Below are 57,671 nucleotides of genomic sequence, written 5' to 3' on the forward strand. Positions count from 1 at the left end.
TTTGCCCCCCACAAAGCGGAGCGCCCGCTGTAAGGCGGCTTGCTCATTCAACGCAGGTGCTGTCTTCACATTCTGCACGCGCTCAAAGCTGCCGCTCATGCTTTCCACCGTGCCCTGGCGGGCGTGTACGGTGTACGCGGCATGCTCAACTCTGATACCCTTGTAGTACTGCTCGAACTTTTCGTGCACGAAACCCATTGGGTCCGTTTCGATTTTGGCGCTCTGAAACTGGTCGTCGGCCGTCAATTCTAGCTGTTCGGCCAGCGCCTTACGGGCTTCGCTCATCTGGTACGATTTACCTTCCAGCCGAAACTGGATAAGCGTAGGCATGCCTTTTTCGCCTACTTCCTTGTGCTTCACGCGAGTCAAATCCTGACCTTGTGCGTAAGCGGAAGAAATGCCCCCCAGCAATAGCAGAGCGGCAATAGAGTATTTATTAACCATTTAAAAGGAGTTTGGTGATGGAAAAGGAACGGAGTACAGCCGACTGCAATCGGCTTATGCCTCAAATTACGATTTTGCCCACTCCTTTACCACCCAACAACCCCCGAAATGTGACGTGGCTATATAGAGAATGAAAAGTGATTTTTGCAACTAAAAAGTCTCTTCTGCCACCATCTGACCACTGTTGCTGCTTGCATGCAGCCTAAAGAATCGCTCATTTGTGACTTCTGGTCCATTCAGTTTCTCTCCTACAATCCTGCTATAATCAAAATGTCTACTCCCAATCCTTCAACTTTCAATAACCGCTGGCGCTTAACGGGCCAGGTTGCTCTTGTTACGGGTGCCTCCAAAGGCATCGGCGCGGCGGCGGCCGAAGAGCTGCTGAGCTTTGGCGCTACGGTGGTAGCCGTAGCCCGCAACCCCGACGATTTGAACACGCAAGTAGCTGAATGGCAGTCACGTGGCCTCGACGCGCACGCTATAGCAGCCGACGTAAGCACAGCGGCCGCGCGGGCGGCGCTTCTGGCCGAAGTGGGGCAGCGGTGGCCCCAGCTGCATATTCTGGTCAATAATGTGGGCACCAACATCCGCAAGCGCACGGCCGAGTACACGCCCGAAGAATACCAGCACATTATGGCTACCAACCTCGAATCTGTGTTTGGGATGTGTCAAGGGGCTTTTTCTCTACTGCAAGCCGCCGGCAAGGCCAGCATTGTAAATGTTTCATCAGTGGCGGGATTGATGCATGTGCGCACCGGCTCTATCTATGGCATGACGAAGGCGGCCATTCTCCAGCTTACCCGCAACCTGGCGGTAGAATGGGCCGCCGATGGGATTCGCGTGAATGCCATTGCCCCGTGGTACATCCGCACGCCGCTAGTGGCCGGGGTACTCAGCGACGACGAATTTCTGCAGCAGGTATTGTCCCGCACTCCCATGAAGCGCATCGGCGATCCGGAAGAAGTGGGGGCCGCCGTGGCGTTTCTGTGCTTGCCCGCCGCCAGCTATGTCACCGGACAATGCCTGAGCGTAGATGGTGGCTTTGCAGTGAATGGATTTAGCTTTTGAAACCGGTTTTATAACAGGAACGGCCGGGTTGATAGCTGCATAACTACCAACCCGGCCGTTCCTGTTACTTCTTTTAGAAGCCTCTCAGCTATATAAGCGAGCGCAAGGCTTCTTCGTAGCGCTGGGGGGCTTTTTTGTCGGCGTCCAGGTATAAGAAGGGTTCGATCAACTCCAATTCCATGAGCAGAAAGTCGCCCTCTACCTCTACCCCATCCACGCGGGCATAGAGGCAGCCCTGGGCAAATCGAGCCACAATATCGTCGGCGGTGCGGAGCAGATGGGCCGGCGCTGGGCGTAGCTCTACGCCTCCGCCCAAGTAGTGCTGCACCCGGAAGTCGCCCAGCTTAGGCGTTTTGAGCACGCAATGACTGAATTTGCCCCCCAGATAAATGAAGGACCATTCGCCTTCGGTTTGAATCTGGGTAAGGAAAGGTTGAGCCAGAAAATCCTCTTCGGCCAACAGCGTATCCAGCTCCGAAGTGCGGGTAGCAGCTTCGACGGGCCGCAGTGAAAACGTATTTTTGGCGCCGCCACTTACTGCGGGCTTCACAATTAGCTGCTCCGTTTGCAGCTCTGCAAATAACGTCTCGGGCACGAAGCGCGAGCCGCGCGGCAACCAGTGCGTGGGCACAATACGCACGCCGGCCGCCTGCATGTCCAGCAGATACTTTTTATCCGAATTCCAGCGCACCGTAGCCACCGGATTGAGCACGCGCACCGCCAGGCGCTCCAAGGTGTCAAGCCACGCGTAAAACTCGGTTATGCGATCAAAATAGTCCCAGGGCGACTTCAGCACGACTACCTCATAGCTGCGCCAGTCCACGGCCGGGTCACTCCAGATTTCGGCCGTCACGCGGTGGCCGCAGCTTTTCAATTGATTGGTGAGCAAAGCATCCTCCTGCTCCACGCCTGCACCTGTGTATTTGCCTACGGGCTCGTAGGTTACTAAAGCGATATTCACTGTGCTATTTCTTTTGTTTGGATTTCATGCCAATTGAACCTCATCCCAATCGTCTGTCATGCAGAGCGGCAGCGAAGCATCTCGCTCGCGGTCGTCTGATTACTAACCTCTCGTCAGCACGCGAGATGCTTCGCTTGCGCTCTGCATGACAGACGATTGGGATGGTGTTTATTTCTGAAAAGTCATCTACTTCTTCATCGTCAGGTAATCAGCGGCCAGCATGGTTAGCGTCTTGACTCCCAGGGTAAAGCCGCTTTCATCTAGGCGAAAGCCGGGCGTGTGGTGGGGCGCGGTGGTGGCCGGATCGGTGCCTTTGCTCATGGCACCAACAAACACGAATACGCCGGGCACTTTCTCCTGAAAATATGCGAAGTCTTCGGCGCCGGTTACGGCCTTTTGCAGGACCACCTTATCTGCCGCGCCGGCCGCCGTGCGCAGCGTGGGCAGCATGCGCTCGGTGAGGCGCGGATCGTTGTAAGTCACGGGGGCATAGTTCACAATGTCAACTTCGGCCGTGGCGCCGGCGCTTTCGGCTATGTTGGTGGCCGTGCGACGAATATCCGCCCAGATTTTCTGCTGCATCTCCTTGCTCAGCGTCCGGATGGTGCCCGTCAGCTCCACTTGCTCCGGGATGATGTTGTTGCGCACGCCGCCGTGCACCATGCCCACCGTAATAACAGCCGCATCCTCCGTCAGCTCCGTCTGGCGGCTGATAATGGTTTGCAGCCCCATAATAATCTGGGCGCTGGCTACTACCGGGTCTACGCTCAGCCATGGATACGCGCCGTGGGCCGATTTGCCTTTCACCTTAATCGTGAAGACGTCGGAGCTGGCCATGGTGCCGGTCGGCCGGTACTTGAGCGTACCCACTTCGGTCTGGGCATTGACGTGGACGCCAAAGATGGCGTCTACTTTGGGGTTGTCGAGTACGCCTTCCTTTACCATGAGCTTGGCGCCGCCTTCTTCGCCGGGCAGAGAACCTTCCTCGGCAGGCTGAAAAATAAACTTCACGGTGCCGGGCAGATCTTTTTTTACCTGGCTCAACACCTCAGCTGCTCCCATGAGCATAGCCACGTGCGAGTCGTGGCCGCAAGCATGCATCACGCCCACCTGCTGGCCATTGTAGGTGGTGGTGGCCTTCGAGCGAAAGGTTAATTCGTTGTTTTCGGTCACGGGCAGCGCGTCCATGTCGGCGCGCAGCGCTACCACGGGGCCAGGCTTACCGCCTTTCAGAATTCCCACTACGCCGGTGCGGGCCACGCCGGTTTGCACTTCCAAACCCAGCTTTTTGAGGTGAGCCGCTACTATCTCGGCCGTGCGCTTCTCCTGGTTGCCCAGCTCCGGGTGTTCGTGGAAGTCGCGGCGCCAAGCAATGACTTTCGCTTCCTCCTGCTGGGCTAGTTTAGCAATACGGGCATTTAGGCCGGAATTTTGAGCGGAGGCAGGCACGGTTCCAAGGCCAGTAAGCATCGCTGCTGCCAGCAAGGCTGAGTAAATGGATTTCATAAGGAGTGGTGTTGGCGAATGAATGAGTACACAAGGTACAATGCAGGCAGAATACGAAGAAAATACGCTGGCCGTAGCTCACTTATCTCTAGGGGGCTGATGCCTTACAACTTCCTCTCCCGGCTTCTGCTACCAACCTGCAAAGTAGGGCGGCGTGGCTTGCTGCTGTTAGCTGTGCAGCTTTTGCTGTGGCCGGCGCTGGCCCAAATGCCCCCCAGCCGCCTCGTGCCCTTCCGCCGCGGCAGCCTCTGGGGCTACTCTGACCAGCAGCGCCGCCTCGTGCTGCCCCTGCGCTACGACGATGCCGGCCCTTTCGTGGAAGATATTGCCTGGGTGCGCCGGGGGGCAAATTTCGGCTACATCACCCCCGATGGCACCGCCCTCACGCCCCTGCACTTCACCCGTGCCGACAACTTCCGGCGCGGCCGCGCCACCGTGGAGCTACAGGGCCAAACCTTCCAGCTAGACCGCGCCGGCAACCGCCTCACCGCCCCACCCGACTCCACCGAATATGCAGCCGAAACCGACTTTCTGGAGCAGGGCGACCTGGTGCGCCGCAACGGCAAAGTCGGCTTCCGCTTCAGCGTGGGCCACGCCGTAGTGCCCGCCGAGTACGACGAAATCCGGGACAGCTACCACGGCCTGCTGTTCGTGCGCCGGGGGGCAAAATGGGGCGTCATCAACCAAAAAGGCAAGCTGGTGCTGCCCCTGGAATACGACGCCATCCGGGCCACGCCCGCCAACGGCTACGCTTTCCCCATCATCGAGCAGGCAGGCCGCTTCGGCTACCTCGCCGCCGACGGCAAGCTGCTGGTGAAGCCTCAGTACCGCGAGGCCCAGCCCTTCGTGGGCAGCGCGGCGCGGGTGTTCACCGTCGGCGGACAGACGGGCTATATCGATACGCGGGGCCGGGAGTTTTTTGAGGAGTGAAATGGTGAGTTGCTCGGTTGGGGGGCTTTTTCAAGTTTTTCTGATAGCTTACTAGGCAAGTCTTCACATCGTAAGGCCCTTCTAATGCTCAACCTGCCCATTCTCAACGTCCGGATTCAGCCTTGCACGGTGGACGAGCAACACCTGACGCCCCAGGCGCTGGGTCACCATTGTGACCTCTGCAACCGGCTCGTGCAGGATTTTACCAACAGCACACTAGCTGAGTTGGAGCAGGCAAGGGCAGCTTCCCCTGATGGCCGGGTGTGCGGCCGTTTCGCGCCGCAGCAACTGGTACCCGTGGTGCGGCATCAGCCGAAGATACAGTTGCGGCCGAAGCTGCGGCGGTTTCTTGTGGCGCTGGTATTGGTGTGTGGGTTGGGACTCACAAGGCTGGAGGCACTGGCACAGGTGCAGAAAGCTGCGCATCAGTGTAGCCGCCACCCAGATTCAACTTTGAAATTCAAAATATCGGAACAACTAAACCCGATAACCCTTACCTCAGATCTAGAGCAAGTATTGGCGCCGGTTGGCGAGCTACCGAAGCCTGAGATAAAACTAGTAATGGGCTTTGTAGCAGAAGTAATGCCTGTTTACAAAAACGGTGGAGAAGAAGGACTGACAAAATTTATTCGGGAAAATATGAAGTATCCGATCAGCTCAAGGCCCGTCGGCAAAGTGTTCATCAACTTTGTCGTAACGAAAACTGGGAAGGTTGAGGATCTGCGTATACTGAAAGGCTTGGAGCCAACAGCGGATGCGGAGGCCTTGCGAGTAATGCGACTAATGGGACCGTGGATACCGGGGTATCAGCTCGATCAACCAATAGACACGCGTTATACAATTCCCATCACATTCAGCATTGAGTAGTTCCCTTTTCATCTACTCTTAGAGTGAAGTACAAAAGCAACTGCTAAGTATTTCAGCCTATCCTTTCCCAAAAAATTCGCACCTTATAAGCCGATAGTTCTAACCCCACCTCTCCCGGCTTATGATCTTTACGCCCAGTCCTATGCTGCTCAAGCTGCTCTACACGCGTGGCAGCCTGCGCAACACGCCCAACGGCGTGGCTTTCAGCATCAAAAACCGCCTCGACACGGTGCGCTTCACCCGCCTCGACTACGTGCAAATTGATGGGGAGCGCATCACCCCCGAGCACATTGCCCTCGACCTGGGCGACGGCGACATTCGCCCTGCTCCCGATGTGCTGAGCCGCACGCCCGGCGGCCTAGAGTTTCTGGTGGGCCATAGCATCACGTTTTACCTGACCACGACAGCCTTGTCAGAGGGTTTGCACGGCGTACAGGTGCAGTTCGCGGCCGATCCTTTCGGCGACCTGCACGTGGAGGTAGAGGACAGCATCGTCAATCAGTCGACCAACCGAACGCGCATTCCGCGCCAAGATGCCGACGACTACGCCGAGGCCGCCATTCAGGAGCGGCAGCACTTCGCCCAGACGTACACTGGTCAGGAATTCGAGCATCTTAAAAAATACTCCTTCGACCCGCACATGCTACAGGGCAACTGCGAGCATTTTGTGGGCGTGGCCCAGATTCCGTTGGGTTTGGCCGGGCCGCTTACTGTGCACGGCGAGCATGCCCAGGGCGATTTCCTCATTCCGATGGCTACCACCGAAGGCACGCTGGTAGCCAGCTACAACCGCGGTATGCAGGTGCTTAACCTGTGCGGGGGCGTGAAGTGCACTGTCATCGGCGACGCCATGCAGCGGGCCCCCGTGTTCGTGTTCGATGATGCCCGCGGCGCCCGCGACTTTTCTAAGTGGGTAGAGGCCGAAATCGACTCTATTCGTCAGGAGGCCGAAAGCACTTCGCGCGTAGCCAAGCTCCAGTACATCGATACGTATCTGGCCACCAAGTTTGCCTACCTGCGCTTCAACTACAGCACCGGCGACGCGGCCGGGCAAAACATGGTTGGGCGCGCCACTTTCGCCGCCTGCTCCTGGATTCTGGAAAACTACAAGGGGCCCGGTATCCGCCACTTCTACCTCGAATCCAACTTCGCCACCGACAAAAAAGCCTCCCAGATCAACGTGATGCGCACCCGCGGCAAGCGCGTGGTAGCCGAGGCCGTGGTGAAGCGCGACATTCTACAGCAACGCATGCGCGTGACGCCTGAGCAACTGGCTTACCACGGGCAGGTGAGCAACGTGGGGGCCTTTATTTCGGGGGCCAATAACAACGGCGCGCACTCGGCCAACGGCATTACGGCAATGTTCATTGCTACTGGTCAGGATGTGGCCAACGTGTCGGAATCAAGCGCGGGGGTGCTGTACTCGGAGGTCACGAAGGAGGGCGACCTGTATTTGAATATCACTATTCCGTCTCTCATCGTAGCCACGCACGGCGGCGGCACCGGGCTGGCCACACAGAATGAGTGCCTGCGGATGCTGGGCTGCGTGGGCCGGGGCACGGTGAACAAGTTTGCCGAAATCGTGGCGGGCGTGGTGCTGGCCGGCGAGCTAAGTCTGGGCGCGGCCATTTCGAGCAGCGACTGGGTAAGCAGCCACGAGCAGTACGGACGCAATCGGTAAAACTGTGCTTCAGGCTTTATACACCTCTGGCTTTGAGACTGTTGGTCCTATTTAATACTCTATATCTATCCCATTTAAGATGAAACGAATAAGCTTGATTGCGTTATTGAATTTGTCGTTGATTAGCGTGAGCATAGCTCAAAACCAAACCGTAACAATGAGCGAAATGGGGCGCCTGACGGGGGGCTCGTATACGCCCTTCGAATACCGCCGCATCGTTGATCAAACCAAGCTTACGCCCGATCAGGCCTACTACACGCCCGACTGGAAGGCCGGTACGATATTGCTAGCCAACAATCAGGCGCTGGCGGTGCCGGCCATGCGCTTCAACATGGCAATGCGACTGGTAGAGGTGCAGGACCCAAGCGCAGAAGGGGGAATTCGGGTAGTGCCCCCAGCCAGCGTGCGCGGTTTTATACTGGGAGCAGCCGGACAGAACGGGCAGATTTTCGAGGTCCAGTCGTATCGGTCGGCAACGTATAGCGGCAAAAACTATTTCGAGTCGCTCAATCAGGGCCCCGTACGCTTATTTCTGCTTCACGAAGTAGTGGAGCGGCCAGCTGCTCGCAATGAAGCTCTTGGCGTTGAAACACGCGCCGCCCAATACCTACGCAGTACCCAGCCGTACGTGTTGCGCGCCGGACAGGAGCGAGTTGAGCCCCTAAGTCTGACTAAGAAGGCAGTGCTGCGTTTGTTCAACGAAAAAGCCCCCCAGATGGAAGCCTATGCCAGCCAGAACAATCTAAGCTATGAGCAGCTGCCCCACATAGCGAAGATGATGGAGCACTATAAGACGCTAAATAATTAATTATCGGCTGATTGTGCGACGGCCACTACCAGTCGCTAGACGTTCATAAACCACATAAAAAAAGCCCCCCAGAATATTCCGGGGGGCTTTTTTTATGTGGTTTATGCGTCTTGCCTACAGCGGATCGGCAGTTACTTTGAAGCGGGAGTCGGCACGCATGGTGATATCCTGCGCAACGGCGCGCTTCACGCGGGCCTCCGTAGTAAGCGTGTAGCCGGATGCCTTGAGATATTTATCCAGCTTGGCGCCGCTTGGCTTGAGGTCAATAACCTTCTGCCCCGTAGGTACCGGGCTCAGTGAAGCCAACGCAACCCGGTCGCTCTGATCGGTGCTGATATAGATGGTTACGCTTTCCAAAAAGTCGAAATTCTCGTTGTTCGGGTCGGTAATTGTGAGCGTGAGCTTATTCAGGCTCACATCTTTTACCAGATCAGCGCGTGTATCCTCGTTCTTGAAGCGTTCCTCTGAGCGGGTTGTCACGGCTACCGGCGCAACAGGAATCAGCCCTACTACAGCGTTGCCCGCAACTTTAATATTCTGGGTATCATCAATGTAGAAAGTGAGCAGTTGATCAATTTTCTCGCACCCAGCAGTTAGAAACAGAAGAGCGAGCGGAATGAGAAACAGTATTTTTTTCATATGATTAGCTTTTGCCATAATTCCGCAACAACTCGGCCAATCGGTTTCACTTTCTAGTAAATCGTTTAGTCCATCATATCGGCGGCACGAGGGGCTTCGTGCTTGAAATCTGGGTTCCAGCTCATCGGGTATTTATCATCCACGTATTGCAGGGCCGTTTCGGTCAGGTACATGGGGCGGAAGGTATCGACCATTACGGCTAGCTCATGGGTTTCCTTTTTGCCAATGCTGGCCTCTACCGTGCCGGGGTGCGGACCGTGGGGCAAGCCGCTTGGATGAACCGTAAACGACGCCAGATCAATGCCTTTGCGCGACATGAAATTGCCGGCCACATAATAAAGCACCTCGTCGGAGTCGACGTTGGAGTGATTGTATGGCGCCGGAATACTCTGGGGGTGATAATCGAACAGGCGCGGCACGAAGGAGCAGATGACGAAATTGTGCGCCTCAAAGGTCTGGTGCACGGGCGGCGGCTGGTGAATGCGGCCCGTAATGGGCTCAAAATCATGAATGGAGAAAGCGTAGGGAAAGAAGTAGCCGTCCCAGCCGACCACATCGAAGGGCGAATGGGCGTAGGTAAGCTGGTGCAAAAAACCTTCTTTCTTGACTTGCACGCGGTATTCGCCGGGCTCATCTTCAATGATTAACTCCGTGGGCGGCCGCATATCCCGCTCGCAGTAAGGAGAATGCTCCAACAGCTGCCCGAAGTGGTTACGGTAGCGCCGGCACGTTTCGATGGGGCTAAACGACTCAATAATGAGCAACCGCACGGGCCCTTCTTCGAAATGAAACTGATGAATAATAGTGCGCGGCACCACCACGTAGTCGCCGGGCTCAAAGCTGACTTTGCCCAATTGGCTCCACAGCTCGCCGCGGCCTTCGTGCACGAAAATCACCTCGTCGGCCAAGGCATTTTTGTAGTAATACTGCATGCGCCGCTCCGTAGGATTGCAGATGCTGAGCATCACATCGGCATTGCCCATCAGCGTTTGCCTGGCCTGGAGGTAGTCGCCGCCGGTGGTGGTTTGGGCAAGTGTGCGCAGATGACTGGGCTGTAACGCTCTGTCCTTTAGTAGCTTTTCGCTGTAAGGCACCGGCTCGCCCACTTCTTTTATCTGGGTAGGCGGGTTAATATGATAGAGCAAGGAAGAGACGCCGTGGAAGCCGAGCGTGCCCACGAGCTGCTCTGCGTAGAGCGACCCATCGGGTTGGCGAAACTGGGTGTGGCGCTTGCGCGGAATCTGGCCGAGGCGGTGGTAATAAGCCATAGAAGTAAAGAAAGCAAGGGTGGGATTGCCTAGTAATACGAGCTGGAAGGTCGGCAAATTCCCCTAAAAACGCTACCCACGAGGCTTGCCTCGCGCCGGCACCGTACCTTTGCCGGCGGACACCGTTCTTCATATCTACTTCATTTATAAGCTGCTGCTCGCCAACTTTTTATTGAAGCCGGAGTTTGCAGCAAAACTATTCCCTATTGTGATTCGTGCTTTTCTTTCGCCTGAACGACTCGGGCAACTTGCTTTTCTGTTTTTGATTACCGCGTTCACACCCAGCACAGGCTCGTTGCCGGAGCCAGCGCCCAAAAAAGCCCCCCAGCCGATCCGCGTTCGTACGTTTGCCTTCGAATACAAGACAACCGTTCGGGATTTGCCCCCCAGCGCGAAGGCCGTTGATCTGTGGTTACCTGTGCCGCACTCCGATAAGTCGCAAACCATTAGCGACTTAAAGATAGATTCGCCGCATGCCTACGAGGTAGTGAAGGCGCAGTATAATAACCAGATGCTGCACCTAAAGGTGAAGAATCCGTCGGCAGAGCCTTTCACCGTGTCGGTGCGTTTTCAGGCGGCAAGGCGCGAGCACCTGAACCCAGCCGTAGCGCCCAAATCCAGCACCGTAGCGGCCAAAACCACCGAAGCACCAGACCCCAATATGGCCCGCTGGCTGGAGCCCGACCGCCTCGTGCCGCTGGACAATAAGATCAGGCAGTGGGCCAACGAGGTGGTGGTGCAAGCCCATGCGCGCACCGATCTTGAAAAGGCGCAAGCTATTTATAATCACGTGGTTTCTACCGTCAAGTACGACAAAACCGGTCAGGGCTGGGGCCGCGGCGACATTTACTATGCCTGCGATGCTCGCCGGGGCAACTGCACCGATTTTCACGCGGTATTTATTGGCTACTGCCGCGCCCTTGGTATTCCGGCGCGCTTCAGCATCGGCTTTCCGCTACCGCCTGAAAGAGGCACAGGCGAGGTAAAAGGGTATCACTGCTGGGCAGAGTTTTACACTGCTGAAACCGGCTGGGTACCTATCGATGCATCAGAAGCGGCCAAAAATCCCGCACAGCGCACTTACTTTTTCGGAGCCCACGATGAAAACCGCGTTGAGCTAACCCGCGGCCGCGACCTTACCCTGGCCCCACGCCAGCAAGGCGCGCCCCTCAACTATTTCGTTTATCCCTATGCCGAAGTAGATGGTCAGCCCTTTACTAGTTTAGAGCAGCACTTCTACTACCAAGACCTGAAATTGCCCCCCAGCAAGCGTAAATAGCCTTTTGATCTTAAAAAGTCCTGCGTACTAAAACAAGAAAAAGCCGGTCGTTCCCAATACTGGGCACAGCCGGCTTTTTGCTTGATAAGCAATTACTAATAGTAGAGTTTTAGCAAATAGATATTGGTAACAAGTTACTGTTTAGCTACTACTAACTCAGTAGCGGCTTCGCGAACATACTCATTGGAATCAGTGCGCAGGGCGGCCACCAACTCAGCTGGTAAGCTGTGACCTGCTGCTTGCAGCGCCAACACACTAGCCAGACGCATATACGCATCCTCATCGGTGAGGCGAGGCAGCGCGTACTCCACAGCTTTCGCTGGATGCAGGTCGGAGAGCGTATTCAATGCATACCGACTAACCAATTTATGATCGTCGTGGCAGATGAGAAACTCCATCAGTTCCGTACGGTGCGGAATGACATAGTGCGCTACGTGCTCAGCGGCTAAGTAGCGCGTATGGTAGAGCGGTGAAAGCAACCCGCGCTCCAGCAGAATGGTGCGCCGAGCGGGCTTCAGTGTTTCAAGGCATTCATAGAGAACATCTTCGTGCAGATAGTCGGCGGTAATGGCTTCCAGCAGTAAGTCGATGCCGCTCACATCGCCCCAACCGCCATTCTGCTTTTCAATCTCCGATATAGTGGCCCGGTGCAGGTCGCTACGGTAGCGCCGACGCTCCATAGTATCGTGGTCGTCGTCCCAGAAGTTTAGCTTCAGTTCTTCCACCAACACTGTTCCACCTTGCCGCCGCGCCATATAGCTCCAGAATTGCTCTAAAGCCTGCTGCAAATCTTTGTGTGTGTCGCTCATTCGTTGTCCGAAAAAAGTTACTTGCGTCTACCGTAACGGCGGGGCTTTCCACCAAAAAAACAGCCTAAGCAGGTGTTAGAGTCCTAACAACAATCACCTATTAATCAATCAATTGAGCTACTAACACCTATCTGCTTTCCCGACGCACTTTTGTGCACTATATAGCGGGATGGTGTGATAGGCAAGAACTATGCTCAGTTCCCAGTAAGCTGAGCCGTACTCGTATCAATGGCGCGCAAGGCCTGCTGAAATTCTATGTCTTGCGCGGCTAACACTGTGTAGTAGGCGTTTTTGCCGTAAGCAATCCGCGCAATGTGTGCCTTGAGTTGCGTACGCAATAGCGGGGCCGCCCGGCGCAAACCAGCTGCATCGGCTACCAAACCTGTGCGGGCAGCTAGTGCACTTAAAGCTTGCAGCTGAGTATCCGTGATGCGGAATGAAGCATTAAACTGCTCAAAGCGCAGACCTTCCAGCTCGGCCTGATGATCCTGGTAAAACTTCAAAGCGTACTCGCGCACCAGATTGCGACTTTGCAAACGGCGTAAATACTTGGAGAAAGCCGTGGTATCGCGGGGCACAAATAAGTCGGGCATGATACCGCCACCGCCATACACCGTGCGACCGTGCATGGTGCGATACCGAAGCGAGTCGGCGAAATGAATGCTATCGGCGTGGAAATACTCGCCCTGGCGCTGACGCTTGGCCAGTTCCTGCTCATACTCAGCGTGCCCCCCCTGATACGATTTCTGAATGGAGCGCCCTGAGGGCGTGTAATAGCGGGCAATAGTCAGGCGCAGCTCTGAGCCATCATTCAGAGCGATGGGCTGCTGCACTAAGCCTTTACCAAAAGTGCGACGACCTACTAACAGGGCGCGGTCGTGGTCTTGCAATGCTCCGGCCACTACTTCCGCGGCCGAGGCACTGCCTTCATCGACTAGCACTACCAGGGGGCCTTCTTCAAATTCGCCCAGCACCCTGGAATACGTCTGGGTATCGTATTGGTCGCCTTTGCCGTCGGTATACACGATTTTGCGGGTGCCGGCAATAAACTCATCGGCCATTTTGGTGGCGCGGTCGAGGTAGCCGCCGGGGTTGCCACGCAAGTCCAATACCAGGCGCGACATACCTTGGCGGCGCAAGTCGCCCAAGGCTTGCTTGAACTCCTCATAAGTATTGTTGGCAAACCGGCTCACCTTGATATAGCCAGTCTGATTGTCAACCATATAAGCCACTTCCACCGAATTGTTTGGCACCCGCTCGCGGGTTACCGTTACGTTCAGCGGCTTGGGTAAGCCACGGCGATGAACCTGGATTTGCACCCGGCTGGCCCGCGGACCGCGCAGCTTGCTGTACACCAGTTCGGTCGTCATGCGCACCCCTGATACAGCTTCGCCATTTACGGCCAGCAGTTGGTCGCCGGGACGTAGGCCAGCATGCTCCGCCGGGCCGCCCCCCAGCGAAGCTATTACTGTAACTGTGTCTTGAAAAATATTAAACTCTACTCCTACGCCGTCAAAATCACTTTGCAGAAAGGCTGACGCCTGCGTTTGGTCTTTGGCGGGAATGAATACCGAGTGTGGATCGAGGCGCTCCAGCATACGGCCAATGGCATAGTCAGAAAGGGCTTCAGCATCAACCGAATCGACATAATCGCGGTCGACGTAGCTCAAGATCTCTTTGAACTTCAGGTAGCCCCGTGAGGTGCTGTCAGGATTTTGCCCCGATGGCCTGAAGGGATTGGCCCCAACCAGCATCCCGCCCGCCAGCACCAACGCTAATAGCCATGGCTGCCGCACCTGGAAGCGGGAAGCACGAGGCGCCGACGTCGGAGAAAGCTCCGGAGCAGGCGTCGAAGCAGTGTTCGACTTGGCGTTCATAAAAAGCTGGAAGAGTAGATGTTTTAACTATAAACTGCAGTTAGCGACAAGGCAACATTCCAAATCTATTAAAACTATTACGGGAAAACCATGCCTATTATTAACTGTGAATTGATTTCAAATAACAATACAATTTTATATTTTGTAAGACATATTTATAAGATAAAGGGGTTATAAAGACTTATATGAGCTCAATAATGCTGTCTTGCCTGAACAGTTTGTTATATAATTTTTTTAATAAAAAGAATCACTGGCGCTTCCAGCCTGCGTTAGCCCAGCCTGAACGAGCACGCAGGGCAATACGGATGAGGGCTGTATCTTTGAGGCGGAAAGCAGCATTACTGCACGCCCTTTATCTTACCTTGAAGCGATGAGCCGAATTCTTGCCATTGATTACGGCAACAAACGTGTTGGACTAGCCGTGACGGATCCGATGCAGCTCATTGCGACGCCCCTCGAAACCATCCACAGTCAGGACCTGTTGGCTTACATTCAGGCGTATCACCAGCGCGAGCCGTTGGCGGCCATTGTAGTAGGAATGCCACGCACCTTGCTCAATGAGCCAACTGATGTGACAAGCGCGGTAGTTGGTTTGGTGCGGCGTTTGCGTCGCGAGCTGCCGACGGTGCCGGTGCATGAACTCGACGAGCGCTACACCTCGCGTATGGCGCACGCCGCTATGCTGGCCGGGGGGCTTTCCAAGAAAGACCGTCGCGATAAAGCCACAGTTGACCGCGTGAGTGCTACGCTTATTTTGCAATCTTTCCTTAATTCCCGATGATTTACCCCATCGTTGCCTTCGGCGACCCAGTGCTGAAAACGCCCGCCAAAGACATATCAGCAGATGTTGACGCGCTGGAGCTAAAGCAGCTCATTGCCGACATGTATGACACCATGTATCACGCTCGTGGCGTGGGCTTGGCCGCTCCGCAGATTGGACGGAGTGTGCGCTTATTCGTTATCGACTCGGCCCCTATGCTGGACGACGAGGATGGGGAGGATGAAGAAACTACTGAAGCTCCGTCAGCCGACGAAAATGCCCCCCAGGACCAAGCCGTGAAGCGCGCCTTCATCAACCCTGTGATGGTGAGCGAAACTGGCGAGGAATGGGGCTTCGAGGAAGGCTGCCTGAGTATTCCGGGTGTACGCGAAATGGTGTATCGGCCGGCCAATATTGTGCTGCGCTACGAGGACGAAAACCGCGTGGTACGCGAAGAAGCCTTCTCCGGTATGACCGCCCGCGTTATTCAGCACGAGTACGATCATCTGGAGGGCATTCTGTTCACCGATCATTTGTCGGGCTTCAAAAAGCAATTGCTCAAGGGCAAGCTTACCCGCATCAGCAAGGGCGATGTGAAGGCCGACTATCGGTTGCGCTTCGCGGGGCAAGGGCGGCGCTAAGTCGAAAGAATTTGCCCCCCAGCCACTGGTTATGAAGAAGCTCCCGCTGCTTTTGTTGCTCCTGCTGCTGCCTTTGCAGCCGCGGGCGTGGGGGTTTTTCGGGCATCGAATGATTAATCGGCTGGCGGTATTTACGCTGCCGACCGAGCTGCTGGGATTTTATAAAAAGCACATCGATTACCTCACCGACCACGCCACCCGTCCTGACCAGCGCCGGGCCGTGGTGCCGGGCGAGGCGGCCCGTCACTTTCTGGACGTAGATGCGTACGGCGACAGCGCGATGGTACGCTTACCCCGCAGCTGGGCCGACGCGGTAGCGAAGTATGGCGAAGACACCTTGCAGCGACACGGCATTGTGCCGTGGCACGTGGCGCGCATGCAGCTTCAGCTAACCGAGGCCTTTCGTACCCGCGACACGGACCGTATTCTGCACCTTTCCGCCGACCTGGGACACTATGTAGCCGACGCGTGCGTGCCGCTGCATAGCACCCGCAACTATAACGGCCAGCTCACAAATCAGCGCGGCATTCATGGGTTGTGGGAAAGCCGCCTGCCGGAGCTGCTGAGTGCCAATTATGACTTCTTTACCGGCCCGGCGCCCTACCTGGATAACCCCGCCTTCAGCATTTGGGAAGCTGTGGGCCGCTCTAATGCCGCCGTCGACTCGGTGCTGCGCTTTGAGCAGGAGCTGACGGCTCGCTTTCCCAACGACAAGAAATACGGCTTCGAGGAGCGCGGTGCCCAGGGTGCCGTGCGGGTGTATTCGCGCGAGTTTAGCAGGGCTTACCATGAGCGTCTGCACGGACAGGTAGAACGCCAAATGCGGCGCGCCGTGCAGCTGGTAGGCGCTTTCTGGTACACCTGCTGGGTGAATGCCGGGCAGCCTGATCTGAAAAATTTGCCCCCCAGCATTTCCGCCGCCGAGCAGCGCCGCTTGGATAAGGAAAATTTGGAGCTAAAAAATGCCCCCCAACGCAGTATTCCGGGCCACGAGGAATGAGGAAGAATGGAAGCGGCAATAAACTAAACACGCGAGATGCTCCGCTCTGCATGACGTGCTTTAGTTTTTGTTATCAGTGAAATGATCCTATGAAAGCCCTCTATACCATTCTGCTGCTCACTGTTTCCAACCTCTTCATGACGTTTGCCTGGTACGGGCATTTGCAGTTCAAGAAGATAACCTGGCTGCATGGGCTCGGGTTAGTCGGCGTGATTCTGGTAAGCTGGGGCCTGGCGTTTTTTGAGTACGTGTTTCAGGTGCCCGCCAACCGCATTGGGTTTGAGGAAAACGGGGGGCCTTTCAACCTGTTTCAGCTCAAGGTTATTCAGGAGGTTATTTCGCTGAGCGTATTTACGCTGTGCGCGGTGTACATTTTCAAAACCGATAAGCTGGCCTGGAACCACGTGGTGGGCTTCGGGCTGCTGGTGGCGGCGGTGTATGTCATCTTTCGCAAATGGTAAGCTGAACGCTAGTGCCGCCGGAAAGCGCTAATTTGCTGACCAGTCGCGCTCAATGTTGGCGGCTCGCTCCCCCTGGGGGGCTTTTTTGTGCTACTTCTTCTCTATGATACGTAACTGGTTTCTTTTTTTCGGCCTTCTGATCATAGGGCTCGGCGGGCCCACTCTGCCCGCTCAGGCGCAGAAAGTTGGCTTGGTGCTAAGCGGGGGCGGCGCCAAGGGTTTGGCGCACGTAGGCGTACTGAAGGTTCTGGAAAAGAACAAGATACCGATTGACTACATCATCGGGACAAGCATGGGCTCGGTGGTGGGCGCTATGTACTCGGCCGGTTATTCGCCGGCTGAAATTGAGGAAATCGTGATGGACCCCGACTTTCAGTACTGGGTGTCGGGCGAGCAGTTGCAGGACAAAGCTTTCAACTACCTCAACGCCGACGCCTCGCCGGCGGCCTTGCGCGTGGGCGTGGCTATCGACTCATCGTTGAACACGCGCATCTCGCCCAATCTGATCAACGATGTAAACCTGAACTTTGCGCTGGCCAAGTTTCTGGCTCCGGCCGCCGCCGCCGCCAACTACGATTTCGATAACCTATTCATTCCCTTCCGCTGCCTCGCCGCCGAGGTGTTTACCCGCAAGCAAGTAGTGCAGGAAAGCGGCTCGCTTGCCGACGCGGTGCGCAATTCGATGGCGGTGCCGCTGGTATTTCGGCCCATCCGTAACCCCGATGGCCGCTATCTGTTCGATGGGGGCATTTACAACAACTTCCCCACCGATGTGATGCGGTCTGCGTTTCAGCCTGATATTATCATTGGGGTGAACGTAGGCGACGTGGCCTACAAAAAGTATCCGTTTGAGAAGGACGACGAGCTTTTGCTGGGCTCCATCGTGTTTTTGGGCGCCGATGTAGCCGATACGCTGGCCGTAGGTCCGAACGGGGTATTTATTCAGCCTGATCTGGAAGGCTACGGGGCCACTGACTTCGACAAAGTGCGCGAGCTGATAGAGTTGGGCGAAAAGGCGGCCCAGGATAAGCTCACGCAGATGCTGCGCCGCATTCCGCGCCGCGTCGATACGCTGGCGCTGGCCAGCCGCCGCCGCGAGTTCCAGAATTCGGCTCCCGGTCCGGCCTTTAAGCGCGTGACGGTGCAGGGGTTGGCGAAAAATCAGAATACCTACGTAAGCCGCTTTTTCCGGCGCGAGGGCCGCAGCTATTCCATCGACGAGATTGAGGAAGGCTACTACCGCTTGGCGGCCGACGACTTTTTCCGCAATATCTACCCCCGTATTCGCTACGACAAAGAGCAACAGGGCTATATATTCAACATCGATGCCCGCCAGAATAATAACCTCTCGGCCGAGGCAGGCTTCGTATTGGCTACGCGGGCCGTGGATAATATTTATGTGGGTCTGGAATACCGCTGGCTGACCAAATACTTGTATTCAGCGGCTGCTAACGCCAATCTGGGGCGTTTTTACAATGCCGTGCAGGGCCGCTTCCGGGTGAGTATTCCGGAGAAGCTACCCTTTTTTGTGGAGCCCAGCGTGACCTACAATAACTGGAGCTATCAGCAAACCGGCGGCCTGCTGGGCCGCGATATTCAGAATACCCTGATCGAGCAGAGCGACCTGGCGCTGGGCCTACAGATTGGGATTAGTCCGCGCTACCGCAGCCGGGTTTCGTTGGAGGCGGGCTACTTCGGCAACCAGGATAACTACGCCAATACGCGGGAAGTATCATCCAGCGACGTGCTGGACCGCACCAGCTTCCGCGGCCTGACGGCGGCGCTCCGCTACAGCCGCAACTCCCTGAACCGCAAGCAGTATCCTACGGCCGGGCGCCGGGCGTTGGCCAGCATCCGTGGGGTGCGCGGCACCGAAATCTACAGCCCCGGCTCTACCTCCGTATTTGAGAATGAGTACCGCGACGACCACCAATGGCTACAGCTCTCAGCTACCGCGGAGCAGTACTTTATGCTGCCCAGCAAAAAGCAGATCTGGGGTTATTTTGGAGAAGTTGTCGTCAGTGGGCAGGCCCGCTTCGCCAACTTCCGTTCGTCTCAGACAACCTCGCCGGTATTCTCGCCACTGGTTGATTCGCGCACGCTGTTTCTGGATAACTACCGCTCGCCGCGTTATGCTGCCGCTGGTCTGCGCTTCTCCCAAAGCCTGCTGGCCAGCAAGTTGGAGTGGCGTTCCGAAGCCTTCACCCACCTTGTGTATAAGCCCTTGCGCGACAGCGAAGGGCAGCGGGCCATCCAAAAATCCGGCTTCGACCGGCCTCGTTTGACGGCTAGTACTGGCTTTGTGTATCAGACGCCCGTTGGGCCGCTGGCCTTGCACGGCATTTACTACGACGACTCAGCCAAGCGCTTTGGGGTGTTTGGCCACATTGGCTATCTGCTGTTTCATGGCCGTTCGCTGGACTAACCCAAACAACTCACGGCTCTTTTATTTCCCGCTCAATGAAACCACGGCGCTCTACTCCGGCTGTCAGAAAACCGCTCGTTTTCGCCCCTGAAAATGTGTTTGAGCGCTGGACGGCGGCGGAAATTGCCTCCCAGCAGGAAATGGAGCAATGCCGGTTCGTGGCCTGCGACTTCTCGGGTGCCAACCTGACCGATAAGCGCTTCATTGACTGCGTGTTTGAGCGTTGTAACCTATCATTGGCTACGCTGGCGGGTGCGGGTTTGCAGAACGTGACATTTCGGGAGTGCAAGCTTTCGGGCGTGCAGTTTTCGGCCTGTCGGGATATGTGGTTTGAGGTGGAGTTTGCTCACTGTCAGCTTCCTTATGCTTCCTTCCACGGCAAGCGCATGCGCGGCGCCCGCTTCGCCAACTGCGTTCTGACGGAGGTAGATTTTTCCTACGCCGACCTCGCAGATGCTGTGTTTGCGGAGTGTAATCTGGCGGGAGCAATATTCGAGCAAACGCAGCTCACCGCCACTGATTTCACCACCGCTTCCGGCTTCCTCATCGACCCCGATACGAACGTCGTGAAGCGGGCCCGCTTTAGTCTGGAGGGTTTGCCCGGCCTGCTCAGCAAGCACGAAATCATCGTTGCTTAACGGAGAAGCGCTTGCTTGGCATACTCTTATTTCTCCACTAAAATCGTGGCGGTGCTGGGGGGCATTTTTAGCGCGATTGGCTCGCGGCTGGGGGGCATTTTCTCGATGCCAGCCGGCACAAGCTGGTCGCCGCGCAATACTACCGTGTAGCTACCAGCCGGCACCGTGACGGAAGCCGGGGCCTGGTTGCCGTTGAAAACCACCACGATATTCCGCCATGTATCGCCCCCGGCGTGGTCTCGCAGGCGGTAAGCAATGGTGCCGGGGGGCAAATTTGGCAGAAACTCTAGGTGCTGCTGTATCAGCTCGCGCGTGGGCAGCCGAAACGCCGGATGGGCGCGGCGCAAAGCCAGCAGCTCACGGTAGAACTCGTACACCGGCGCATAGCGCGCTTTGCGGCCCCAGTCAATTTGATTAACGCTGTCGGGCTGATTGAAGGAGTTGTGGGAGCCGCCTTTGGTGCGCAAAAACTCGTCGCCGATGGGCAAGAATGGGATTCCCTGCGAGGTGAACACAATGGTGTTGCTGAGGATATCCCGCTGAATCAGTTCCGCTTCCGTCGCGCCGGGGTTCGATGATTTTAGCTTGTCCCAGAGCAGCTGGTCGTCGTGGCAGGCCACGTAGTTGATGGTTTGGGCGGGCGTGCCGGCCCAGGGCACTTTGCTGTAATTAACCTTCGAATAGTCAATCTGTGGATGCTCGATGGCCGCCACAATGCCGAATTTCACGCTCTCCTCCAGCCCCGGATGCCCACTGGCAAAACCCGGCTCCGTGCGCCGCGACACGTGCCCCCGCACGCCGTCGCGCAGCTCGTCGCTGAAGGCAGCAATGCGTTCTAGGCGCTGCACGTTGGCTTTTACCGCGCGGGCCGTTTCGGGCAGAGGGCTGGGGCCCGCCGTCCAGCCTTCCCCGTACAGCAAAATACTGTGGTCCTGCTGATCGAGGGCCACGCGAATTGCCCGCATGGTTTCTATATCCAACACCCCCATGAGATCAAACCGAAACCCGTCGGCGTGATACTCGCGGGCCCAGTACGCCACCGATTCTACAATGAGCTTGCGCACCATGGGCCGCTCCGAGGCTATTTCGTTACCACAGGCAGTAGCATTGGAGTAGCTGCCATCGTCATTGTGCCGGTAATAGTAGCCGGGCACGAGCTGCTCGAAACTGGTGCGGGCCGCATCGGTAGTGTGGTTGTACACTACGTCGAGCACCAGGCGCAGGCCGCGCCGGTGCAACGCCTGTGTCACTTGTTTCAGCTCCCGGATGCGGGCGGCAGGGTCGGCGGGGTCAGTGGCGAAAGAGCCTTCGGGCACGGAGAAATGCAGCGGCTCGTAGCCCCAATTGTAGCGGTTTTCGCTTAGTGTACTTTCATCGATGGAAGCAAAGTCGTTGGTCGGCAGCAGATGGACATGGCTGATACCCAGCTCCACCAGATGATCAAGGCCTGTGCTTACGCCAGCGGGTCCTTGGGTTCCGGGCTCTGTTAGCCCCAGGTATTTGCCCTTATGCTCAATCCCCGATTTAGGGTGCATAGACAAGTCGCGCAGGTGCAACTCCCCGATTATCACGTCAGTAGGCTTGGCCAGCGTAGGACGTTGGTCATCAAGCCAACCCATGGGGTTCACCGTGGCCGGATCGAGCAAAACGCCACGCTGTCCGTTGAGCCCCACGGCATGCACATAGGGGTCAGGTACTTCGGCCATTTTTTGCCCCCCAATGGTTGCCTGCACTACATAAAAGCGGCCAGCCGGCTGCGCGGGCAATGTGAAGGTCCAGGTGCCGCTTTCGGCCTTTCGCATGGCAAAATCGACCACTGGCTCCCCTCCTATCCCGTTTGTATAAAGCTTGAGGTGCAGCGCTTCGGCCGTGGGGGCCCACACCCGCAACGTGGCGCGCCCCGCTTGAAACGTAAGCCCCAGATCCGGCCCGTAGTACACTGGATAACTGGAGAAGTCGGGGAGCGTGGAGGGGGCAATAGTGGCTGGCCTTACGGCGCAGGCATTCAACAGTACTAGCACCGGCAACAGTCTAAGAAGTTTCATAGAGCTAAATCAAAGGATCTAAGTTCGGTTTTCGCTCGCATTTAGTGCGGTTGAAGCAACTGTTTCTCAACAAAAAAGCCCCCCAACACAAGGCTGGGGGGCTTTTTTGTTGCTTGAAACCTAGCAGCTTACTGATACTGAATGTACATCGGCTTTGGCGTGAGGGCCAGCACTTCTGTCGGCGTCATGATGTGATGAGGCGCGGGGCGGTTGTCGTACTCGTAGAACAACTTAAAGCCGGTGTACTGCACGGGCTCTTTCTGGATGTACGCCTTATAGGAGTCCTTCTTCAGAGTTGGGTCGCCCCAGCCGTCCATGTGCATGACAATCTGCACGCGGGGGTCGGTCTTGATGTTTTTATAGTTTGTAATCATGCCCTGGGTGAAGCGGTGCACAGTGAGCACCTTGGGGGGCAAATTATTCTCGCTCACGATGCGGGCCAGAAACTTCACGGCGTAGTTCACATCCTTGGCATCGAAGGTGCCGATTTTGCGGCCGGGCTTCACGCCTTTGGTTTCCATTGCAAACTCAGGGTCGATGCCCATGTGCACGATTGGGTCCTTTAAGTAGGGCTCCAGCTTGTGCAGTTCGTTTTCTAGGTTGCTCAGGCCCACTTGCACGTCCAAGAACACGATGCAGTTGTGCTCCTTGCCCCATTGAATAACCTCCTCAATAGTGGCTTTGGAGTTCATCAGACGGTATTTACCGTCCTTACCAGGTGCAGCTTGGGCCGTGATAGTTACGTTGTGAATAGCAGGCTGCACCGGGATGCTGGGGTCAGCAGCTTGCCACTCGGCTATTACTTTATCAAACTTGCGGAACATCTGATCCTTGGGCTCGCGGCCCAGAATACCCATGCCTTTCGCCCGGATGTTGCCATAGAAAGCTACAATGCGCTTGCCGGGCAAAATGGCCCCTGGTAGCTGACCATTGGCTTTTACAATGGAGTCGGCCTTTAGCGAGTCGCGGCGCATGGCGGCCACTTTCAGCGCCATCGTGTCAATGGGAGCTGGCTTGGCTGCTTCAACCGAAGCTTTGGCGGCAGGAGTTTCTCCGTCGGAGCGGGTGCCACAGCTGGGCAATACTGACAGAGAAAAGAGGCTTAAGGTGGCGGCCACTACGGCGTGACGCGGCGAAAACGGTAACAACACTGAATAAATCTTGATTAGAAGGCCAAAACTATCTGCAAGTTAGCCCATTTCGGGCAGTTACTATTGACCTAAACGCAGAAAGGCCCCGACAAAATTCGGAGCTTTTCCAACGGTTCCTCCTTGTAATGAGCTCTACGGAGCCCCCAGATTATACTTTAGCACTTAGGCGAACCGACCAAGCTGCCAAATAAATTACTGATCGGGGCGGAGTACGGCTCGAACTGAATAGGCACCATAAAACGCACCATTACCGGCTTGCCATCCTGCTTGCCAGCCTTAAACCGTGGAAGCTGGCGGACAGCATTCAGCGCGGCTTCGTCGCAGCCTGATCCTATTCCCTTATAGACGGACGCATCTGTTACGTTGCCCTCTTTATCAATTACAAAAGCAATAATAACCCTGCCCTCTACCTTGTTTCGCACAGCCTCAGCAGGGTACTCGAGCTTACTTTGAATAAAGGCTACAATATCATTGTTGTTGCCCGTTCGAAACAGCGGCATTTCCTCTACACTGGTATAAACACGGTTAGCTGTAGGCGGTGGCGGAGGAGGGGGCGCAGGCTCAGCATCGGGAGCTGGGGGTGGCGGCGGAGGCGGGGGTGGCATTTCGGCGTTCTGTGAAGAAGCGCGCTTAGATGGAGCAACTGGCTCCGTGTGTCGCTCACAGGCGACGGTGAACGCTAGTAAAGCCACCAGCGGCAGGGCAAGCCACTGTTTCCAGCGGCGGATGGGGGAAGTTCGGTGAATCATGGCAATGCGACGTAAGGTTTGGGAATGAGAAAAGGAGTGCGCAAGCGGAATGGAGAAACCGAGGCGGGTGGCCACTTGCCGGGCCAGTAGGTGGGTGTAAGAGTGCGCAGGAGATGCAGTAACCAATGAGGCGACAGTAGCAGGGCTTAGCGCCGCCTTGTCGGCCAGATACTCGTGGGTGAGCGTAAGGGCGCGGGCGCACAGGTGCACGAATGGATTGAACCAGAGCACTGCGCGTAGCGCTTCCAGCAGCAGCCGGTCGTAGGTGTGGCCTTGCTGCACATGCGCCAGCTCGTGCTGTAGCACTTGTTGGGCTTCCGCGTCGCTTAGCGGCAACGATTCATCCCAAAACACGACCCGCCCAAATGAGCTGGTTGGCAGCCGACCACCGGTACGCACCAGCGTGTAGCCTGCCTGTTTTTCGCGCGGCAGATGACGAGTAGTCAGCCAAAGCTTGGCCAGCCCAGAAACCAGTCGCGCTAACACGATCAGCCCCCCAACTACGTAGCCCATCAATACCCACTGCAACCAATCGGGCGCAGCCTGGCTACTGGATGCGCCTACCTGAGCAGTGGGCAGCAGCACGGTTGCTATGCCCGGCACCAGCGTCGTCGGACCAGTTCCCCAGCTGCCCGGCCACTCTAGCGGAAGCAGCGGCAAACTCGCAGCTAGTAGCGGCCCGAGCACCAGAAACGCCCGGTTGTAACCAAAGCTGCGCTCACGGCGCAAAGCTATGTGGTAGCAGAGCCACCACGCGCCCAGCAGTACCGCACTGAGCATCATCCATTTAAGCAGGCTGATCGGGTCCATCTGAGTCGGGGGCAAGAGGTTGGGTGGCGTGGCGCAGCAACTCATCGAGCTGAGCGGCGTTAAGGTTTTCTTCCTTGGCAAAAAAGGACACCAGCTGCGGAAACGAATTACCAAAATAGCCCCCCAGCAGCTTGCGCAGCGAGAAGCGACGGTACTCATCCTGCGCAACCAAAGCCTCATAGCGATGCGTGCGGCCGAAAGCTTCGTGCCCCACAAACCCCTTTTGCTCCAGGATGCGGATGATGGTTGAAACCGTGTTGTAAGCGGGTGAGGGCGTGGGCATTTCGGCCACCACTTCTTTCACGAAAGAGGGGCCGCGCTGCCACAGCACCTGCATCACTTGTTCTTCGGCACGGGTTAGCTCAGGGAAGGTGTGCATGGGGGGCTTTTTTGTATTGATAAATATATAACTAATAATTTAGTTGAACAACTAATATTTTAGGTGAAAGCGATTATTGCCTTTGCTTTTCGCTTGAAAGCTGACTGTGCAAGCCTCCTTCTTTTCTCGGTAGCGGCACGAAATCTTTTAAGCAGAATGGTGTTATGAAGTCAGATTGCCCCAACAACTTCCTAATGTCCTTGAAAATCAATAGCCGCCGCTTGTCCTATTTCACCTTTCTTTTCTGGCTGAGCCTGCTGGTGGCACCCGGCCCGGGCTGCACCAAAGAGCCGGCCCTAGAAGCCGCTGCGCCAACCATTCCGGCGGCACCTATTGCTCCGGCAGCAAGCAGCCGCCTACTGAGCAGCACCCTGATTGGTGAGTACACGCCGAGTACGCTGGCGGGCCGCGTGCCCGATCTGCCCATCGTCAGTGCCTTGACGCAGTATTCCATTCGGGTGTATAAGCTGACGTATACCACGCCCAATACCGATGGGCGGCCCGTGACGGCCTCAGGTGCGGTGCTTGTGCCCGTGGCTTCGCAGCCGCTGCCGCTGCTGAGCTATCAGCATGGCACTATTTCGCCCAAAGATGAAGCGCGGGCTCCCTCCTACTACCGCTCCGGCGGGGAAGTCTGGACGGCCATATCGGTGCTGGCTTCTTCGGGCTACCTGGTGGTGGCTCCCGACTATATCGGCTACGGCGCTTCCAAGAGTTTGCCGCACCCCTACGAGCACGCGGCTTCGCTGGCTTCGGCCTCACTGAATATGATGCGGGCCGCGCGGGAGTTTTGTAAGCAGGAAAAAATTCAGCTGAACGATAAGAACTTCCTGCTGGGCTACTCAGAGGGGGGCTTTGCCACGCTGGCCTTGCACAAGCTGATTGAGGAGCAGCACGCCACGGAGTTTACGGTCACGGCCAGCGCGCCCGGAGCCGGAGCCTATAATAAGTCAGCCTTTGCCAACTACATTCTGAAGTCGGATAAGCCGCTGAATTTCCTCGGCTCCTATGTTTGGGTGCTGGACACTTATAATCGAGTGTACAATATCAACCGGCCCTACACCGGCTATTTCCAGGAGCCCTGGGCCTCGCAGCTGCAAGCCAATCCGTTTGCGAAAGTACCTGAACAGGCCAAAGAGCTATTTACAGAGCCTTTCCGGGCGGGTGTGCTAAACAAAACCGACCAGCCCATCACGGCCGCCTTCCGCGACAACGATATCTACGACTGGCGCCCCCGTGCTCCGCTGGCGCTTTTCCACGGCACCGCCGACGACTACGTGCCCTTTTTCAACTCCGAAAATGCCTACAAGGCCATGCGCGCCCGTGGCGCTACGCAGGTAGAACTACATCCCATCAAAGACGGCAACCACTTTTCCGCCGTGCCCCAATACACGCTGGAGGCGCTGGCCTTTTTTGGCGAGTTTCAGGAGATCAACTAACCTGCATCCGCTTTGCGAGTAGCAAAGCAACATCGCTAGTGGCTGTTCATCACGGAAGCTTGCCACTTCCAATTTGATTGCACCAAAAAGCCCCCCAGCCTTTCGTAAGAACGACGCTGGGGGGCTTTTTTGAGGATATGTCCGTGTCTGTCTGTGTCGGGAACCAGCGCTTCAAGCCGAAGGAGCTTGATGGCTTTTGGCGAAGGCTTGGCGCAGCCAGACGCCCGCCAAGGCAGCCAGTCCGCCAACCAATCCGCCCAGCACAGCCGTCACCAGCACCAGCAGCCAGCCGCTGCCACCCAGCGGAATCAGCTCGGCTACGCGGTGGCTGAGGTGGCCTTCATTCTGAATATTTAGCCAGCCGGCCAGCACCAGCCACCCCAGCCCAACCCCAGCAAAACCGGCTAAAAAAGCCCCCCAACTCCTGCGGCCTATCATAAAAGCCAACACGAGAGCTATAGGCGTGATAATCCACCACGGGAGCACCAGCTGAGCGGCGGCAGCTACAAGAAGAATGAGCAGGAATAGCTTTAGAGAACTGTTCATAAAAGAATGCGTGAGGCAACCGTGGCTGGTTAGGAAGCTGGCGGCAAGCTAGAAACTATCTGCGCTAATCTAACCGTCATGCAGCGCGAAGCACCTCGCTTGCAGTCGTAGCCACGGTAATTGTCATGCGGAGCTTGTCGAAGCATCTCTACTGATTAGTAGAATCAACAAAGCGGTAGAGATGCTTCGACAAGCTCCGCATGACATTCTTCTTGGTTGAGTTTAGTAATCCTGATAAACACGCGAGATGCTTCGCGCTGCTCTGCATGACATTCTTTGATAAGGCAAAGGCCACGATGGGCGCCCTAGTTACTTAAAAGCTGCCTGCTTTCGGTGCCGGCTACCCGTTTGCGCAAGCCCCTCATTTTCCAAAATTCGGTTTTGACCTCTCACCGAACCCTTTCTGGTGTTGCATTCGTTTTGCTTCTACCTTTAGAACCGGATGCCCACCCCTTCTTTCGATCCTTCTCAACTCACCCGCGACCATGTGCTGCGCGCGCTCCGGCACATCGACCGGCAAGGGCTGAATTTGCCCCCCAGCACCGTCTATGACTTGGTGTATCGGGGCCGGCGCTACCCGCCCCGGCCGGTGGCCCAGCTCGCTTACCGCTTAGCCACTGGCCAGACCGATGCCAAGTGGCCCCTGCCCGCCGGTGGCCCCACCAACGGCCTGCTCGAGCATCTCGATTTCACCGTTGCCACCAAGCGCCCAAGTCTGGCTAATTCGCCCCTTGACGGCGACGTAGCGGCCCAGCAGGCCATGCAGGATTTGTACACCGGCCGGCCCAGCGACTCAGCCCCCATGGAAAAGGCGAAAGGACAGAGAATGGACGTACAGGAGCCGGTTTCCGGCTACAATTTGCCCCCCACAGAATCCTACGACCGCGCTACGGCCTTGCAGGAGTTGTTTATCTCCGAGCAAAAGCTCGATGACACGCTATCGGCCTTGCGGCGGCGCCGCAATATTATTTTATATGGTCCGCCCGGCACGGGCAAAACCTTTCTGGCCCGACGCCTGGCCTGGCTGGAGCTAGGCTCCACGGATGTTACCCGCGTGGAGCTGGTCCAGTTTCATCCCAGCTACAGCTACGAGGATTTTGTGCAGGGATTCCGGCCCGATGCGCAGGGCAATTTTCGGCTGACGCTGGGCGTGCTGCTGGAGTTTTGCCACCGCGCTGCCCAGGAGCCCGACAAGCCTTATTTTCTGCTGATTGATGAAATCAATCGGGGCAATGTGAGTCGGATTTTTGGGGAGCTTTTTCTGTTGCTGGAAGCCGACAAGCGCGGTCCCGCCCACGCGGTGCGCCTGCCTTATTCGCCCCCCCATGTGCCCCGGTTTTTCGTACCCGAAAACCTGTACGTCATTGGCACCATGAACACCGCCGACCGCTCCTTGGCCCCGCTGGATTATGCCCTGCGGCGCCGGTTTGCGTTCGTGAAAATGCAGCCGGAATTTGGCGCGCCTTTACAAAGCTTTCTGGCCCAAAAAAGGGTGCCGGCCGCTGTCATTACACGGCTTGTGACGCGGCTCACGGAACTTAACCAAGCCATCAGCGACGACCCCGATCTGGGCGAAGATTTCCAGCTGGGCCACAGCTATTTCTGTCAGCCGCCACCTGACTCTGCCGCCGCTGATAGTTGGCTGACGCTTATTCTGGAGCAGGAAATTGCGCCGCTGCTGGATGAATACTGGCTGGACCAGCCCGCAAAAGCAGCGGCCCATAAAAAGCGACTGTTGCGGTAGCCTCATTCGTCATATGATTCCGATTCCGATTCAGAACCTCTACTATCTGCTCTGCTACGCTTGGAACCGTTTGCCCGAGCAGGAGGAATGGCTGACTTCGGAAGCGACGGCGTTTCATCGGCCGGTGGAGCTGCTGGGGCGAGTGCTGCTCATGGGCACCCGCCGACTGTTGAGCCAGGGGCTGCGGCAGACCTATGTGGCGCGGGAGGAAGAGCTGGACGAGCTGCGCGGGCGCGTGTTGCTGGATGCTTCCCTGTCGCGCGACTTACTGCGGCGGGGCCGGGCCGTGTGCGCTTATGATGAGCTGAGGCCCGATACGCCTTTTATCCGGCTGCTGCTGGGAGCAGTAGATCAGGTAATCAGAGCACGGCAAGTGTCCGCTGATTTGCGCCAGGAGCTGCGCGCCCTGCGGCGCCGTTTCCCCACCGATTTGCCCCCCACCTCGCTGAGCAGCCACGCGCTGCGGGCTGTGCGTCGCTCTCGGCCAACTGGCCACGAAGCCTTATTGTTGAATGTGTGTGAGCTTCTGCACCGCAGCGCCCTCCCTGAGCCCGCCGCCGATGGCCGCACACGCTTCGTCGATTTTCGGCGCGATGAACGGCTGATGGCCCAGGTTTTTGAGGCGTTTGTGCGCAACTTCTACCGCCTAGAGCAGCGCCGGTTTCGGGTGCTGTCAGAAACGATAAGCTGGCAAGCCGCCGCCGATGAGCCCGAAGACCTGAGCCTCCTGCCCGCTATGATTACCGATACCACGCTGGAGTCTGCGGAGCGCAAAATCATCCTCGACACCAAATACTACCGCGCCGCCCTGCGTCCGCGCTACGACCGGCAGCGGCTTATCTCGCCCCATCTGTATCAGCTGTACGCTTACCTGCAGAACCAAGATTTGCCCCCCACGCAGCAGCTGGAAGGTATTCTGCTCTACCCCGCCGCCACCCGCGAGGTTGACTTGCGCTACACCCTCGGCGCTCACCCCGTCCGCGTCGTGACCCTGGATTTAAATCAGCCCTGGTCTGGTATTGCCACTGATTTGCTGAAGCTGATTGAATAAAGAATCGGCTGCAATACCAGCCCGTCATGCAGAGCGGTAGCGAAGCATCTCGCGTGCTGACGTGAGGTTTGTAATCTTACTAAACACGCCAGATGCTTCGCTACCGCTCTGCATGACAGCTTTTTTAAGTGCACTTTAGACAACGCCCCAATGCAGCCCTGGGGGGCATTCTTTGTCATTGAAATTGAGTTTCTCCCGATTTCTCTCTAAACTTAACTCTCCTCTCATCTTCCCAAAACCTTACCCTCTTGAAAAGACGTGATTTTGTAGGACTCTCGGCCCTGGCGGCGGGGGCTGTGTTCCTGCCCAACTTCCCCGGTTTCGGTGGCACTCTGGTTAGCCCGGAGCGGTTGCTTGAATCAGTAATGGATGCCGCAGTGAACAAGCGCTTAGCCGATGCGGCGCTCAATGCGGCTAAGTCAGCTGGTGCTTCGTATGCCGATGTGCGCATTGGCCGGTATCTAAACCAAAGCATTTTCACCCGCGAAAAGCAGGTGCAGAACATTGCCAGCGGTGAGAGTTTTGGCGCCGGCGTGCGCGTGCTCGCCAACGGCACCTGGGGCTTTGCCGCTACTAACACGGTGACGGAAGCCGGCCTGGCCAAAGCTGCTCAGCTAGCGGTACAGATTGCCAAAGCCAACTCCAAAGTGCAGAAAGAGCAGGTGAAGCTGGCGCCCGTAAAAGGCGTTGGCGATGTGACCTGGAAAACGCCGATTCAGCAGAATGCCTTTCAGGTACCCATTGCCCAGAAAGTAGACTTGCTGCTCGCTGCCAACGCCAAGGCCCTGGACAACGGCGCCAACTTCGTGAACTCGGCGCTTTTTCAGATAAACGAGCAGAAGTACTTTGCCTCGACTGATGGCTCTTACATTGACCAGGATGTGCACCGTATCTGGCCCACATTCGACGTAACGGCCATCGACCGCGCCTCGGGCAAATTCCGGACGCGGCAGGCCCTGAGCGCCCCCATGGGCATGGGCTACGAATACATGACTCCTAAGGCTGCTGGCAAGATTGCTGGTCCTGCCGGCACCGGTCTTATCGGCTACAAAGACAGCTACGATATTCTGGAGGATGCTGCCTTGGCTGCCAAGCAGGCCAAGGAGAAAATTACTGCTAAGTCGGTAGTACCGGGCAAGTATGATCTGGTGCTCGACCCGAACCACCTGGGCCTGACCATCCACGAAAGCGTAGGTCACCCCACGGAGCTCGACCGCGTGCTGGGCTACGAAGCCAACTATGCTGGCACTTCCTTCGCTACCCTGGAGTGGCGCGCCAAGAAGCAGCCCTACGGCTCCAAGCTGGTGAATATCGTGGCCGATAAGCTACAGCCCGGTTCCTTGGGTGCCGTTGGCTACGATGATGAAGGTGTGAAGACCAAGAAGTGGGATATCATCAAGGACGGGATACTGGTTGACTATCAGAAAACCCGCGACCAGGCCGCGATGGTGGGCCAGAATGAATCGGACGGTTGCAGCTATGGCGACTCTTGGAGCTCAGTGCAGTTCCAACGCATGCCGAACATCAGCCTGCAGCCCGGCAAAACGAAGCTCTCGGTAGATGAGATGATTAAGAACGTGGACAAAGGCATTTATATCGCCGGTCGTGGTTCCTTCTCTATCGACCAGCAGCGCTACAACTCGCAGTTTGGCGGCACGGTGTTCTATGCCATCAACAAGGGCAAGATTGACGGCATGCTGGAAGACGTAGCTTACCAGACTAATACGTTGGAATTCTGGAACAGCTGCGCCGCCATCTGCGATGAGTCGGACTACCGCCTGTTCGGGTCATTCTTCGATGGCAAAGGTCAGCCTTCGCAGGTGTCAGCCGTGAGCCACGGCAGCGCTACCACGCGCTTTAACGGTGTCAACGTCATCAACACGGCCCGCAAAATCGGGTAATGATTGTCTCTATTCCTGGGGGGCAAATTCACACATAAATAAATCAGTACAACCACATATAATGGCCATACTTTCCAAAGAAGAAGCTCAGGCTATCCTGACCAAGGTGTTGAGCTACAGCAAAGCCGATGAGTGTGAAGTCACGCTCAACGGCACAACGGGCGGCAACGTGCGCTCGGCGCGTAATGCTATTTCGACCGCCGGTGCTGTTGATAACGTGTCGCTGGCCGTGGAGTCGCGGTTTGGCAAACGCTCGGGCGTAGCTACCTGCAACGAGTTCGACGAAGCCACGCTGCGCCGCTGCGTGCAGCGGGCCGAAGAAATTGCCCGCCTTGCTCCTGAAAGCCCTGAGTACGTTCCATTTCTGGGTGCCCAGAAATATATGGCTCCGTCGCCCGCCGCATTTGTCGCCGCTACCGCCAACATTACCCCCGACTACCGCGCCCAGCAAACCGCCGCCAGCATGAAGCTGTGCGAGCAGAAGAAGCTAAGCTCCGCTGGCTTCCTGAATGACGAGGCTGGCTTCATTGCCAAGCGCAACAGCAAAGGCCTCGAAGCTTACCAGCAGCTCACCAACCTAGAGTATTCCGTAACGGTACGCACGCCCGACGGTACCGGCTCGGGCTACGCCACCGCCGACTACAACGACGCCAGCAAGTTCGACGCCGCCCGCCTCACCCAGATTGCCGCCGATAAGGCCTCGGCCTCGGTAGGTGCCAAAGCCATTGAGCCCGGCAAGTACACCGTTATTCTGGAGCCTGCTGCGCTGGTAGCCAACACCGATGCATCCCTTCTTGCCGCTTTGATGAACGCCCTCGACGCACGTAACGCTGATGAAGGCCGCTCTTTCCTGAGCAAAAAAGGTGGTGGAAATAAGAAAGGCGAAAAGCTGTTTGATGAGCGCGTCACTATCTACTCCGACCCGCTGAACGCTGAGATTCCAACCCTCACCTTCTCCGGTGACGGCCGCCCTCAGCAGAAAATGACTTGGATCGAGAAAGGCGTAGTAAAAAACCTCTACACTTCCCGCTTCTGGGCCCAGAAATCGGGTGTGCCTGATATTCCTCGCCCCAGCGGCTGGATTATGGAAGGCGGCACGCAGTCGGTGCAGGACATGATTAAGGGTACCGAAAAAGGCATCTTGGTAACGCGCTTGTGGTATATCCGCCCCGTTGATCCGCAGACGCTCTTGTACACGGGCCTGACGCGCGACGGTACCTTCTACATCGAGAACGGCAAGATCAAGCATCCGGTGAAGAACTTCCGCTTCAATGAGTCGCCCATTATTATGCTCAACAACCTGGAGGCTATCGGTAAGCCCCAGCGCGTGGGGGGCAATTTGGTGCCGCCGTTGAAGATTCGCGACTTCACCTTCACCAGCTTGTCGGACGCTGTTTAGCGATTGGTCACTACGAAACCCGTCGGGCTTGTCCGGCGGGTTTTGTACTTAAATTCTACTCCTCACTCAAACTTCTACTTTCTTGAAACGACGCGATTTTGTCGGGCTGTCGGGCTTAGCGGCCGGCGCCCTGTTTTTGCCCAGCTTTCCAAGTCTGGGGGGCAATTTGGTTACGCCCGAGCAATTGCTGATTCCTGCCGCCGACGTAGCCCTGAAAAAGCGTCTGGCCGACGCCGCGCTCAATGCCGCTAAGTCGGCCGGTGCTTCCTACGCCGACGTACGCATTGGCCGCTCCTTGAACCAAGGCATTTTCACCCGCGAAAAGCAGGTGCAGAACATTGCCAGCACCGAAAGCTACGGCGCCGGCGTGCGCGTATTGGCCAATGGCACCTGGGGGTTTGCAGCCACCAATACTGTAAGTGAAGCCGGCCTGGCCAAAGCCGCCCAGCTAGCGGTGCAGATTGCCAAAGCCAACTCCAAAGTGCAGAAGGAGCAGGTGAAGCTGGCGCCGGTAAAAGGCCACGGCGAGGTAAGCTGGAAAACTCCAATTCAGCAGAACGCTTTCGAAGTACCGATTGCTCAGAAAGTGGATTTGCTGTTGGGAGCCAATGCGAAGGCTATGGACAACGGCGCCAGCTTCGTGAACTCATCTCTGTTCCAGGTTAATGAGCAGAAGTACTTTGCCTCTACCGACGGCTCTTATATCGACCAGGACATTCACCGCATCTGGCCAACCTTCAGCGTAACGGCTATTGACCGGGCCTCAGGCAAATTCCGCAGCCGCCAAGCGCTGAGTGCGCCGATGGGCATGGGCTACGAGTACCTCACGCCGAAAGCGGCTGATAAAGTAGCTGGCCCCGCCGGCTCCGATTTGGTAGGCTACAAAAACAGCTACGACATTTTGGAAGACGCTACGGCCGCTACCAAGCAGGTAAAGCAAAAGCTGACTGCCAAATCGGTAACGCCCGGCAAATACGACCTCGTGCTGGATCCCCATCACCTGGGCCTGACCATCCACGAAAGCGTAGGTCACCCGACGGAGCTGGACCGTGTACTCGGTTACGAAGCCAATTACGCCGGCACTTCCTTCGCTACTTTGGAGTGGCGCGCCAAAAAGCAGCCTTACGGCTCCAAGTTGGTGAACATTGTAGCTGACAAGCAGCAGGCAAATTCGCTCGGTGCCGTTGGGTTCGACGACGAGGGCGTGAAAACCAAGAAGTGGGACCTGATTAAAGACGGCATGCTCATCGACTACCAGAAGATTCGTGACCAGGCCGCGATGGTGGGTCAGAATGAGTCAGATGGGTGCTGCTACGCGCAGTCGTGGGCCGATGTGCAGTTTCAGCGCATGCCGAACGTGAGCCTGCAGCCGGGCAAGACGAAGCTCTCCGTGGACGACATGGTAAAAGGTGTGGACAAAGGCATTTACATTGCCGGCCACGGTTCTTTCTCCATCGACCAGCAGCGCTACAACTCCCAGTTCGGTGGTCAGGTGTTCTACGAGATCAACAAAGGCAAAATCACGGGGATGCTGGAAGACGTGGCTTACCAGACCAACACCCTGGAGTTCTGGAACAGCTGCGCCGCCATCTGCGACGAGTCGGACTACCGGTTCTCGGGCTTCTTCAACGATGGCAAAGGTCAGCCTTCGCAGAGCAGCGCCGTAAGCCACGGCAGTTCCACTACGCGCTTCAACGGCGTGAACGTCATCAACACGGCCCGTAAGATTGGATAATGGGAAATTCAGGCCTAGCCATTTTGCAAAAGAAAATGGCTAGGCTTGAGGCCAATTGTTGCATAACTATCATAAAATCAGCTAGCAATGCCCATTCTCTCAAAAGACGAAGCTCAGACTATTCTCAAGAAAGTTCTGAGCTATAGTAAGGCCGATGAGTGTACCGTAACCCTGCAAGGACGCACCAGAGGCAACATCCGCTACGCCCGTAACAACGTGAGCACCGCCGGCGCCACCGACAACGTGTCGCTGGTAGTGGAATCAGGCTTTGGCAAACGCTCGGGCGTGGCTACCTGCAATGAGTTCGACGAAGCTACGCTGCGCCGGTGCGTACAGCGGGCCGAAGAAATTGCCCGCCTTGCCCCCGAAGATCCTGACTATGTGCCGCTACTAGGTCCGCAGCAGTACCTCACGCCAGTATCATTTGCTCAGACGACTGCCAACATCACACCTGATTTCCGCGCTAAAGCTGCCGCTGATAGTATTGCTTTATGCCAAGACCGCAAGCTTACGGCGGCGGGCTACTTAGAAGATGGTGCCAGCTTCTTGGCCATGCGCAACAGCAAGGGCCTCGAAGCGTATCAGCAAGACACCAGCCTCGATTTCTCCGTCACCGTCCGCACACCTGACGGTACAGGTTCGGGCTACGCCGTAGCTGACTTCACGGATGCCAACAAGCTCGACGCCAAGGCTCTAACCAAAATTGCGGCCGATAAAGCGGCTGGTTCAGTGAATGCAAAAGCCATTGAGCCGGGCAAGTACACCGTAATTCTGGAGCCGGCTGCGCTGGTTTCCGATGAAGGGTTGCTCAACAATCTGATGTACTCGCTCGACGCTCGCTCAGCGGATGAGGGGCGCAGCTTTTTGAGCAAAAAAGGCGGTGGCAATAAGCTCGGTCAAAAGCTCTTTGATGAGCGTATAACCATCTACTCTGACCCCCTCAATGCAGAGGCGCCCGGCAACGTGTTTGACGGTAATGGCTTGCCAACGAAGCGTATGACCTGGATTGAGAAGGGTGTGATGAAGAATATGTACTATTCACGCTTCTGGGCCCAGAAAAATAACGTCGCGCCCACCGCTTTCCCCAGTGGCTTCATCATGGAAGGCGGCACCCAAACGGTGCAGGACATGATCAAAAGCACCGAGAAAGGAATATTGGTAACGCGCCTGTGGTACATCCGCGACGTTGACCCACAAACCTTGCTCTATACTGGCCTGACGCGCGACGGTACCTTCTACATCGAGAACGGCAAGATCAAGCACCCGGTGAAGAACTTCCGCTTCAACGAAAGCCCGATTATTATGCTGAATAATATCGAGGCAATAGGCAAGCCGCAACGTCTGGGGGGCAATTTAGTGCCACCTCTGAAGATTCGCGACTTCACCTTCACCAGTTTGTCGGACGCTGTATAAGTATTGTTCGACAATAAAAAAGCCCCCCAGATGATTTCTGGGGGGCTTTTTGATGAAGTTAAACCAAAGGCGAAGGCTTAGTTATTCCTCCCCAGCTGAAAGCTTACATAGGCTTGAAACACGCGGTTTTTCAGCTCCGGGTCGTTTACGCCGCTGATGTTGCGGTAGTCGCTGATGTTGTTGAGACTGGTGGTAAAGCGGCCACCCACGGATAAGCCCAGCGGCAGCTTGATGCCTGCGCCTAGTGCCACGCCCAGGTCGCTTTTCTTGAAATCACCGCTTGAATCGCGGTCGAAGTCAAGGTATTCGCTCGGGCCAGAGCTTGTCATATCCACTTGCAAGCGGCCATTGTCTTGGGCCGAAACCAGATAGCTGAACTGTGGACCAGCCTCCACGAACACCGGACCGAGGCTCACTTTCGCGAGTACGGGCAGGGTGAGGTAGTGCAGTTTAGTGTCGAACTCCTCCAATGACTGGTCGCGGATGAGGCTGCGGGCCTGGGCACCCTGCATGGAATACAGCAGCTCGGGCTGCAACGAAACCGGGCCGAGAATCTTTGCTTCGTAAAAAATACCGGCATGATACGAGGTTTGATACTCAGCATCGTCGCCGACGTTGCCGCTGAGCACGGCGCGGTTGATTCCACCTTTCACCCCAAACTGTGCGTGGGCGCTAAGTGCCAGAGAAAATAAGCTAAACAGCAATAAGACAGTGCGTTTCATAGTAGTTGCAGATAAGAGTGTGAGTGTAATACGCTTCAACCTTAAATTGTATTGTAGGCAATAGCGTATTATTTATACATGATTGTTTTGCATTAATTGGGCCAGAATAAAATCAGCAGCCAGCCACGACTTATTAAGATTTGCCGGATGAGTCGGCGGCAGGTTGTATTTTCCAACCAGAATTTGCCCCCCAGGCAACTTTGTTGGCTTCCCGCCGTCTCTTTTCCGTCGCTTACCTGCTTCTATGCCCGCTCCGTTTACCTTCGTGCGCCTCCAATACCGTTCCGGCGACTGGGATTCTGTGGATGAGCGAATGCCCACCAACTTGCTACACTCTCTGATTCAGTACACTACGGTGCCCGTCAATCAGAAAGAGAAGGTGGTGGCCCTAGACAGCCCCGATCTTTTCAGCTATCCGTTCTGCTACCTGTCGGGGCACCGCCTGGTGCAGTTTTCGGCGGCTGAAAAGCAGAACTTCACTCAGTATGTGCGCAATGGCGGCTTCGTATTCGTGGACGATTGCAACCATGACATCGACGGCCTCTTTGCCCGTTCGTTTGAAGAACAGATGCGCCAGTGCTTTGGTGCAGGCGCCCTCAAGAAAATCGCCAAGACGCACCCGATTTATAAGTCCTTCTTTACTTTCAAGGATGGCCCGCCCCCCACGGCTTTCGAGCTAAATGGCTGGGGCGACGACCTGATACACGACTACCTGAAAGCGGTGGAAATCAACGGCCGCATCGGGGTTTTGTATTCCAACAAAGACTACGGCTGCGAGTGGGACTACGACTACCGCAACAAGCGCTGGCTGGCCGAAGACAACACCAAATTTGGCGTCAACATTCTGATGTATGCGCTAACCGCTTAATCCTAAAGAACACTGCGCCTTTCCTCTGCGAAACTCTGCGGGAACCGACGCCTGAATATTGCCCGAAAAAGCCCCCTGCATGACCGAACAAGAAGTACACCGTCTGTTAGCTAAACTTCCTCCGCTTAAAGAAGAAATTGCCAAAGTCATTGTAGGGCAAAGCGAAGTGCTCGATGAAGTGCTCGTCGCGCTGCTAGCGGGCGGCCACGCCCTGCTGGAAGGCGTGCCGGGACTAGCCAAAACCTTGCTGGTGCGCACCTTAGCTGCGGCTACCGATATGTCGTTTCGGCGTATTCAGTTCACCCCCGACTTGATGCCCACCGATATTCTGGGCACCGAAGTACTGGAGGAAGACCACGGCACGGGCCACCGCTCGTTTAAGTTTAACGAGGGGCCGATTTTCGCCAGCTTAGTATTGGCCGACGAAATCAACCGGACACCACCCAAAACCCAGGCGGCCTTGCTGGAAGCCATGCAGGAAGGCCACGTGACGTATGCTGGTCAGGAACACGCTTTGCCCAAGCCCTTCTTTCTGCTGGCTACCCAAAACCCCATTGAGCAGGCCGGCACTTACCCATTGCCCGAAGCCCAGCTCGACCGGTTTTTGTTGTACGTGCGCATTGGCTACCCCACCGAGCAGGAAGAGTTAGCAGTACTCAGCGGCACCACGGGCACGGCCCGCGCCGAGGTAAAGCCAGTGCTGGGCAGCGCCGATATCCGGCAGTTGCAGCAGCTTGTGCGCCAAGTGAGCCTGAGCCCGGAGCTGCTCGATTTTGTGAACCGCTTGGTACGCGCCACGCGGCCGGCCACTACGCAGGTAAAGTTTATTCAGGATTACGGCCGCTGGGGCGCGGGCCCGCGGGCCGGACAAGCTCTCATTTTGTGCGCCAAAGCGCGGGCGTTGCTGCAAGGCCGCTTCGCCGTAACCCTGGACGATTTGCGGACGCTGGCACCGCCAGTGTTGCGGCATCGGGTGTTGCTAAATTTTAATGCGGAAGCCGAGAATATCACGGCCGATGACGCCGTAGCTGAGTTGCTGAAAGCCGTAGCCGTTTAGCCTAGAATTGTATGCTGGCTCCAGAAACCCTACACGCTCTGCGCAACTTGCCTTTAGCCGCCAAACTGGCGGCGGAGGGCTTTCTGGCGGGTCAGCACCGGAGCCGGCGACGCGGCGTGGGCCTGGAGTTTAGCCAATACCGCCCCTACCAGCCCGGCGACGACCTGCGCCGCCTCGATTGGCGCCTGGCCGCCCGCTCCGACCGCTACTACATCCGCGAGTCGGAGGTGGAAACGAGTCTAATGATCCATCTGCTGCTCGACGCGAGTGCCAGCATGAATCACCGCGACGACAACGGCCTGACCAAACTGGATTATGCCCGGCTGGTGCTGGCAAGTATGGCATATCTAGCCACTAATCAGGGCGATGCAGTAGCGCTCAGCATCCTGCGACCGGAAGGACTTCAACATTTGCCCCCCAAGGCCGAGACTCGGCAGCTGCCGCGACTTTTTCATATGTTGGAGAAAACGGAGGCAATAGGTCGCTTTCCGAGTACTGCTACGCTGGCTCCGCTCACCTCCCGGCGCCAACGTGCTCTGACGGTTTTTGTGAGTGACTTGTATGAGGAAGATGCTGAGATGGATCAACTACTCACCCGCTTGCAGGCCGTAGCCGGGGAGGTATTGGTTCTGCACTTGGTGGCCCAAAATGAGCTACAGTTTTCCTACCGCGGCTCTATCACCTTCGAAGACCTCGAAACCGGCCAGATTCTTCAGCTCGACGCCGACCAGCAGCGGGCCGCATATCAGCAAAACCACCAGGAATGGCTGCGCAACACGGCTCAATCGGCCCGGCGCCACGGTTTCGATTACCATCAGCTCAGCACCACCGACCCGCTTGATCAGGCCATGCGCGAGTTTCTGCGCCGCCGCGAAGCCCAGATATGAGCCGTGGGGGGCTTTTTCGACCTATTTTGTACTTTTAGATGAGTGATGTTTTCTTCATTATATATCAATCAAAACGACCGTCATGCAGAGCGCCGCGAAGCATCTCGCGTGCTGATGTTGCAATGATAATCCAACCAAACACGCGAGATGCTCTGCATGACGGTCGTTTAGAAAAGTCTTTCATTACTAATTCATAAGTCAACCTTGTTCACCCTTCTCACTCCATCTGCGTTGCTGGCTTTGCTGGGGCTGCTGGTGCCCTTGGCCATCCACCTCTGGAACCGGCGGCCGGGCCGCACGGTGCAGGTGGGCAGCGTGCGGTGGCTGGCGGCCTCGGCCAATCGGCGCCTGCGCAGCCTGAAGCTGGAGCAGCTGTTGCTGCTGCTGTTGCGGGCGGCTATAGTGACAGTCTTGGCGGTAGCTCTGGCCGGACCGGCGTGGCAACGACCCGCCCCACCCGCGCGGGGGCAGGTGCTGGTGAGCCCGGAGCTGCTGACGTCGGCTACGCTGCCAAGTGTGCGGCCACTAGTCGATTCGCTGCGACGGCGAGGGTATGAGGTAAGTCGTTTGGAGAAGAGGTTTCCGCTAATCTCAGCGGAAGAATGGACCGCTATAGTTGCTAATCCAACGGCTTCGGACAGTGCTGGCTATACAACAGAGCCAGACTTTCTGTGGGCCCGCGCCGCGCAGGCCGCTCAGCGTTTCGCAGACAGACCGGTGCACTTGCTTACACCGGCCAAGCTGGCTGATTTGCAAGGCACCCGCTCCAATTTGCCCCCCAACCTCACCTGGCAGCTTATTCCTTCTCCTGATTCGGGGGCTTGGGTGCAGGCGGCGGGCCTTAGCGGAGCAGACAAGCTGCGCCTGCTGGTTGGGCGCAGTGATGAGGAAAAAACTACGTTTCAGCCTATTACAGTAGCTCGGCCCGATGTCGCGGGCGCTGTGTCTGTGCCGGGTCTGCCACCGCTGCGCTATGAAACAAGTGCGACCAAGCAGGCTGTAGTGCGGCGAGCAGACGATTCGATGGCTGTACCGGTGCAAGCAGCCATGCGCCTAAGAGTATATTACACGGCCGACCAGGCCGAGGACGCGCGCTATCTGGCGGCGGCGTTGCGGGCGGCGGGCAGTGGCCTTTTAGTGCCGCCGGTCATTACCGTTTCAGCCTCGGAGCCCTCCCCTTCTGACTCACTGACGTGGGTTTTCTGGCTGAGCAAAGCTCCTATATCGACGGCGTGGAAGCGGCGCCTAGACAAAGGGTTGAGCTGGTGGCAACAAGCTTCTGGGCCAGGAACTGCCGTAACATCTTCATTCGGGCCTGCGGGGGCGGAGGTGCTGATTCCGGTTTTGCGTCGCGATACGGCTGCTATTTTGCCCCCCAGCACTGCTGTTTGGACTGACGGCTCGGGCCAAGCAGTAATGTCGCGGCGAACTGAAGGGCGCGGGCAGGTATACACGCTGCACACGCGTTTGAACCCCGCTTGGAGTGGCTTGCCGGATAGTCCGGAGCTGCCGGCTTTGCTGCTTGAATTGTTGCAGCCATCTGCACCAACACTTGATTTGGCCCGTAATGATCAGCGGGTAATTGCGCCAAGCCAGGTTCAGGCGGCTATTCAGCGCAGTTCAGATTCTTCTGAAAATGCCCCCCGGAAAGCAGTGCGGCCGGCCCCTGACACCTTCACCGATCTGCGGGCCTGGGCGGTGCTGGCAGCGGCGTTGCTATTTGGCCTGGAGCGCCTGCTGGCCCGGCGGCGACCTATTTCTTCCCCCGTTTCTCCCGCATGACACCCACAACCCAAGCTGCTGTAGCGCCTTCTCTGGCCGCCTCGCCCGCACTCCGGGCCGAGTGGCGCCGTTATGCTCTGCGCCGAACGGGCGCCTTGTTGCTGCCTGTTGGGGTGGGGGGCATTTTGCTGGCGGTAATTGCCCGCTACTGGCCCGTGCCGATGTGGGCAGTGGGAGGAGCGGCGCTGCTGCTGGCCGCTTACGCCATCATTCAGCTACGCCACTTCTGGAACGCTGACCTGGTGCCCACAGCCCGGCAGCTCGACCGGCGTTTTCCGCAACTGGAAGACAGCACTGGCTTATTGCTGCGCGAGCCATCGGAACTGAATTTGCTGGAAAGCCTTCAGCACCAACGCGTAAGCAGCCGCTTGCAGGGGCTGCAAGCCACGGAGAAAACTTTGCTCCCGTTTGATTTTCAGCCGGCGCTGGGCTGGGCTGGGTTGCTGCTTATTTTGGCGGGAGCAGCTTGGTGGCTGCGGCCAACCTCGCAGGCCCCGGCACCAACTGTAGCCCCTGCCGTAGCGCTGAACTTTCCTGAAGAAAAGATTAATCCCGCCGCGCAAGCCGCGCCGCGCGTTACGGATACGCGCATCAACGTGACGCCGCCGCCTTATACGCGCCGCGCCGCTACGAGTGCCGCCATGGCTTCTTTCCGCTGCCCTAGCGGGTCAAAGGTGCGCTGGACGGTGCGCGTAAACCGCGCCGCCGACGCGCCGCCGCAGCTGGAGCTGGGCACGCGGCGGGTGGCTTTTCGGGCTGTTCCCGGCCAAGCCAACACCTTCACAGCAGAGCAAACCCTGACGGCTTCCGTGCTTTATCGAATACGTTTTGCCGGCAAAGCCTCCGATGATTATGCCATTGATGTGCAGCCCGATCAGGCTCCTGTGGTTCAGATTCAGAACCCGAAGCCGTATACGCTCATTGAGTTTGGCGACAAGCCGCAAATAGCAATTCGGGTGGCTTTGCGCGACGACTACGGCCTGAGCCGAGCCCGTTTGGTAACGACAGTAGCCCAGGGACAGGGCGAAGCAGTGAAATTTACGGAAGTAGTTACGGACCTCAGCGGCCCGCTGCGTGGACAGCCCGCCCAAGCCACGGCCACCCATTTGCTTAGTCTGCCCAAACTTGGCCTGACCTATGGTGACGAGGTATATTTCTATGTGCAGGCCTGGGACAACGCCCGCGGCAGCACCCGCTCCGACACGTACTTAGTGCAGTGGGAAGATACAGCCGTGGTAGACGGCACTTCCGACCTGTCGTTGGGCGTGAACGTGGTTCCGGCGTACTTTCGGAGTCAGCGCCAGATCATTATTGATACTGAAAAGCTGATTGCCGAGCAGCCCCGCCTGCCCGCTACTACGGTTGCGGAGCGCGGCAACAATCTGGGCTTCGATCAGAAGATTCTGCGCATGCGCTATGGCAAGTTTTTGGGCGAAGAGTTTGAGCAGGGCATTGGCGAAACGGCCACCCGGCCGGCCGCAGCGAAAAAAGAGGAAGACAATCCTGCTACCGCCGAGCAGGAACCAAGCACCGAACAGGAAGAGCACTCGGCCGATGATGGCCACGACCACAGCGGCGACAAGTTTCCTTCCGCTACCGACGTTCCCGGCGAGGCTGCCACGGCTGCGCTTATGGAGCCTTACATGCACCTGCACGACGACAGCGAAACGGCCGACTTTCTGGAGCCAGAAGTGAAAGCCAAGCTGCGCGGCGTGCTGGCTCAAATGTGGGAAGCCGAGCTGCGGCTGCGCACCAGCCGGCTGAAGGAAGCTTTGCCATACGAGTATCGGGCCCTGCGCCTGCTCAAGCAAGTGCAGCAGCAAACGCGCGCTTACGTCAAGAAATCGGGTTTTACGCCGCCGATATTGCCAGAAGCTACTCTTCGGCTTACCGGCGAGATGGGCAACGCCGCCGCGCCGCGCCGGGAGCAGAAAATTGCTCCCCCGCCCATGCAGCCTGCCGTGCGTGCTGCCTTGCGCTGGCTGGGCGCCACTCGGCGCGGGCAGGTTGCCAAACCAACTGATGCCTTAGTACTTGAACAAGCGGGTCAGGCCCTGGCGCAGGCCGCGCTGCAACGTCCGGGGGCCTACCTCACTGCCCTGCGCGATTTGCGTGGCCTGGTATCAGATGTGCGCGCCGGCCGGCCGCTACGCCTAGAGCTTGTGCCATCCGTGGAGCGTGCGCTTACCGGCCTTCTCCCCACCCCGGCGGCGACGCCCACGCGGGTGCCGGCCGCCAACCCGCTGGCCCAGCGCTATTTCCAGGAATTAAGCCGGTAAGCTTTGTCTAGAATGCCCCCCACGTTTCTGTATTACGCGCTACTTATCCTCTGCGTGCTTTTAGTAGCAGGGCTGACCTGGAGCGCCCTGCGCCGACCCAACCGACAGCGGCTTGCCTTGCGCCTGTTGGCGGGCGTGCTGGCCGGAGCCGGGCTTTGGTTTACAGCCTTTCCGCCCACCCGCAGCATACCAGGCGCACAGCACGAAACCATTCTACTCACCGAGGGCTTCCAGCCAGATACGCTACGAGCTTTGTTGCGCCAGCTGGGGCCGGCTACCCGCCTGTGGCGCACCAGTTCCGTATCGGGAGCTGACACGGTTACGGCCGCCAACATTCTGCAAATCAGAGAGCAGCAGCCCAACCTGCGAATCCTGCACGTGCTGGGGAAAGGCTTGCCCGCCGCCGACCTTCCCCTGCTCGGCCCGGTCCGCCTAGTCTGGCATGCACCGCCCGCCCGGGCCGGTTTTCGAGTGGCCAATTGGACGCCCCGCGTAGAGCTAGGGCAGGCGCTGCAGATAGCGGGCTCCTTTGATAATTTGCCCCCCAGCGCTGGCAACACCACGCCAACATGGGTCCACCTGCGGGCAGCAGGCGCGCCGCGCGACTCGGTGCGCCTGACGCGTGGCCGGGGGGCTTTTCGGTTGAGCTACGTGCCGAAGGCGGCCGGCTTGGCCGTGTACGAGCTGGTAGCGCGGCGTGGGGGGCAAATTTTGACCTCTGAGCCCGTGCCGGTGGAGGTAGTACCCACCCGCGCCCTACGGGTGTTGTTGCTGGCCAACACACCGTCTTTTGAATTCAAATTCCTGAAAAATCAGCTCGGCACGCGGCAGCACGCGGTAGCCTTGCGCGTAGGCATCAGCCGTGGCCTGACGCAGACGGAGTTTCTCAATCAGCCCACCCACGACATTTCCCGGCTTACACCCAGTTTGCTAGCACATTATGATGCTGTCATAGCCGATGCGGGCACGCTATCCACGCTTTCAGGGGGCGAAGTTCAACAGCTTACCACCGCACTGCGCACTGGTGGGCCGGGCCTGATTGTGTTGGCCGACGCGGCCCCCCTGCCTCGCCTCACGCCGGCTCGGGCGACTTTTAGTATTGTACCTGTTGCTATGGCAGCTTCTGCTAAGCCTCAGCCTATTCAGTGGCCGGGGGCTTCGGGCCGCACCACTGCTACAGTACCGGCTACCTTGCGGCCATCGGCCCGCTTGCGCCCCATGGTTACCACGGGCCAGGGGCAGGCCGTGGTAGCATCCCAGCGCCTGGGGGCCGGAACGATGGTCGTATCGGTGCTACCCGAAACCTTCCGGTGGGCTCTGCAGAATGATTCGCTGACGTATAATGCCTACTGGAGCCGCCTGTTGACTGCCGTGGCCCGGCCCGAGACTTCTACGGCGGCCTGGCGGGTGACAACTGCCTGGCCTCGCCCCAATACCCCGGTAGAAGTACAGCTAACTGCGGCCCCCTTTCCTACTACCGCGCCTACGGTGCAGGGCGCAGCGCAGCCCATACGCCTGGCTATGCGTCAGGATACGCGCTTGGCTGAGTGGAGCACCGGACAATTCTGGCCCGACTCGGCGGGGTGGCACCGCGTGGCGCTGGCTGGTAAGGCGACGCATTCGTTTTACGTGTTTGGGGGGCAAAATTGGCTCGGCCCTGAAGCTGACCTACGCCAACAGGCGGCACAAGTGTGGCTGGCCGATTCGCCTGGCTCTACGATGGCTTCACCGATACTCACTCGTCAGGCGTGGCCGGCGGTTTGGTTCTTTGGCTTGTTTTTGCTGGGGGCAGGCTTTTTGTGGCTGGAGGAAAAACTGTAGCCCCGACGCCACAGCCGACGCACTTATTGCAGCTACTGATTTCTCGCTGAAGCAATTACAGAACAGTAAGCGCACAAAAAAACGACCCGACTTCCTGTTTAAGGAAGCCGGGTCGTTTGGCAACTTACCGGTTTGAACCGGCAGCTGCTTACTTTTACTCTTGGGTCGTCGTCGTGGTGGTCGAAGTCGAAGTGCCGTCAGCGGGAGCCGTCATGGCAGCAGAGTCAGCAGGAGCAGCCATAGTAGAGTCGCCCGTAGCAGGAACGGTAGTCTCAGTGCTCATCTCGGTAGTAGTGGTTTCCGTCTCAGCAGGCTTCGACTCGCAAGAAGTCAGGGCAGCAGCGAATACAAAAGCCAGGGCAGATACTTTCAGGAAGTTCTTCATTTTGGTGTTAGGTTTGAAATGTTGTCTAAAAACGTCCTTCATACCCATTCGACTGAAAGGTAACCCGACGATAGAAAATAAATTTTGGGAGGGTTACTAAGTCATTCTCCTTGTATTAAAGACCAAAGCGAATGGGTAAGGGTCAACCTTCCTACACTGATGAAGAGTTCGTGGCTGCCATTCAGGGCGGCGACGATCGGGCATTGGCACAACTATACCGCCTGCATCTGCCCATGATTTCGCACCTGGTGCTGCAAAACAGCGGCACCGAGGACGAAGCCAAGGACGTGTATCAGGAGGGCGTAATGGTGTTTTATGAAAAGGTGCGCGAAGGCTCTTTGGAGCTGAGCTGCCAGATCAAAACCTACCTCTACGCAGTGTGCCGCCGCCTGTGGCTCAAGCGTTTAGCTGAGAAAAACCGTTTTAACGGTCGTCTCGAAGACCATGAGCCTTACCTCGAAACCGGTGCGGAAGCGGATGTAGACCAGGCGGAGGAGCGCGACCAGCGTTTTGCCACCATGGCCGAAGCCCTCAACCACTTGGGAGAGCCTTGCCGGTCGCTGCTTGAAGGTTTTTACCTGCAGGAGAAATCTATGCAGCAACTCACGGCTGAGTTTGGCTACACCAATGCCGACAACGCCAAAAATCAAAAGTACAAGTGCCTGGTACGTCTAAAAAAGCTGTTTTTCACCCATTATAAGGAGGAAGAATCTTTTTAGCGACAAGCTCGGTTCCCAGTATAGAGGAAGCTCGCTTCCGACCAGTCCTATGAAAACTGAAGCTGATTACTACGCTTTATTTGACGCTTATCAGAGCGGACAGCTGCCCCCCGAGGAGCAGGATGCCCTGGAGCGCCGGTTGGCTGCCGAGCCGGACTTAGCCCAGCAGCTAGCCGACTTTAATGAGCTGACTGATACGCTGTATGGCTACGGCCAGCGCCTGACTACGCGGCGCAAGCTGCGGGCTATGCAAGCCGCTCTGGATGCCGAGAAGGCCGCCACGGAAGCCATTATCGAAACGGGCCACCCTACTATGCCGATCATGCGCATCTCGCGCACGGAGCAGCATCTGCGCGAGTTCTGGAGCAGCCATCGCGCCACTATTGCGGTAGCTGCTTCGGTGGCTATACTGGCGGTGTTTGCTACCTTGCTTGGTCTGGAGATGTGGCGCACCGCCCAGCAAAAGCCTTCGCTGTATGGCTACACCGTGCTGCGGCGGGAGGTAGAACGCATCAAGCGCAACCAGCGCGCGATGAATAAGGCCCTCACCTTGATGGATGAGCCGCGCCCCAACGAGGAAGCAAACCCAGGCAAATTCAGCGGAACAGGCTTTGCTTTGACCACCGACGGCTACCTGGTAACCAGCTACCACGTTATTCAAGGAGCTGACTCGGTGTTGATTGAGAGCCGCGACCGGCAGCGCTTCCGCGCCGAGCCTGTTTTCTCCGATGTGGCCCACGACCTAGCTATCCTGCGCATCACTGATCCAAAGTTTAATGGCTTTGGCCGCTTGCCGTATTCCTTCAAGCGTGGCTTGGCCGAGCTAGGCGAGCGAGTATATACCTTGGGTTATCCGCGTGAGGATCTGGTGTTTAACGATGGTTCGCTAAGCGCCCGCTCGGGTTTCGAAGGCGATACCGGGTTTTATCAGATTTCTATTCCTGTGAATCCGGGCAATAGCGGCGGCCCGCTGCTTGATGACCGGGGCAACCTGATTGGTATCATCAGTGGCCGGCAGATGGATGTGCAAAGCGCCGCTTTCGCCACCAAGTCGTCGTACCTGATGCGGTTAGTCGATTCGTTGGCCACGGCAAAGCCCGCTCAGCCGTATAACCTGCCGCGTTTCAATCAGCTGACCGGCAACACCCGTCCGCAGCAGCTGCGCAAGCTACAGGATTTTGTCTTCGTGGTAAAGGTCTACGAATAAGCCCTCCTATTTCTTATCCCAAAAAAGCCCCCCAAATGTTGGGGGGCTTTTTTGATGGTTTCAAATCTTAATGCCGGGGGTTGGCTTTCCTTTACCTGAAGCATTGGCAGCGAGGCTTATTCGAGGTTAATTGAAAAAAGGACAGCCCGCGAATGAGTTTTTGCGTACACGCTTCCCGGTGGCTTTGCCACTATCCTGTATCGACTTTTCACTCGTTTCGCTAACCTCCGCTATGGACAACCAAACACAACTAGAAACTCAATTAGAGAAAATTCTGCCCGAAGACGTAACCCGGACGCTCGAAAGTGCCTACCACGTTATCTTTCAGGGCAACCACGACCGCATTGACGATCTGCTCCTTCATGGTGGCACGCTGCTAAAAAAGACCGCTCAGCGTTTGACGACTACCCAGCTGATTTTCGGAATCGCTGCTATTGCCGCCATAGCGGTGGTGGTAGTAAACCAAGTGGTGGAAGCCGCCGACGACAACGATACGTCAGCTGAGCCAGTTGAGGAGCAAAAGAACAAAAAGCAAAACAACGGTCCCAAGCCTCAGGCTAGCCAGGCGTCGTAAGCTTCTGGCCGACTGGTAAAGCGCATAAAGCTTTTCGGTATAGCCCGAAAAAAGCCCCCCGGATATATCCGGGGGGCTTTTTTGTAGCTGTATGCTTATCCTTTGTAGCCCAATGAACAGAACCGCTAGTGCAGCAGCGTTCTACTATATAAAAAAGTAAATATTTTTTATAATACATATAAGTTCCTATGTTTAGCACACTGCACCTACCTCAACCACCTTCTTTCACTTTTCCTTCCTCCTATGCCGCACAAATACTTTCTGCTTTTTGGCACCCTGCTGTTTATGGCTCTGGGCGAAACAGTTGGCACAGTGGCTGCCGCGATAAGACCTTTGGCCGTAACAGCGCCTGTCGCCATCGGGCCCTACGCCAAGCGCAAGCCCATTAAAGCGCAGTACAAACACAAAAAAGCCCCGCGCCACAAAGGCCGTCCACTCGTACGCGCTATCTACTAGGTAGCTCCCAAAAAAGCCCCCCAGATAAACTCTGGGGGGCTTTTTTGTGAAGTCAGATCTGGATCTTGTGGTACTTCCTAAGCGGCAGCCAGCACCTCGGGGGAGTTGTGCGCGGGCGAATTGACGAGGGTGCTGACGGTATATTCCTGCATAAGCTCGGTGGCGTATGGGCAAAGCAAGTGCTGGTGTTCATCCACCGATACGCCGTCGTCGAGCCAGGCGAGCTCCGCTTTCCGGTCGGGCAGTATCACGGGCATACGGTTGTGCAGGCTGGCCATCAGGTCGTTGGGCTCCGTGGTGATAATGGTGAAAGTAGGCAGCACTTCGCCCGTTTCGCGGTCGGCCCATTCGTCCCAGAGGCCGGCAAAGGCAAACGGCTGCTCGTTGCGCAGCAGAATACGGTGGGGCACCTTGGCTTTTTTGCCCTTGCTTCCGGCCGGCGGCGCCACTTGCTGCCACTCGTAAAAGCTGTCGGCCAGCACCAGGCAGCGCTTGCGCTGGAGCAGCTGCCGAAACGAGGGCTTCTCGGCCAGGGTCTCGGCGCGGGCGTTTATAGGCTTCAGCGCCGTTTTAATGTCTTTCACCCACCCCGGCACCAAGCCCCACTGTACCAGCTGAATCTGGCCGGGAGCACTATTGGTAATGATGGGCAGATGCTGCGAAGGGGCCGCATTATAGTTGGGGGGCATTTCCTCCGTGAAGCGGGCGTCAAAACGCTCCTCGATGGCGGGAGCAGGCGAAATAAATGTATAGCGGCCACACATAAGCTGACAGGAAAATCAGTGAGAGAGAAGGCTTCTTAAGGCGCTGAAAGCACGTATCTGGTTACGCCGGCCCGCCCGTAGAAGTTGTGAGCGAAACGCCCCTCTCAGCCAGGCAGTGGAGCAATGTAGCTGCTGGGGGGCTTTTTGCCGCTGCTCCACCCCAACACGATACGGCGGCGCCCGTAACGACTAGGGTAGCCTTTCTCTTCCGCTTATGGACCAGCCGTTTCTGCTTTGCTTACTTGGTGTCGCCTCTTTGCTGCTGGCTCACGTCGCACCCGCCCGGGCGCAGCCCACGCCGCCCGTGTATCCCACGCTGGGCAGCATTATCCGCGACCAGCCAGCCATGGATCAGCTGGTTGCGCCCGATGCCGAAATCGAAGTACTGGCGTCGGGTTTTACCTGGCCCGAAGGACCGGTCTGGTCGAAGCAGGAAGGTGCGCTGCTGTTTTCTCACGCCCCGCAAAACGTTATTTATCGGTGGAAGGAAGGCGAGCCCCTGCGCGAATACCTGAAGCCAGCCGGCTACACTGGCCTGGGCACTTACAGTAAGGAGCCGGGCAGCAATGGCCTGGCCTTCGATAAGCAAGGCCAGCTGGTAGCCTGTGAGCACGGCGACCGGCGTATATCGGTGCTGCTAAAAGATGGTGGCAAGCGCACTCTGGCCGACAGCTACGAAGGCAAGCGCCTGAACAGCCCCAATGACTTGGTTATCAAATCGAACGGCGACATCTACTTCACCGATCCGCCCTACGGCCTGCCTGAGCAGGAGAAAGACCCACGGCGCGAGCTGGATTTCAGTGGTGTATTTCACATCGCAAAATCCGGGAAGGTAACGCTGCTCACTCAGGACCTGACGCGCCCCAACGGTGTGGCTTTCTCACCCGACGAAAAAACCCTGTACGTCACCCAATCGGACCCGAAGCGGGCGGTAGTGATGGCCTATCCGGTGCGTGAGAATGGCAGCTTAGGAAAAGGCCGCGTTTTTTTCGACGCCACCCCGCTTACCAAAGAATTAAAAGGGATGCCCGATGGCATTAAGGTAGATCGGCAGGGCAACGTCTTCACCACGGGCCCCGGCGGCGTGCACATATTGGGCCCCGATGGCACGCATCTGGGGCGCATCAGCTTGCCAGTAGCAGCTGCCAACCTAGCCTGGGGCGACGACGGCAGCACGCTCTATCTGACGGCGAGCAACTATCTGTGCCGCGTGCGCACTCTAACCAAAGGGGCCGGCTGGTAGCATAACCGCCGTTGCTATTGTCTATGGCGTTATTTCTTACCTGAACTTTCGCGCGGCCTCTTTTCCCGTCATCTTGTATTGGTTCATTACCTTGAGCAGCACCCCATTGGTCCAGCCAAAGCCATCCTGCAGAGGGTACTCACCACCTCCGGCCTCCAGGGTTGTATTCACCACATTATATTTCTCCAGCAGCTTACCCGTCTGCTGAAACACGTTGCTGTTAAGCGTTACCCAACGACTGGCAATTGTGCTGGCAAGCTCCTTTTGGCGGTAGTTTTCCAGCCCCCGAATAGCCATGTATTGCAAGGGAGCCCAGGCGTTGGGCGCATCCCATTGCTGTCCGCTGGTGTTGAGGGTTGTTACGAGGCCGCCTGGCTTCAGAAAATCTTTCTTTAGCCCGGCCGCTACCTGCCGGGCCTGCTTGCGGGTGGCCACGTCAAAAGCCAGCGGAAAAACGCCCGCCAGGGTGCGGATAGTCGAGCGCTGCCCCAGCACCCAGTTGTAGTCCTGAAACCAGCCGGCTTTCTTATCCCAGCAATACGCCAGAATGGCTTCTTTACGCCCAGCTGCTTTCTCCTGATAGCTACGCGCTTGCTCCGCGTTGCCTTGCAGCTCGTAGGTGCGCGCCAGGGTCTTTTCGAGGTTATACAGCAGACAATTTAAATCGACGGGCACCAGATTGGTCGTTTGGATGGAGGCCAGCTTCCCCGATTCGTCGAACCAGCGGGTGCTGAAATCCCAGCCGGAAGCGGCCGCCGCGCGCACATTGCGGTAAAACGTGGCGGCTGGCTGGGAGCTGAGCTTGGCGGCCGTCACATCTTCCACGTACGATTCCTCGCGGGGCTGGTCGCTGGCATCCCAGTAGCGGTTGAGCACCTGGCCGGAGGGCATTTTCACCACTGTGCGGTCGGCTTGCCCAACGGCCAGCGATTCGGCCCCGGCCATCCAATAGGCGTACTCCCGCAACAGGGGCTCCTGGTAGCGCACCAGCACCGTATCGCCCTGGCTCTGCGCCAAAAGACCCACCATCAGCGAAAAAAACGGCGGCTGCGAGCGGGTAAGGTAGTACGTCCGGTTGCCGTTGGGCACAAATCCATACTTGCCGATCAGGTAGCTGAAGTTGTTCAGAATCTGCCGGATAAGTGCGAATTGCCCATCTTCCTTCAAGCCCAGCATCGTGAAGTAGGAATCCCAATAATACACCTCCCGAAAACGCCCCCCAGGCACAATGTACGGGTGGGGCAAGGGCACCAAGGACGAAATTTGCCCCCCAGCATCGGCGGGGCGAGCCAGCACCGACCACAGCGTATCGATATGGGCCCGCAGCCCGGCGGCTACATTGCTTTTATACAGCGTAGTAGCGGCTGTGGGGGGCAAAAAATGTGCGTCAACGAATGCCTTAAGCTGGAAGCCCGGTGTATTCTTTTGCTGCGCATACGCCTGCATGATAGTCTCCGGGTCCTCTTTGGGCAGGGCATCTACGAAGGTTTTGTTGTCGGGGTAGATGCGGCCCAGCTGTACTTCCTCAAACAGCCCCGGATATAGCTGTCGGGGCGTGAGTTGTTGGGCATGAACGCTGATAATCAGCGGAAATAGCAGAAGCAGGAGCAACCGTCTTTTCATCAGTAGTAGGCTTGAATGCGGCAGGTTTTTAAAAAGTACGAAATCTCCCCCATTTCAGCCAGGTCAGGCAAGCAGGCTCTTCTTCGCATACGCATCCAAGCGCAGTTCTTTATTCATCCTGCCTATCATAGCCACGAAAAAAAGCCCCCCAGCTGAGTACCGGGGGGCTTTTTTGGTATTGACTACCGACTCTCGCATTCATTGAGCCGGCCGGAAGCTACCCGCTGGCATTACCATTACTTGGTAAACAGGCGCAGCACTGCGCGCCCCGGCTCGCGGGTTCGGCCCGGCTGAGTGCCCACTGCCTCCAGCGACGGGGAAGCGGAGCCGGGGGGCAAAATATCATTTGGCAGGTAAGAAGCCTGGTTGGAAAGCGCAGTAGGCACTAATTGCAGCGCAAGCTCCGTGTAGGCTGAGTTAGGCTCCAGTTGCAGCTCGGTCTGGGCGGCAACCAGGTTCGGTTCGGCCAGGTGCTCATTCAAAATCATGGTGGCATTCTCCTCCAGCGCATAAAGTGCCTGATGGCTGGTCGTCTCCGATTTGGCATACTCCACAACGCGCACGAAATAAGCCCGGTTGGGGTCCAGGTTTTTAACCATCACCGTATCCGCTTCGCCATCGGCTACCACAAAGCTACCGCCGGCCAACGCCTGACCTTTCCCAAAGCGGGCATCAGCCACGTAGTCGGCGCCATCAAGGGGAAAATCATCGACGGGGCTATCTGCTTTCATAAACACCAGGCGGCGGTTGCCGGTACCATTGGCCCACCTCAGCAAGGCGCTCGTTTTACTCAGCGGCGTGCCCGTAAGCTGGGCAGCGTTCTGGTCAGGACCAACCAAGTGATGAGCAGGCCATCTGGAGGCGCGGCGAACACAAGACCAACCCAGGCGGTCAAGCTCGGTCCAGAAGGCGGCATCGTCGCGCCTGGTGTTCAGCAGGATGGTCCAGGTATAGCCTTTTTCTGCCCTCACCAGATAGGTGGCCGTACCATCGAGGCAGCCGCTGTGCCAGCGGTTGCCGGCGGGGTTTACCTGCCAGCCTTTCGCATACCGCGCATTCACGGCGGAGGGCTCTACCATCGTGGCAATAGTGGCGGTACTCAGCAAGCCGGGGCGGCCTTTGGAGCCATCCACGGCCATGAGCAGGCGCGTAAGGTCGCGGGCGGTGAATATCCAGCCGCCGTGGGCGTTCATGGCTTCCACGTTACAGCCGCCGTAGGCCGCCGGCACCGTTTCGCCGGTGCCATAGCACGAGGCTTGTTGAAAATGGCTGTCGTACTCGGCTTCGCGCTCCTGCTTATCTAACAATAAGTTGCGCCCGAGGTGAGCTTCGCGTACGCCGCTGGGCAGCAGCAGGTGGTCGCGCACCCAGGCTTCATACGGTTGCAGGGTTACGGCCTCAATTATCTTACCCAGCACCAGGTAGCCAATATTAGAATAGGCATAGCGAGCGCCGGGCCTGAAATTCAAGCCTTTACTCAGCATAAAGCGCACCAGCGTGGAGTCGCCCACGGGATTGGGCACGTTCATCACCTGGGCTACATGCTCCGGAAAATCGATGGGGTCGCAGCTGGCAAAACCATCGCAGCTTTTCTCGCGGTCCCAGCCGGCGCTGTGCTCCAGCAGTTGCTGCACCGTAATATCATAGATGCGGCGGTCGTCGATAACCTCCGTGTAGTAGGCAGTTGACAGATAGCCCTCGGGCCCAAAGGCTCTGTGGGCGAGGTCGAGGCGGCCTTCCTCCACCAGTTTCATAATGGCCATCGCTGTGATGGGCTTCGACAAACTGGCCACTCGCATCAGATGGTGTGGTTGCAGCGGCGTGGTGCGGGCCTGATCGGCGTAGCCGAAAGCGCGGGCGTACACCAGCTTATCGCCGCGGCTAAGCGCTACCGACGCGCCCAGCACATCCCACCGCTGCACAAACTGCTGGATAGCGGTATCGAAGTGGGCGAGTTCTGGTACCGACACCCCCGTTTGGGCGCCAGCGCGCAAGGAAAGCAGCAGTAAAACGAGCGTGTAGAGTTTCTTCAAAAAAGGGAGATAAAAAGGGTAGCCAACATGCTCGCTTCTGCTCTAGCGCAGCGCCTGTTGTTACGCCATTTTTATTCCACAATTCCAAGATTAGCGGGTTAATAATCTGATGATTATTATAAATTTTTCATGAGGCACAATTGCCTATTAGTCTGAAAACGTGACAGTATGTATCTAAAGAAAGACGACCGCATACATAGTAAAATTATATTATTCTATGCTCGCCGAATAACGGAAGAGGTAGTGCCTTCCTGAGGTTTAGCCACCGCAGCAGAGCGCCGGCTTTCAGCGTAAGTAAAGCCGACAAAAAAGCCTCCCAGACCACTTGCTTTGTGCGTCATATATCCACTTGATGACGGGTGGAGCAAAAGGCTTGGGGGGCTTTTTCGGGCCGTTTACTCGGTTATCGGAGCAGGCTGGGCCTGATGCGAAGGAGTGCCGCCGCTGACCAAACGTGGCCAGCCATCCTGATATTCCAGCCGGTCGAGGAGCATGATGCGGCGGGAGTAGCCTTGCTCGGCGTCGATGGCGTCGAAGGTCGGCTGATGCGGGTCGATGGCGTGGTAGGCCAGCCAATCCTGCCCGGCCGCGTCGGTTACTACGCAGTTGTGGCCGGGGGCGTGCCAGTACTCATTGCCTTCGAGCAGCATACTGTTCGGGTTGCCGGTGGCCTGGGGCAAGGTTTCGAACGGCCCGGTGGCACTGCGCGAGCGGGCGACCAGCACCCCGTAGTGAGCATCGGGGCCGCAGCAGTTGTTGCCGGAGTAAAACAGGTAGTACCACCCATCGCGCAGAATCACCCACGCGCCTTCTACCAGGCGCTGATAGTTGGTCGGAGCCGCATCCGGTACCGGCTGAATCAGGTCAATTGCAATGCTCTGGGGGGCAAAAGACACGCGGTCGGGGGCCAGCTCTCGCACTTTGATGGGCCCGAAGCCCGAGCCCCAGTATAGCAGGCGCTTGCCGGTAGCGGGGTCGTCGAAGCTCATCGGGTCAATGTTAATGAAGCTTTTGCCGCAAAGCAGCGGCTGACCAATATCCACAAACGGGCCGGCAGGTGCCTCAGCCACCGCTACGGCCAGGCACAGATCTTCCTTAGTAGCGCCGTTCGGCAACGCCGAAAAGTAGAGGTAATACAGCCCGTCGTGCTCGCTCACGTGGGGCGCCCACAGCTTCTGGGTCGTATCGGCCCAGGTGGGCTTTTGCGGCAGCGCATCACCCAGCAGTTCCCAATCAATCAGATTGTGAGAGCGCGCTACCTGAATATTGATAATCAGCTGCTTGCGCCATTTCGTTTGGGTGCCGTAGGCGTAATAATAACCATCGGCGGCCCGAATAATGGTTGGATCGGGAAAGTCCTCGTTGAGGATAGGATTGGTATAAGTACTGGGTGGCATTTTGGTCGGCATCAGAATAAAGGCTAGGATAAAACAGGCTTGCTACGCGTCGGACTTGCTTGAATACGCTGGAAGTTCGACAGTAGCTATTGTTTCTGGTTGCTGGTTTATTGTAAGTAAATAGGTGGTCATGCAGAGCGAAGCATCTCGCTCGCAGTCGTTGCTACGCTAACTGTCATGCTGAGCGGAGTCGAAGCATTTCTACCGCTTCGTTGAGATTACCATTGCAGGAGAGATGCTTCGACAAGCTCAGCATGACGTTCTATCTGAATTGAGTTAGTAACCCAGCCAAATACGCGAGATGCTTCGCTTCGCTCTGCACAACGTTTTGTAACTAGTTGAACCTGTCGTCTACTTCATAACCTCAACTCTATTCCGCCTCACTCCGCTTCCAAACCGTACAGCAGTACCTACTCTCGCTTTCGCATTATGACCAAAACCGTTTTTATTGCCGCCGCCGAGCCGTACAGCGGCAAGTCGCTTGTGTCGTTGGGCTTAATTAACATGCTGCTGCGCAAAACGCCCAAAGTCGGCTACTTCAAGCCTATCATCAACTTTGAGCCGGCCGAAAAAAAGGACGCCCACATCGAGACGATAATCGGTCATTTTGGGCTGCCCATCACCTACGATGGTGCCTACGCCTACACCCGCGCGGACGCCATGCACCTGGTGGAAACGGACACGCAAGGCGAGATTATCGACACGATCATCCACAAGTTCAAGGCCCTGGAGGAGCACTACGACTTTATCGTGGTGGAGGGCAGCGACTTTCTGGGCGCGGGAACAGCGTTTGAATTTGACGCCAATATTTCCATTGCCAAAAATCTGGGGGCGCCGGCTATTCTCATGATTTCGGGCGAGGCAAAAACCACCAATCAAATAGTGAATGCCGCCCTCACGATGCTGCGCAGCTTTGAAGGCCGCGAAGTGCCCGTACTGGCCATTATAGTCAACAAAATGCCCCCCAGCGAAGCCGACACCGTGCGCGAGCTGCTTGGGGGGCAATTGCCGGCGGGTATCGTCCTGACCGTCATTCCCGAAAACCAAAGCCTGCGCAGCCCCAGCATGCAGGAGATTCAGGAGCAGCTGGGGGGCAAATTATTGCTCGGCGAACACCTTCTGAGCAACCAGGTCGACAATTTCATCACCGGGGCCATGCAGGTGCCCAACTTTCTGCGCCGCATCAAGGAAAACGTGCTCATCGTGACGCCCGGCGACCGCGCCGATATTATTCTGGGCGCTTTGCAGGCCAACGCCTCGGCTAATTTCCCGAAGGTGGCGGGCATCGTGCTCACCGGCGACATCGTCCCGGATGAGTACGTGGTGCGCCTCCTCGAAGGACTCGAAACCGTGATACCCATCCTGTCCGTCTCGACCGGCACTTTCCTCACTACCACCCAGATAGGTGCTATCCAGTCGCGCATTTCGCC

At 57.0% G+C, this 57,671-nt stretch carries 49 protein-coding genes (2 of these 49 cut by a window edge); 31 read left to right on the top strand and 18 right to left on the bottom strand.

Annotated elements, in window-relative coordinates; all coding sequences use genetic code 11:
- Window positions 1-444 carry the start of a M4 family metallopeptidase gene (locus tag IEW06_RS04150; protein ID WP_187733766.1) on the bottom strand. The gene continues 2,025 nt to the left of window position 1, outside the view, so only the first 444 of its 2,469 coding nucleotides appear in the window; its start codon is at window positions 442-444; its stop codon lies beyond the left edge, outside the window.
- Window positions 445-714: 270 nt separating this feature from the next.
- Between IEW06_RS04150 and IEW06_RS04155 the strand changes: the two genes are divergently transcribed.
- Window positions 715-1,512, top strand: coding sequence for an SDR family oxidoreductase (locus IEW06_RS04155; protein ID WP_187734222.1), 798 nt, complete (start codon window positions 715-717; stop codon window positions 1,510-1,512).
- 88 nt (window positions 1,513-1,600) lie between these two features.
- On the opposite strand, the gene IEW06_RS04160 is transcribed toward IEW06_RS04155, so the two are convergent.
- Window positions 1,601-2,473 carry an ATP-grasp domain-containing protein gene (locus IEW06_RS04160; RefSeq protein WP_187733765.1) on the bottom strand — a complete coding sequence of 291 codons (873 nt, stop codon included), beginning with the start codon at window positions 2,471-2,473 and terminating at the stop codon, window positions 1,601-1,603.
- Window positions 2,474-2,659: 186 nt separating this feature from the next.
- The gene (locus tag IEW06_RS04165; protein ID WP_187733764.1) at window positions 2,660-3,979 is read right to left on the bottom strand and encodes an amidohydrolase; all 1,320 of its coding nucleotides are present in this window, start codon (window positions 3,977-3,979) and stop codon (window positions 2,660-2,662) included.
- A gap of 99 nt (window positions 3,980-4,078) precedes the next feature.
- Between IEW06_RS04165 and IEW06_RS04170 the strand changes: the two genes are divergently transcribed.
- The 4 genes from IEW06_RS04170 to IEW06_RS04185 all read left to right on the top strand — a co-directional run bounded on the left by IEW06_RS04170 (window position 4,079) and on the right by IEW06_RS04185 (window position 8,265).
- A complete protein-coding gene (locus IEW06_RS04170; RefSeq protein ID WP_188547509.1) occupies window positions 4,079-4,909 on the top strand; it encodes a WG repeat-containing protein in 831 nt (276 codons plus the stop codon).
- 84 nt (window positions 4,910-4,993) lie between these two features.
- Entirely contained in the window at window positions 4,994-5,776 is a 783-nt protein-coding gene (locus IEW06_RS04175; protein ID WP_187733762.1) for an energy transducer TonB, read from the top strand.
- A 121-nt stretch (window positions 5,777-5,897) separates the two neighbouring features.
- Window positions 5,898-7,457 (top strand): hydroxymethylglutaryl-CoA reductase, encoded by a 1,560-nt coding sequence (locus tag IEW06_RS04180; protein ID WP_187733761.1) that lies wholly within the window; start codon window positions 5,898-5,900, stop codon window positions 7,455-7,457.
- A gap of 79 nt (window positions 7,458-7,536) precedes the next feature.
- The gene (locus IEW06_RS04185; protein WP_187733760.1) at window positions 7,537-8,265 is read left to right on the top strand and encodes a hypothetical protein; all 729 of its coding nucleotides are present in this window, start codon (window positions 7,537-7,539) and stop codon (window positions 8,263-8,265) included.
- A gap of 114 nt (window positions 8,266-8,379) precedes the next feature.
- On the opposite strand, the gene IEW06_RS04190 is transcribed toward IEW06_RS04185, so the two are convergent.
- Entirely contained in the window at window positions 8,380-8,904 is a 525-nt protein-coding gene (locus tag IEW06_RS04190; RefSeq protein ID WP_187733759.1) for a hypothetical protein, read from the bottom strand.
- A 65-nt stretch (window positions 8,905-8,969) separates the two neighbouring features.
- Window positions 8,970-10,172, bottom strand: a complete 1,203-nt coding sequence (locus IEW06_RS04195; protein ID WP_187733758.1) for a homogentisate 1,2-dioxygenase — start codon at window positions 10,170-10,172, stop codon at window positions 8,970-8,972.
- A 262-nt stretch (window positions 10,173-10,434) separates the two neighbouring features.
- On the opposite strand from IEW06_RS04195, the gene IEW06_RS04200 reads away from it, so the two are divergent.
- Window positions 10,435-11,451, top strand: coding sequence for a transglutaminase-like domain-containing protein (locus IEW06_RS04200; RefSeq protein ID WP_229743033.1), 1,017 nt, complete (start codon window positions 10,435-10,437; stop codon window positions 11,449-11,451).
- Window positions 11,452-11,585: 134 nt separating this feature from the next.
- On the opposite strand, the gene IEW06_RS04205 is transcribed toward IEW06_RS04200, so the two are convergent.
- Both IEW06_RS04205 and IEW06_RS04210 read right to left on the bottom strand, forming a co-directional pair.
- Entirely contained in the window at window positions 11,586-12,260 is a 675-nt protein-coding gene (locus IEW06_RS04205) for a HEAT repeat domain-containing protein (protein WP_187733757.1), read from the bottom strand.
- A gap of 194 nt (window positions 12,261-12,454) precedes the next feature.
- On the bottom strand, window positions 12,455-14,137 hold the full coding sequence (locus IEW06_RS04210) for a S41 family peptidase (RefSeq protein WP_188547511.1): 1,683 nt from the start codon (window positions 14,135-14,137) through the stop codon (window positions 12,455-12,457).
- 370 nt (window positions 14,138-14,507) lie between these two features.
- Here IEW06_RS04210 and ruvX point away from each other — a divergent pair, with 370 nt between their 5' ends.
- From ruvX to IEW06_RS04240, 6 genes are all read left to right on the top strand, one after another.
- Entirely contained in the window at window positions 14,508-14,918 is a 411-nt protein-coding gene (gene ruvX / locus IEW06_RS04215; RefSeq protein ID WP_187733756.1) for a Holliday junction resolvase RuvX, read from the top strand.
- A complete protein-coding gene (locus IEW06_RS04220; protein ID WP_188547512.1) occupies window positions 14,915-15,538 on the top strand; it encodes a peptide deformylase in 624 nt (207 codons plus the stop codon). The genes ruvX and IEW06_RS04220 overlap by 4 nt, the downstream gene beginning before the upstream one ends.
- A gap of 31 nt (window positions 15,539-15,569) precedes the next feature.
- Complete coding sequence (locus IEW06_RS04225; protein WP_187733755.1) at window positions 15,570-16,538, top strand: zinc dependent phospholipase C family protein; 969 nt, start codon at window positions 15,570-15,572, stop codon at window positions 16,536-16,538.
- Between the two features lie 89 nt (window positions 16,539-16,627).
- Window positions 16,628-16,999 carry a DMT family protein gene (locus tag IEW06_RS04230; protein ID WP_187733754.1) on the top strand — a complete coding sequence of 124 codons (372 nt, stop codon included), beginning with the start codon at window positions 16,628-16,630 and terminating at the stop codon, window positions 16,997-16,999.
- Between the two features lie 103 nt (window positions 17,000-17,102).
- Window positions 17,103-19,424, top strand: a complete 2,322-nt coding sequence (locus IEW06_RS04235; protein ID WP_187733753.1) for a patatin-like phospholipase family protein — start codon at window positions 17,103-17,105, stop codon at window positions 19,422-19,424.
- 35 nt (window positions 19,425-19,459) lie between these two features.
- Window positions 19,460-20,062 carry a pentapeptide repeat-containing protein gene (locus IEW06_RS04240; RefSeq protein WP_187733752.1) on the top strand — a complete coding sequence of 201 codons (603 nt, stop codon included), beginning with the start codon at window positions 19,460-19,462 and terminating at the stop codon, window positions 20,060-20,062.
- 26 nt (window positions 20,063-20,088) lie between these two features.
- Here IEW06_RS04240 and pulA read toward each other — a convergent pair whose 3' ends face one another.
- The 4 genes from pulA to IEW06_RS04260 all read right to left on the bottom strand — a co-directional run bounded on the left by pulA (window position 20,089) and on the right by IEW06_RS04260 (window position 25,196).
- Window positions 20,089-22,107: a type I pullulanase gene (pulA, locus tag IEW06_RS04245; RefSeq protein WP_188547514.1), complete on the bottom strand. Its 2,019-nt coding sequence runs from the start codon at window positions 22,105-22,107 to the stop codon at window positions 20,089-20,091.
- 128 nt (window positions 22,108-22,235) lie between these two features.
- Window positions 22,236-23,258, bottom strand: a complete 1,023-nt coding sequence (locus IEW06_RS04250) for a hypothetical protein (RefSeq protein WP_229743034.1) — start codon at window positions 23,256-23,258, stop codon at window positions 22,236-22,238.
- A gap of 155 nt (window positions 23,259-23,413) precedes the next feature.
- Window positions 23,414-24,817, bottom strand: coding sequence for a TonB family protein (locus tag IEW06_RS04255; protein ID WP_187733750.1), 1,404 nt, complete (start codon window positions 24,815-24,817; stop codon window positions 23,414-23,416).
- Window positions 24,795-25,196: a BlaI/MecI/CopY family transcriptional regulator gene (locus IEW06_RS04260; protein WP_188547516.1), complete on the bottom strand. Its 402-nt coding sequence runs from the start codon at window positions 25,194-25,196 to the stop codon at window positions 24,795-24,797. Before IEW06_RS04260 ends, IEW06_RS04255 begins: the two co-directional genes overlap by 23 nt.
- 194 nt (window positions 25,197-25,390) lie before the next feature.
- Here IEW06_RS04260 and IEW06_RS04265 point away from each other — a divergent pair, with 194 nt between their 5' ends.
- On the top strand, window positions 25,391-26,635 hold the full coding sequence (locus IEW06_RS04265) for an alpha/beta hydrolase family protein (protein ID WP_188547945.1): 1,245 nt from the start codon (window positions 25,391-25,393) through the stop codon (window positions 26,633-26,635).
- Window positions 26,636-26,806: 171 nt separating this feature from the next.
- Here IEW06_RS04265 and IEW06_RS04270 read toward each other — a convergent pair whose 3' ends face one another.
- Window positions 26,807-27,181 carry a hypothetical protein gene (locus IEW06_RS04270; RefSeq protein ID WP_188547518.1) on the bottom strand — a complete coding sequence of 125 codons (375 nt, stop codon included), beginning with the start codon at window positions 27,179-27,181 and terminating at the stop codon, window positions 26,807-26,809.
- 442 nt (window positions 27,182-27,623) lie between these two features.
- Here IEW06_RS04270 and IEW06_RS04275 point away from each other — a divergent pair, with 442 nt between their 5' ends.
- The 6 genes from IEW06_RS04275 (at window position 27,624) to IEW06_RS04300 (ending at window position 36,424) form a co-directional block, all read left to right on the top strand.
- Entirely contained in the window at window positions 27,624-28,925 is a 1,302-nt protein-coding gene (locus tag IEW06_RS04275; protein ID WP_188547520.1) for an AAA family ATPase, read from the top strand.
- 13 nt (window positions 28,926-28,938) lie between these two features.
- Window positions 28,939-29,976 (top strand): 5-methylcytosine restriction system specificity protein McrC, encoded by a 1,038-nt coding sequence (locus IEW06_RS04280; protein ID WP_187733744.1) that lies wholly within the window; start codon window positions 28,939-28,941, stop codon window positions 29,974-29,976.
- 248 nt (window positions 29,977-30,224) lie between these two features.
- Window positions 30,225-31,877, top strand: a complete 1,653-nt coding sequence (locus IEW06_RS04285; protein ID WP_187733743.1) for a TldD/PmbA family protein — start codon at window positions 30,225-30,227, stop codon at window positions 31,875-31,877.
- Window positions 31,878-31,938: 61 nt separating this feature from the next.
- Complete coding sequence (locus tag IEW06_RS04290) at window positions 31,939-33,276, top strand: TldD/PmbA family protein (RefSeq protein WP_187733742.1); 1,338 nt, start codon at window positions 31,939-31,941, stop codon at window positions 33,274-33,276.
- An 82-nt stretch (window positions 33,277-33,358) separates the two neighbouring features.
- Entirely contained in the window at window positions 33,359-35,011 is a 1,653-nt protein-coding gene (locus tag IEW06_RS04295; protein WP_187733741.1) for a TldD/PmbA family protein, read from the top strand.
- Between the two features lie 87 nt (window positions 35,012-35,098).
- A complete protein-coding gene (locus tag IEW06_RS04300; protein ID WP_188547523.1) occupies window positions 35,099-36,424 on the top strand; it encodes a TldD/PmbA family protein in 1,326 nt (441 codons plus the stop codon).
- A gap of 77 nt (window positions 36,425-36,501) precedes the next feature.
- Here IEW06_RS04300 and IEW06_RS04305 read toward each other — a convergent pair whose 3' ends face one another.
- Complete coding sequence (locus IEW06_RS04305; protein WP_187733740.1) at window positions 36,502-37,146, bottom strand: porin family protein; 645 nt, start codon at window positions 37,144-37,146, stop codon at window positions 36,502-36,504.
- Window positions 37,147-37,390: 244 nt separating this feature from the next.
- Between IEW06_RS04305 and IEW06_RS04310 the strand changes: the two genes are divergently transcribed.
- The 6 genes from IEW06_RS04310 to IEW06_RS04335 all read left to right on the top strand — a co-directional run bounded on the left by IEW06_RS04310 (window position 37,391) and on the right by IEW06_RS04335 (window position 45,840).
- The gene (locus IEW06_RS04310) at window positions 37,391-38,014 is read left to right on the top strand and encodes a DUF4159 domain-containing protein (RefSeq protein ID WP_188547525.1); all 624 of its coding nucleotides are present in this window, start codon (window positions 37,391-37,393) and stop codon (window positions 38,012-38,014) included.
- A gap of 79 nt (window positions 38,015-38,093) precedes the next feature.
- Window positions 38,094-39,071: an AAA family ATPase gene (locus tag IEW06_RS04315; protein WP_187733739.1), complete on the top strand. Its 978-nt coding sequence runs from the start codon at window positions 38,094-38,096 to the stop codon at window positions 39,069-39,071.
- 11 nt (window positions 39,072-39,082) lie between these two features.
- A complete protein-coding gene (locus tag IEW06_RS04320; RefSeq protein WP_188547527.1) occupies window positions 39,083-39,958 on the top strand; it encodes a DUF58 domain-containing protein in 876 nt (291 codons plus the stop codon).
- A gap of 204 nt (window positions 39,959-40,162) precedes the next feature.
- Complete coding sequence (locus IEW06_RS04325) at window positions 40,163-41,740, top strand: BatA domain-containing protein (RefSeq protein WP_188547529.1); 1,578 nt, start codon at window positions 40,163-40,165, stop codon at window positions 41,738-41,740.
- On the top strand, window positions 41,737-44,019 hold the full coding sequence (locus IEW06_RS04330; protein ID WP_187733735.1) for a DUF4175 family protein: 2,283 nt from the start codon (window positions 41,737-41,739) through the stop codon (window positions 44,017-44,019). Before IEW06_RS04325 ends, IEW06_RS04330 begins: the two co-directional genes overlap by 4 nt.
- 12 nt (window positions 44,020-44,031) lie before the next feature.
- Window positions 44,032-45,840: a hypothetical protein gene (locus tag IEW06_RS04335; RefSeq protein WP_188547531.1), complete on the top strand. Its 1,809-nt coding sequence runs from the start codon at window positions 44,032-44,034 to the stop codon at window positions 45,838-45,840.
- A gap of 154 nt (window positions 45,841-45,994) precedes the next feature.
- Here IEW06_RS04335 and IEW06_RS04340 read toward each other — a convergent pair whose 3' ends face one another.
- A complete protein-coding gene (locus IEW06_RS04340; protein WP_187733731.1) occupies window positions 45,995-46,225 on the bottom strand; it encodes a hypothetical protein in 231 nt (76 codons plus the stop codon).
- A 131-nt stretch (window positions 46,226-46,356) separates the two neighbouring features.
- On the opposite strand from IEW06_RS04340, the gene IEW06_RS04345 reads away from it, so the two are divergent.
- The 4 genes from IEW06_RS04345 to IEW06_RS04360 all read left to right on the top strand — a co-directional run bounded on the left by IEW06_RS04345 (window position 46,357) and on the right by IEW06_RS04360 (window position 49,181).
- Window positions 46,357-46,944 carry an RNA polymerase sigma factor gene (locus tag IEW06_RS04345; protein WP_187733730.1) on the top strand — a complete coding sequence of 196 codons (588 nt, stop codon included), beginning with the start codon at window positions 46,357-46,359 and terminating at the stop codon, window positions 46,942-46,944.
- 49 nt (window positions 46,945-46,993) lie between these two features.
- Complete coding sequence (locus IEW06_RS04350) at window positions 46,994-48,151, top strand: S1 family peptidase (RefSeq protein WP_187733729.1); 1,158 nt, start codon at window positions 46,994-46,996, stop codon at window positions 48,149-48,151.
- A 232-nt stretch (window positions 48,152-48,383) separates the two neighbouring features.
- The gene (locus IEW06_RS04355; RefSeq protein ID WP_187733728.1) at window positions 48,384-48,725 is read left to right on the top strand and encodes a hypothetical protein; all 342 of its coding nucleotides are present in this window, start codon (window positions 48,384-48,386) and stop codon (window positions 48,723-48,725) included.
- A 243-nt stretch (window positions 48,726-48,968) separates the two neighbouring features.
- A complete protein-coding gene (locus IEW06_RS04360; RefSeq protein ID WP_187733727.1) occupies window positions 48,969-49,181 on the top strand; it encodes a hypothetical protein in 213 nt (70 codons plus the stop codon).
- Window positions 49,182-49,258: 77 nt separating this feature from the next.
- Here IEW06_RS04360 and IEW06_RS04365 read toward each other — a convergent pair whose 3' ends face one another.
- Window positions 49,259-49,945: an SOS response-associated peptidase gene (locus IEW06_RS04365; RefSeq protein WP_187733726.1), complete on the bottom strand. Its 687-nt coding sequence runs from the start codon at window positions 49,943-49,945 to the stop codon at window positions 49,259-49,261.
- 214 nt (window positions 49,946-50,159) lie between these two features.
- Between IEW06_RS04365 and IEW06_RS04370 the strand changes: the two genes are divergently transcribed.
- A complete protein-coding gene (locus tag IEW06_RS04370; protein WP_187733725.1) occupies window positions 50,160-51,188 on the top strand; it encodes an SMP-30/gluconolactonase/LRE family protein in 1,029 nt (342 codons plus the stop codon).
- Between the two features lie 36 nt (window positions 51,189-51,224).
- Here the strand turns inward: IEW06_RS04370 and treF are convergent, their stop codons facing one another.
- The 3 genes from treF to IEW06_RS04385 form a co-directional block, all read right to left on the bottom strand.
- A complete protein-coding gene (gene treF, locus IEW06_RS04375) occupies window positions 51,225-52,811 on the bottom strand; it encodes an alpha,alpha-trehalase TreF (protein ID WP_187733724.1) in 1,587 nt (528 codons plus the stop codon).
- Between the two features lie 236 nt (window positions 52,812-53,047).
- Window positions 53,048-54,844 (bottom strand): serine hydrolase domain-containing protein, encoded by a 1,797-nt coding sequence (locus IEW06_RS04380; RefSeq protein WP_187733723.1) that lies wholly within the window; start codon window positions 54,842-54,844, stop codon window positions 53,048-53,050.
- 395 nt (window positions 54,845-55,239) lie between these two features.
- A complete protein-coding gene (locus IEW06_RS04385) occupies window positions 55,240-56,241 on the bottom strand; it encodes a glycoside hydrolase family 43 protein (RefSeq protein WP_229743035.1) in 1,002 nt (333 codons plus the stop codon).
- Window positions 56,242-56,670: 429 nt separating this feature from the next.
- Between IEW06_RS04385 and pta the strand changes: the two genes are divergently transcribed.
- Window positions 56,671-57,671: the 5' end (the start) of a phosphate acetyltransferase gene (gene pta, locus IEW06_RS04390; RefSeq protein ID WP_188547533.1), read on the top strand. 1,090 nt of this gene lie beyond the right edge of the window; only the first 1,001 of its 2,091 coding nucleotides appear in the window; it begins with the start codon at window positions 56,671-56,673; the stop codon falls past the right edge of the window.

Source organism: Hymenobacter qilianensis (assembly GCF_014638675.1).
Taxonomy (GTDB): domain Bacteria; phylum Bacteroidota; class Bacteroidia; order Cytophagales; family Hymenobacteraceae; genus Hymenobacter; species Hymenobacter qilianensis.

Coding starts and splice junctions, on each gene's coding strand:
- IEW06_RS04165 (WP_187733764.1), bottom strand. CDS start 3,979: ATGAAATCCATTTACTCAGCCTTGCTGGCAGCAGCGATGCTTACTGGC.
- IEW06_RS04335 (WP_188547531.1), top strand. CDS start 44,032: ATGCCCCCCACGTTTCTGTATTACGCGCTACTTATCCTCTGCGTGCTT.
- IEW06_RS04210 (WP_188547511.1), bottom strand. CDS start 14,137: ATGAACGCCAAGTCGAACACTGCTTCGACGCCTGCTCCGGAGCTTTCT.
- IEW06_RS04385 (WP_229743035.1), bottom strand. CDS start 56,241: ATGCCACCCAGTACTTATACCAATCCTATCCTCAACGAGGACTTTCCC.
- IEW06_RS04155 (WP_187734222.1), top strand. CDS start 715: ATGTCTACTCCCAATCCTTCAACTTTCAATAACCGCTGGCGCTTAACG.
- IEW06_RS04365 (WP_187733726.1), bottom strand. CDS start 49,945: ATGTGTGGCCGCTATACATTTATTTCGCCTGCTCCCGCCATCGAGGAG.
- IEW06_RS04220 (WP_188547512.1), top strand. CDS start 14,915: ATGATTTACCCCATCGTTGCCTTCGGCGACCCAGTGCTGAAAACGCCC.
- IEW06_RS04300 (WP_188547523.1), top strand. CDS start 35,099: ATGCCCATTCTCTCAAAAGACGAAGCTCAGACTATTCTCAAGAAAGTT.
- IEW06_RS04235 (WP_187733753.1), top strand. CDS start 17,103: ATGATACGTAACTGGTTTCTTTTTTTCGGCCTTCTGATCATAGGGCTC.
- IEW06_RS04320 (WP_188547527.1), top strand. CDS start 39,083: ATGCTGGCTCCAGAAACCCTACACGCTCTGCGCAACTTGCCTTTAGCC.
- IEW06_RS04240 (WP_187733752.1), top strand. CDS start 19,460: ATGAAACCACGGCGCTCTACTCCGGCTGTCAGAAAACCGCTCGTTTTC.
- pulA (WP_188547514.1), bottom strand. CDS start 22,107: ATGAAACTTCTTAGACTGTTGCCGGTGCTAGTACTGTTGAATGCCTGC.
- IEW06_RS04370 (WP_187733725.1), top strand. CDS start 50,160: ATGGACCAGCCGTTTCTGCTTTGCTTACTTGGTGTCGCCTCTTTGCTG.
- IEW06_RS04275 (WP_188547520.1), top strand. CDS start 27,624: ATGCCCACCCCTTCTTTCGATCCTTCTCAACTCACCCGCGACCATGTG.
- IEW06_RS04185 (WP_187733760.1), top strand. CDS start 7,537: ATGAAACGAATAAGCTTGATTGCGTTATTGAATTTGTCGTTGATTAGC.
- IEW06_RS04230 (WP_187733754.1), top strand. CDS start 16,628: ATGAAAGCCCTCTATACCATTCTGCTGCTCACTGTTTCCAACCTCTTC.
- IEW06_RS04360 (WP_187733727.1), top strand. CDS start 48,969: ATGCCGCACAAATACTTTCTGCTTTTTGGCACCCTGCTGTTTATGGCT.
- IEW06_RS04315 (WP_187733739.1), top strand. CDS start 38,094: ATGACCGAACAAGAAGTACACCGTCTGTTAGCTAAACTTCCTCCGCTT.
- IEW06_RS04310 (WP_188547525.1), top strand. CDS start 37,391: ATGCCCGCTCCGTTTACCTTCGTGCGCCTCCAATACCGTTCCGGCGAC.
- IEW06_RS04290 (WP_187733742.1), top strand. CDS start 31,939: ATGGCCATACTTTCCAAAGAAGAAGCTCAGGCTATCCTGACCAAGGTG.
- treF (WP_187733724.1), bottom strand. CDS start 52,811: ATGAAAAGACGGTTGCTCCTGCTTCTGCTATTTCCGCTGATTATCAGC.
- IEW06_RS04355 (WP_187733728.1), top strand. CDS start 48,384: ATGGACAACCAAACACAACTAGAAACTCAATTAGAGAAAATTCTGCCC.
- IEW06_RS04305 (WP_187733740.1), bottom strand. CDS start 37,146: ATGAAACGCACTGTCTTATTGCTGTTTAGCTTATTTTCTCTGGCACTT.
- IEW06_RS04265 (WP_188547945.1), top strand. CDS start 25,391: ATGTCCTTGAAAATCAATAGCCGCCGCTTGTCCTATTTCACCTTTCTT.
- IEW06_RS04255 (WP_187733750.1), bottom strand. CDS start 24,817: ATGGACCCGATCAGCCTGCTTAAATGGATGATGCTCAGTGCGGTACTG.
- IEW06_RS04180 (WP_187733761.1), top strand. CDS start 5,898: ATGATCTTTACGCCCAGTCCTATGCTGCTCAAGCTGCTCTACACGCGT.
- IEW06_RS04190 (WP_187733759.1), bottom strand. CDS start 8,904: ATGAAAAAAATACTGTTTCTCATTCCGCTCGCTCTTCTGTTTCTAACT.
- IEW06_RS04205 (WP_187733757.1), bottom strand. CDS start 12,260: ATGAGCGACACACACAAAGATTTGCAGCAGGCTTTAGAGCAATTCTGG.
- IEW06_RS04260 (WP_188547516.1), bottom strand. CDS start 25,196: ATGCACACCTTCCCTGAGCTAACCCGTGCCGAAGAACAAGTGATGCAG.
- IEW06_RS04170 (WP_188547509.1), top strand. CDS start 4,079: ATGCCTTACAACTTCCTCTCCCGGCTTCTGCTACCAACCTGCAAAGTA.
- IEW06_RS04270 (WP_188547518.1), bottom strand. CDS start 27,181: ATGAACAGTTCTCTAAAGCTATTCCTGCTCATTCTTCTTGTAGCTGCC.
- IEW06_RS04195 (WP_187733758.1), bottom strand. CDS start 10,172: ATGGCTTATTACCACCGCCTCGGCCAGATTCCGCGCAAGCGCCACACC.
- IEW06_RS04340 (WP_187733731.1), bottom strand. CDS start 46,225: ATGAAGAACTTCCTGAAAGTATCTGCCCTGGCTTTTGTATTCGCTGCT.
- IEW06_RS04225 (WP_187733755.1), top strand. CDS start 15,570: ATGAAGAAGCTCCCGCTGCTTTTGTTGCTCCTGCTGCTGCCTTTGCAG.
- IEW06_RS04345 (WP_187733730.1), top strand. CDS start 46,357: ATGGGTAAGGGTCAACCTTCCTACACTGATGAAGAGTTCGTGGCTGCC.
- IEW06_RS04175 (WP_187733762.1), top strand. CDS start 4,994: ATGCTCAACCTGCCCATTCTCAACGTCCGGATTCAGCCTTGCACGGTG.
- IEW06_RS04280 (WP_187733744.1), top strand. CDS start 28,939: ATGATTCCGATTCCGATTCAGAACCTCTACTATCTGCTCTGCTACGCT.
- IEW06_RS04330 (WP_187733735.1), top strand. CDS start 41,737: ATGACACCCACAACCCAAGCTGCTGTAGCGCCTTCTCTGGCCGCCTCG.
- ruvX (WP_187733756.1), top strand. CDS start 14,508: ATGAGCCGAATTCTTGCCATTGATTACGGCAACAAACGTGTTGGACTA.
- IEW06_RS04350 (WP_187733729.1), top strand. CDS start 46,994: ATGAAAACTGAAGCTGATTACTACGCTTTATTTGACGCTTATCAGAGC.